Source organism: Bacillus sp. FSL R5-0585 (assembly GCF_038004545.1).
Lineage (GTDB): Bacteria > Bacillota > Bacilli > Bacillales > Bacillaceae_G > Bacillus_A > Bacillus_A cereus.
This window is the reverse complement of the sequence record NZ_JBBORJ010000001.1, coordinates 748,935-806,605: the sequence shown is the minus strand read 5'-3', so window position 1 is coordinate 806,605 and position 57,671 is coordinate 748,935. Positions and strand designations below refer to the sequence as shown.

The following is a 57,671-nucleotide window of genomic DNA, read 5'->3' as shown; positions in this document are numbered from 1 at the left end:
TCCACCTCATTTTTTGAAATATTTAATGTGTGATATTTCAAAATTATTGTACTCCTCATCTTCCATATTCGCAACAACTTTTTGAAATATTTATTAGTCCATATTTCAAAATTATTGTTTTCCATTATTTTTTCTTGTATATTTTAAGTGAGGTGATTGCATTGAACGGCTTTGAAAGAGTAAAAGAAAAGAAAAAGCGTGCCATTAAAGAAGCAGCATTCGTATTATTTTCAGAACGTGGATTTAATGAAGTGAAAATAGAACATATCGCAAAAGAAGCAAACGTTTCTCAAGTTACAATTTATAATCATTTCGGAAGTAAAGATGCGTTATTTAGGGAGCTTATACAAGAATTTATCATATCTGAATTTCAATATTATAAAGAGCTTGCAGAAGAAAAATTACCTTTTCATGATATGATGCAAAAAATGATTGTAAGAAAAATGAATACTGGCGGATTATTTCAACCTGATATGTTACTACAAATGATGCAAAGGGACGAAGAACTCCGTAAGTTTATTTATAGTTATCAAAATGAAAAAATCCTACCCTGGTATTTAGAAATATTAGAACGAGCTCAGCGCAAAAACGAAATTAATCCACACCTTACTAAAGAAATGATGTTACTTTACATTCAAATGTTTACAAAATTAGGTGATGAATTTGGAGCACAACTTCTTGAAGGAGATCGGGAAAAACATATAAAAGATATCGTTACGATGTTCTTCTATGGTCTTTCTGTTCCACAAAAATAAAAAAGACACGAATTTCGTGTCTTTTTTATTTTATAGAAATGACTCTACCCTTTTCACTACTTTCAATCGCTAATTGAATCAGTTTAATAACATCTAAACCTTCTTTTGCTGTTACAGGTAGTTCCTCACCATTTAATATACTATCTCGTACACCTTTATAATAATTGTCATAACAACCGACTTCTGTTGGAATACGCTCTAAGCTTTCTTCTGTTTCTAAAGTAGCAAAATCCTCTTCATCGTCTACTCCATAACCGTTATCACCTGGCTTCATTCCATTTTTTAATTGCTCTTCCTGCGAATCCATACCGTACTTCACGATAGAACCTTTCTCTCCATGCACTATAAAATGCGGTCCAGCTTTTTTCACATAACTGCTACTACGTAAAATGACACGTTTAACTCCGTAATGAAGTACTATGTGGAAATAATCATCCACCTCTGCACCTGGTCGTTGTTTTATTACATCTGCACTTATCGCATCTGGTTTCCCGAATATTGATAACGCTTGGTCAATTAAATGCGATCCTAAATCGTATAATATACCGGATCCTGGTAGATTTTTTTCTCTCCATCGATCACGTACATGTGGACGGAAACGATCAAAATTCGATTCATATGCGTATACATTCCCTACTCTGTTTTCTCCTAACAATTTCTTAATTGTTAAGAAATCATTATCAAAACGACGATTATGATATACGCTTAACATTACATTATGCTGCTCTGCTAATGAAATAAGCTCTTCTCCTTCTTCAATTGAGACAACAAATGGTTTTTCTACAACAACATGCTTACCTTTTAAAATTGCTTCTTTTACATATGGAAAATGAGTTGTATTAGGTGATGTAATAACAACTAAGTCAACATCAGCTCGCTTCACCAATTCATCAATTGTACTAACAACATTAGCGTTTGGTAATGTTTCTTTTACTACCTCTTCTTTTGAGGATAATACAGCACGAATATCATATTCTTCTATTGTTTGTAATAGTGGGATATGAAATGTCGTACTAGAAAAACCATATCCTACAATCCCTACACCTATTTTTTTCATGTTGCCCCTGGTTTAAAATTCTTATAAAAATCTATAAATCGTTGGCGAACCAAGTCAAATGCCAACTACCGAAAAGGAATCTCACCTTTTTCCTGTCCGTAAGGGTTGTGACCTTTTCATCCACCTATTGTGAAAGAATGACGGCAGGTTCCTGTTAGGAACGATCTGTCCTTGCATACTACCATTCATCCAAGTCAGTAGCATGCAAGAGGTTATAAGAAATAAACCAGTACCCCCCTTCTCATTTAAATTTTAAATACGAATTGTTGATTGCTCATATAAACAGTTTTGTGAAGAATGCTCCACAATTTCCAATTGTGATATTCTTTCCACGTTTGAATTGTTTGTAACCATTTTTTATATACTTTTTTCGTATTCTTTTTACTTTCTTCCATGGAAGCAACAAGAATACGCAGTTTTGTTGTAATTTGGTTTTTTAATAATAATATAATCTCTTTTGGTAATTGTTCTTGCAATTCTAATCCACGTCTTGCGATCGTGAATGCGGCTGCTTCATGAACGCTAATACCGAAATTTTTACTGTATTTTAATTTTCCAATCACACTTGTATAAGCGGGGTTTACTGTTTTAATAGAAAATCCGTTACGAAGAGCCATACGAATTAAACTGTTCAACATCTTTTTATACGTAAATTGATGGAAATTACGATTACTGTATGTATCAGTATCATGAGATTGTTGAAACTTTAAATCTTCTAAAACAATTCCACCTACATTGTTTTCCAATAACCATGTTTTAATTTGTTTTACGATTTGTCCAATTATCGTTGCACGTTTGTTTGTTGAAAATGTATTCAGATTGTGTAGATAAAAAATTTTTGAACCTTTAAAATTACCTTGTTTTGTACATAAACTAACTGCAATGCGGTCCGGATTTACATCAATTCCTGCAATTACATCTGATTGTGGTGTTTCCTTGAAATCTAGTACACGACCTATTTCTGTTTCATTAAACGTAATATTTACATAAAATTCATTTTGTTTACGAATGATTTCTACACTATATTTTTGATGCTCTATAATCGGTTTTCCTTTTGGATTTACACCGATTTGCTTTCCCATAACGACATTTGTGATTTGATGATAAAAATGATATGGAATGATAATCGGAACTTTGATTCGTGGGCTTTTTGTTTTTCCATTTGTTCTTCCTAATGGATTTGCAATTTCTAACCATCCTTGCCCACAGTCATCAACTGTAATGCGCATGTTCAAATTCCCTTTTTTGCTTTTATCTCCACGAGAATATAATTGTCGTGTCCGCAAATCTTTCCATTCTTGATTGGATATCTTGTTTTTCATTCTTTCATAGAAATTTTTCCGCCCACCAAAAATAATAGGAGGTAATGTTTTATTTTTAATATGTTTTGCATACGTTTCAATTTTTTGTTCTAATTTTTGTTTTCGTTTTCTTAAACCAATTAAACAAGTTTCTAATGCAACTTGTTTAGGTCTTTTTTTGCCGCGTTCATAATCAGCTATTTTTTGTAACGTCTTTTCTAACTTTTTTTGATTGTTTTCTAGGTAAACAGGAAGAAGTTCTTTTTGAGAGAAAAGGATTGTTTGCGCTTGTAAAATCACATCTTCACAAAAACGTTTATTTAACAAATATTTAGGTTGTAGTTTTTTTATCAATTCTTTCTCGTTTTCGCCCTCAATCAAACGCTTAAAACTATATCGTTTTGCACTTTCGAACGTACGAATCAAAGTAATTAAATCTTCCGTTTGTTCTTTTGTAATAGAATTGATTTTACAAGTACGTGTTGTTTTCATCCTTTTCCCCCTTTTCATCACCTGAAAATATTATAGGTTGAATTCTGTAAAATATAAAACCTGTAATTGTAAATTTTTATAGTTTTTTATAGATTCTTATTTACTGTTATTATCTCCATTTGTCCCGCTATTTGTGGGCAACAAGACCCCCACTGATTAAACTTTCACTATATGAGAACGATTTCATTCAGTTATTATAACAAGATTATTATTATTTACATAATAAATTGCCTAGAAAAAAGCATCTTGCTATTATTCATAGCAAGATGCCCTCTTTATTCTGGTCTTTTCTTCGTCCACGTTTCTACTACTTCACCAGTATCATTAACATCTAGCACTAGGCTACCATTACTATACCGGTCTTTATTTCGATACGCTTTCGGATCAATCTCTTCTACAATGTTTTTCTCTGTCTTCATGTAAACTAATTCATCGTCCCGAACAATTTCAATACCGACAATGCGGTACGGATTACGTTTTAATTCTTTGAAAATAACAAGACCTCGTTTCGCCCTCGTTGATTTTTCAATTTCTGATGCTTTTAGACGTTTTACAGCACCGCGCTGTGTTACGAGAATAAGTTGATCTTTGTCACCATTTAACGGTTTACCAGAAGCGACATAGTCATCTTCTTTTAAATTAATTGCTTTCACGCCAGCAGCTCTTACACCGACTGGACTTACTTCATCTTCATGGAAAATAAGTGCATATGCACCGTGTGTAGCAAGAACGATATCACTCGTTCCATCTGTCGCAAATATATCGACAACTTCATCATCTTTTTTCAAGTTTACAGCAACGAATGCCCTTGAATAACGCTGAACTTTATATTGATTTAATTCTGTTTTCTTTATCATACCATTTCTTGTTACAAATACGATAAATCGTTTTTCTTCCTCAAAGTTCTGTACAACCGTTGCCCAAATGATTGTTTCATCCCGGTCGAGTGAAACGATATTAGCAACGTGCTGACCTAAATCTTTCCAACGAATATCTGGCATTTCGTATACTGGCAGATATATATAGTTTCCTTTATTCGTAAATAAGAGGACTGTCTCTGTCGTATTCGTATCGAATCGTTCAAGTAAGATGTCACCCTCTTTCATACCGAAGTCTTTGCCGTTTGAGGCATTGTGTGAGCGCCATCCAGTACGTTTCACATATCCTTCTTTCGTTACAGTAACGATGACATCTTCTTGTGGGATCATAACTTCTACATCGATTTTAATTTCCTCGATTTGATCTTCAATAATCGCGCGTCGATCATCACTATATGTTTTCTTAACTCTCTTTAAATCTGTTTTAATTACTTGAAGTAATCTTTTTTCACTTTGTAAAATTGCCTGTAGCTCAATAATTTTCTTATTAAGCTCATCTGCTTCTTCTTGTAACGCCGTAATGTCTGTATTCGTTAAGCGATATAATTGCAAGGAAACAATTGCTTCTGCCTGTGCTTCTGTAAAGCCAAATTTTGCACTTAAATTATCTTTCGCGTTACGTTTATCTTTTGAAGCTCGAATTGTTTCAATTACTTGGTCTAAAATCGATAATGCTTTCTTTAAACCTTCTACAATATGTTGACGATTTTCTGCTTTTCTTAATTCATATTGCGAACGTCTCGTAATAACCTCTTTTTGATGTCCAATATAAGCATCTAAAATTTTCGGTAATGTCATAAGTGTTGGACGACGATTATTGATCGCTACCATATTAAAGTTATATGGAATTTGCAAATCTGTATTTTTATATAAATAATTTAAAATACCTTCGGCGTTTGCTTCTTTCTTTAATTCAACAACAATTCGTAAACCAGTACGATCTGTCTCATCACGCACTTCAGCAATACCATCTAACTTTTTATCTAGACGTAATTCATCCATTTTCTTTACAAGATTTGCCTTATTCACTTCGTAAGGAATTTCAGTGATTACAATTTGTTGTTTCCCACCGCGCACTGTTTCAACTTCTGCTTTTCCGCGAATAATAATTTTACCTTTACCTGTTTCATACGCCTTTTTAATACCATCAATCCCCTGAATAATACCGCCTGTTGGGAAATCTGGTCCTTTCATAACTGTTAATAAATCATCAACAGTACTATTTGGCTTATCAATACGCATCATTGTAGCATCAATAACTTCTCCAAGATGATGCGGAGGAATTTCTGTTGCATAACCAGCGGAAATCCCTGTAGATCCGTTCACTAATAAATTCGGGAACGCTGCTGGTAATACAACCGGTTCTTCACTCGTATCATCAAAGTTTGACACGAATTCAACTGTTTCTTTATCAAGATCACGTAATAATTCAGATGCGATTGGTGATAAACGAGCTTCCGTATAACGCATCGCTGCCGCTGGGTCCCCATCAACACTACCGTTATTACCATGCATTTCAACTAAAACATTACGTACTTTCCAAGTTTGGCTTAAGCGTACCATTGCTTCATATACAGAGGAATCTCCATGTGGATGATAATTACCGATAACATTACCTACTGTTTTAGCTGATTTACGAAACGCTTTATCATGTACATTACCTTCTACATACATAGAATATAAAATACGTCTTTGTACTGGCTTTAAGCCATCACGTGCATCTGGAAGTGCACGATCTTGAATAATATATTTACTATAACGTGCAAAGCGATCACCTAACACGTCTTCAAGCGGGAGGTCATGAAACTTCTCTGCTTGCATGTTATTCCACCTCCGTCTCCATAATCATTTCATTTTCTAAAATATTTCCTTCTTCTTGCATACCAAACTGTACATTACGTTCAATCCATTTACGGCGCGGTTCTACTTTATCGCCCATTAATGTTGTAACGCGACGCTCTGCTCTTGCTGCATCATCAATTTTCACGCGAATTAATGTACGCGTTTCAGGATTCATTGTTGTTTCCCATAATTGATCCGCATTCATTTCACCAAGTCCTTTATAACGTTGTAACATATAGCCTTTTCCAACTTTTTTTGTTACACCGTCTAATTCCTCATCTGACCAAGCGTATTCAATTACCTCACTCTTACCTTTTCCTTTACTTACTTTGTATAAAGGAGGAAGTGCGATAAACACTTTACCAGCTTCGATAAGTGGCTTCATATATCTGTAGAAGAACGTTAATAACAATACTTGAATATGAGCCCCATCCGTATCGGCATCGGTCATAATTACGACTTTATCGTAGTTAATATCTTCAACATCAAATTCATTTCCTACACCGCCGCCAATCGCATAAATGATTGTATTAATCTCTTCATTTTTAAAGATATCAGCAAGCTTTGCTTTTTCTGTATTAATTACTTTACCACGTAACGGTAATACGGCCTGGAAACGTCGGTCTCGTCCTTGTTTCGCAGAACCGCCAGCAGAGTCACCCTCTACTAGGTACAGTTCATTTTTTTGCGGGTTACGTGATTGTGCAGGTGTTAATTTCCCGCTTAACGTACCTTCTGATTTTTTCTTTTTCTTACCACTACGCGCTTCTTCTCTTGCTTTACGGGCTGCTTCACGGGCTTGTGCTGCTTTAATTGCTTTTCTCACAAGAAGTGTAGCTACATCAGGATTTTCTTCTAAAAAGTATGCTAAATGCTCAGATACAATGGCATCAATTGAAGAACGCGCTTCACTTGTACCTAGTTTCCCTTTCGTTTGCCCTTCAAACTGAAGCACTTCTTCTGGTACACGTACCGAAACGATAGCCGCTACACCTTCACGAATATCTGTGCCTTCTAAGTTTTTATCTTTTTCTTTTAATAGTGCTACTTTACGAGCATACTCGTTAAACACACGCGTCATCGCTGTTTTAAATCCAGCTTCGTGTGTTCCACCATCTTTTGTACGTACGTTATTTACAAACGATAAAATATTTTCTGAGTAGCCATCGTTAAATTGAAATGCTAGTTCTGCTTCAATTCCATTTTGTTCACCAGTGAAATATACAACTGGATGAATGGAATCTTTTTCTTCGTTTAAATATGAAACGAAAGCTTCAATTCCCGTTTCATAATGAAATACATCCTCTAAATCATTTCGTTCATCTTTTATTGAGATTTTCATTCCTTTTAATAAGAATGCAGATTCACGTAATCTCTCACATAATGTTTCATAATTATAATTTGTTGTGCTGAAAATCGTTGTATCTGGTTTGAAATGCATCGTAGTACCAGACTCTTTCGTCTTCCCGATTTTCTCAAGCGTCGTTACAGGAACACCGCCATTTTCAAAGCGTTGTTCGTAAATATTTCCGTCACGCTTAATCGTTACGACTAACCATTCTGATAAGGCATTTACAACCGATGCCCCAACACCGTGCAAACCACCACTCGTTTTGTAACCACCTTGACCAAACTTACCACCGGCATGAAGTACAGTTAAAATAACTTCAGGTGTAGGTTTCCCAAGTTTATGCATTCCCGTAGGCATTCCTCGCCCTTTATCTATAACGCTAATACTATTATCTTTATGTATTACGACTGAAATTTCGTCGCCAAATCCCGCTAACGCTTCGTCAACGGAGTTATCTACTATTTCATATACTAAATGATGCAATCCACGGCTGTCCGTGCTCCCGATATACATACCCGGGCGTTTTCGAACGGCTTCAAGTCCTTCTAACACTTGAATCGCATCTTCATTATATTGGAACTGATGCTTCGCCAAACTCCTTGCCCCTTTCCTAATCCAAAATCAGAACATATGTTTCTATTATAGAATAACGCCTCGACTATAGTTTTGGCAAGTTATCTTATCTCTTTTATATACCATTTTCAATAGAAAAATCCTTGTTTTCTCACAAGGATTCCTCTAGGCTACTATTTCAGAAAAATAATCGTTTGTCAACGAGAAATGGATATGTATTCCAAGATTACACATTCCAAACCTTTATTATGATCCAAATGATCAAGATCCAAAATGGGATTACAAATAACAACCCCCAAAAACAGCCTTTAAAAAATCTCATGATGAACACCTCGTTCATCGGCCCTACTTATCTATAGTGAGGGCTGAATCAATCTTTCTACCTTTAAATCTATACTATTTTGTCATCGCATGTTCTACTTTAATACAACGATCCATTATTACAGTATAGTCTTTTTCTTTTAAAAATTTGTATGTATCCTCATCTTGTACTCCTAATTGTGCCCAAAAAACATCTGCATCAATCTCTACGAATTCTTTTGCAACATCCATTAAAAACTCTGAGCGACGAAATACATTTACTATGTCAACGTGTTCCTTAATATCCTTTAGTGAAGAAACTGCCTTTTCTCCAAGCACCTCATCTACTGTTGGATTAACTGGAATAATGCGGTATCCAGCATCTTGCATTGCTTTTGAAACCATATACGATGTACGTTCTGGCTTATCTGATAATCCAACAACCGCAATTGTTTTGCTTTTCTTTAACACTTCACCAATTTCCGTACGAGTTGGGTTTTCAATTGTCATAATTAATCCCTCCTATTCCTTTAGTATAGCCGATAAAGAAAGTCTCTTTCAATATGAAAGAGACTTTCTTTTATTTCGATTATTGATTCTTTGTAGCTGAATTATCTGCTAAAGTAGCCGATTTCGTCATTTTTTGACCATTACGGTAGAATGTAACTTCTACTTTCTCGCCTACTTTTTTCTTTTCATATAAATATTTACGGAATTGAAGAGCATTCTCTACTTTTTGATTATCTAATGCTACTACAATATCATATTGCTCTAAACCAGCTTTTTCAGCCGGTGATATTGGGTAAATTTTACCTAATACAACACCATTCGTTACTTCTTTCGGTACTTTCAATTGATTGACTGCATAAGCTTGCACGTCTTCTAATGAAACGACACCTACTCCAAGGGCTGGACGTTTCACTACTCCGTCTTTTTCAAGTGATTCAATAACTGGCTTTGCGATATTAATTGGAATAGCAAAACCAATTCCTTCAACTTCTTGTTGTGCAATTTTACTTGAGTTAATCCCAATTATTTCACCATTTTGGTTAAATAATGCACCACCACTGTTACCAGGGTTAATCGCTGCATCTGTTTGAATAACTTGTGCTTGCCAATCTGGTCGTTTATCGCCATCAATATCAACTGGAATTTCACGTTCTTTACTACTAATTATACCTTCCGTTACACTTCCATCAAACCCTAGTGGGTTACCGATTGCAATGGCTTTTTCACCCGCACGGATTTTACTAGAATCACCTAAAGTTGCAACTTTATTTACATTAGATCCATCAATTTCAACAACCGCTAAGTCTAACCAAGGGTCCTTACCAACTAATTTCGCATCAACTTGTTTTCCGTCGCTCAGCTTCACAGCAAGTTTATTTGCTCCATCCACTACATGGTTGTTTGTTACGATATATGCTTTATTCCCTGCTTTTTTATAAATAACACCTGATCCTGAACCAGCTTGTTGTTCTTGACCTGTCGGTTGCATTGCAAATGGATCAACACTTTGTTGCATATTAATAACACCTACAACAACATCTTTCGCCCCTTCAATCATACCAGGTAAATCAGTTTCATTTTTCGCTTTATTTACAACAGGAACTACAGTACCTTCTACTTTTGAATCCGAACTAAATGATGATACTGGCGCTCCATTATTTTGAGCCCATGGCATATATGGTGCTGCAAAACTAATCGAAACCGCTCCGACTACAGCCCCCACTAAACCTGTGAAGAAATAGCCTTTTTTACTACCTGATTTTCTCACTTCTCTCGTTTCACTATGCTCTTCATTTAAATTTGGTCCGTCGTAATATCCCATGTTTTATTTCCCCTCTCTGGTGAATTCGTATTTTCAGTATAGTCACGTTTTGTGTCCTTCTTGTGAACTCATCGTGAAATCTAATTAAAAAAATACTCCTATCTAACATTGTAGACAAAAAAAGTATTTTTTGTACATTCTACCTTCAAAAGAGAGTATAAAATCGCCATTTCCCTAGGCTAAATTACACAAATGGTTCTAGATTATTCTTCAAATTTATAACCAACTCGAATAACAGTACCGATATGCTTCGCTTTATCTCCTAGCTTATTTCGAAGTTTTTTAATATGGGTATCAACCGTTCTGTCATCACCGTAATAGTCATATCCCCATAACTGATCTAATAAATGTTGACGTGATAACACGATTCCTTTGTTCTCCATTAAATACACAAGAAGTTCAAATTCTTTATGTGTCAATATAATTTCTTCTCCATCTACTAAAACAGTTCTAGATAGACGATTTACTTCTATTCCAGCTAAAGACATAGCATTTTCTTCCGCTACTCCTACCGCACCATCCGCACGTTTCAATAACGTCTTTGCGCGAGCTACTAATACTTTCGGGCTAAATGGTTTCGTTACATACTCGTCTGCACCTAATTCGAAACCTAGCAATGTATCATCCTCATCCGAACGTGCTGTCAACATAATAATTGGTACTGCTGATTCTTTTCTAATTCTTCTACAAACAGACCATCCATCTATTTCCGGTAACATAATATCTAACATAATTAAATCAATTTCATGCTCTGCAAATAACTCTAACGCTTTTTTTCCATCTTCTGCTTCGATTACTTCAAAGCCTTCATTACGAAAATAATCACTAACAATTTCACGTAATCTTCTTTCATCTTCAACAAGCAATACTGTTTTATTCATATAATCTATCCCGCCTTTTTACTCTTTCAATCGAATAATACGTTGATTGGAGCTTCCGCGAAATGGAAGTGTTAAATCTTTTTTCTCAATTTCAAACCTTCCATCGACTAAAACATCCCCATAATGTAACAACTCTATCATATCATTATTTTGAGAACTCTGTATCTCTTCTAACGTATAACCTGTATACATCCATAGGTTTTTTTTCAAATCTTTCACGATTTTTGCTACCTTTTTCACTTCAGCAGCTTGAAAAAATGGATCTCCACCTGAAAATGTTACATCAGTTAATGGATTACTTGCAATCTCTTTCACAATTTCTTCTACTGTCATTTCCGTTCCATTGCAAATATTCCACGATTTCGGATTATGGCAACCAACGCAACGATGCGGACAGCCCGCAAAAAACACGACTGTCCGCAATCCTTCTCCATCTACTACACTATCATGAATAATATTCATCACTTTCATTTATGTTTCACCCGATCTATCTCTTCACTACGTTTCGCACTATTCCACTTCGACATATCTCCTACAAGATAGCCTGTTATACGGCGAATTCTTTCTATATTAGCCTCATCTTTATTCCCGCAACTTGGACATTCATTCCCAATAACCCCGTGATAACTACAGCACTTACAACGGTCAACAGGATGATTAATTGAACCGTATCCAATGCCATGTTCTGCCATGGCTTGTACAATTTGTTTTAATGCCTTTTTGTTATGCATTGCTGCTCCATCTAGTTCAATATAAGTAATGTGTCCTCCATTACAGAGAGCATGGAACGGGCCTTCTAAACGGATTTTATTTATCGCTTGAATGTTATAATAAACTGGAATATGGAATGAATTCGTATAGTAATTATGGTTCGTTATACCGCTAATCACGCCAAATTCTTCTCTATCTTTTTTCACAAACTTTCCTGATAATCCTTCTGCTGGAGTTGCAATTACTGAGAAATTCAGTTGATGTTCTTCTGTCGCTTTATCCATTCTATCTCTCATAAAGGAAATAATTTCATACCCAAGTTTCCATGATTCTCCATCTTCCCCATGATGCTTTCCTGTTAAAGCTACTAAACATTCCGCAAGACCGATAAAACCAATACTTAACGTCCCTTGTTTTAAAATCGAGGCTACGGAGTCTTCAGGCTGCAACGTTTCTCCACCACGCCATACACCTTGTGAATATAAAAACTGAAAATCTCTTGCTCGCTTCGTACATTGATACGCATATCTTTCTAATAGCTGCTTAATTCCTAAATCTAAATAATAGTTTAGCGCTTCAAAAAACGCTTCTTTTGAACCACTAATTAACGCTAATTTCACTAAATTAATAGACGTAAATGATAAATTCCCTCTACCAATCGCTGTTTCTTCTCCATGTATATTAGACATAACACGGGTACGACATCCCATGTAACATACTTCACTTTCCGGTCTTCCATCATAATGCACTGCATTAAACGGAGCATCTAAAAATGAAAAGTTAGGGAATAATCGCTCTGCCGTTGTCTCTAATGCTAATTCAAATAAATCGTAGTTCGGATCACTTTCTTCAAAATTCACACCTTTTTTCATCTTGAAAATTTGAATCGGAAAAATCGGTGTCTCTCCTTTACCAAGTCCAGCTTGTGTCGCTTTTAAAAGTTGTTTAATTAACATTCTTCCTTCTTTTGATGTATCTGTTCCATAATTAATAGAAATAAACGGTACTTGTCCTCCGCCCCTACTATGCATACTATTCGAATTATGAACGAAAGCCTCACACGCTTGATACGTATCATTTTCCGTTTCTTTCCATGCAAATTCTTCTATTTGTTCTTTCGTAAGCGGATATGATTGTAATCGTTTTTTATGTCTCTCAATTGTTTTTCGTACATAAGGTGCTAAATCAATATCAAAGAGTGCAAACGATTGACCACCATGCTGCATATTTTGATTCGCTTGAAAAATAATAGACGAAAGAGCCAATGCACTTTTAATGTCTTGCGGTTGTCTCATATGTCCATGTCCAGTATGAAAACCGTTAGCAAGCATTTGCGCTAACGGAATTTGTGAACAAGTCGTCGTTCCTGTCGCATAAAAATCTAAATCATGTGGATATAATATATTTTCATTTATCGCTTTTTTCACTTGATCTGACAATAAATTCTCAACAGCATAATATTTTGCACTCTCAGATGCGAACGTTCCCATTACGCCCATTGGAGAGCGGCCGTCTACATTTGCATTTTCTTGCATTAAATCTTGTTCATTGCCGTGGACTATTGTCTCGAACACTTTCATTAATTCTTCTTCTCCACGTGTATTATTTTGTAACATTTATAACCCTCCACCAATATGTTGTTATCTTTTGATTAAAATGTTACTACATATAGTCTTACTGTTTCTGTGAGAAATGTAACATTACTGTGAAATTTTTTTCACGAAATAATGAATTTTTCATTTACAAAAAAGAAATGTGCTCTTTACAAATGTATGGTACAATATACGGGAAAAACTCTTTTTACCCTTTATCAACACATTTGAATAAAGGAGACTGAACTTATGGTTACTACATATCTTTTATTTATCGTTGCCTACTTACTTGGCTCGATTCCATTTGCACTAGTTGTTGGAAAAATCGGCTACGGAATCGATATTCGTGAGCACGGGAGCGGTAATCTAGGCGGAACAAACACATTCCGCACATTAGGGAAAAAAGCAGGTTTTACCGTTACAATTGCTGACATTTTAAAAGGGACATTAGCAACAAGTCTACCAATGATTTTCGGATTAGATATTCATCCACTATGGTTCGGGTTAGCGGCTGTTCTTGGACATGTCTATCCAATCTTCGCGAAATTCCGCGGTGGTAAAGCAGTTGCAACTTCTGCTGGGGTGCTATTATGCTATTCACCAGTTGTTTTTGCAATATTGGCTGTTGTATTTTTCACCCTTTTATTTACAACAAGATACGTATCACTTTCTTCTATGGTAACAGCAGTTGTTGCTGTTATTGCATCCATTGTTAGCGGGGATAAAATCTTCATTATTGCGATGTGTTTATTAGCAGGTATGGTTATTTATAAACACCGTGCAAATATCGGACGAATTATAAATAAAACTGAACCAAAAGCAAACTTTTCAAAAAAGCAAAAATAAGATCGTAACCCACATAACGCAAAAAGAAAACGTGAAGCATATTAATAGCGTCTTTTTGCGTTATTTTTTATACTAAAGAAAAAGCAACATAATTTGGAGGAACTATACATGAATCTTTCCGTAACAAAAGAAGCAGCACAATGGTATAAAAATGAATTAAACTTACAATCAAATGAAACACTACGCTTTTTCGTACAATACGGTGGTTGCAGTACTGTGCAAAAAGGACTTTCTTTAGGGATTCGTAAAGATGATCCTGCACATCCTGCTGTTCAAATTCAAGAAGAAGGTATTAACTTCTTTATTGAAGGCGATGATGAATGGTTCTTCGATGGACATAATTTATCTGTTACACTTAACGAAGGTGACGACTTCCCACAATTTAATTATGAAAAATAAAAAAACGTGGCTTCTGCCACGCTTTTTTATTTTTTCTTAATTTCCTCATATTTCGCATACCACTCAGGATATAACTTTTTAAATGATACAGGGCGGAACCCTTCTTTTTTCGCACAAATATTCGTCGTACTTGCAGTAATACAAAGTTCACCATCACCATTATATATTTCATATCCATATACAACGCGAAGTGGGCTCACAGTATCTACCCATGTTTTTACGATTGCTTTTTCTCCGTAACGCATCGCTTTACGGTATGAAATTTGTAAATCTAACACAGGAGAAATAATTCCTTCTTTCTCCATTTCAACATATGAAAAACCTAAATCTTGTATAAGTTTCGTGCGACCTAACTCAAGCCACACTAAGTAGTTTGAATGGTAAACAACACCCATTTGATCTGTTTCCGCATAACGGATTTCAACTTCATGTTCTGCTACAAACATATGTATTCGCCTTCTTTCACTTCTGCTGCCTTGCATACATTTAATCATAATACAGTAACATCAAAAATAAAATAAAAACAGTGAATCTTTTACTGAAAGGAGCCAGCATATGATTCAAATTGTAACGGTTCGTAGCGGTGATAGCGTATATAGCTTGGCATCAAAATATGGATCAACACCTGACGAAATAGTAAAAGACAATGGACTAAATCCCACTGAAACGCTCGTTGTTGGTCAGGCACTTATCGTTAATACGAAAGGAAATAATTATTATGTACAGCCTGGTGACAGCCTCTATCGGATTTCTCAAACATATAATGTCCCCCTCGCTAGTTTAGCTAAAGTTAATAATTTATCTTTAAAATCTATTCTCCATGTCGGACAACAATTATATGTACCAAAAGGCACAAAACGAGCTGTAGAATCCATCGCTTATTTACAACCTTCCACTATACCGATTAAAGAGAGTTTAGTTAATGCTACACGTGCCATTAATCCATTTTTAACATATTTAGCTTATTTTAGTTTTGAGGCAAAAAGAGATGGCACATTAAAAGAACCTACTGAAACAGCTAAAATTGCTAATATTGCAACGCAAGGGCAAACAATCCCTATGCTCGTTATTACAAATATTGAAAATGGTAATTTCAGTGCCGATCTAACATCGGTTATTTTACGCGACGCAACGATTCAAAACAAATTTATTACTAACATTTTGCAAACAGCTGAAAAATATGGCATGCGAGACATTCATTTCGATTTCGAGAGTGTAGCACCCGAAGACCGCGAGGCGTATAATCGCTTTTTACGAAATGTAAAAACACGCTTACCTAGCGGGTACACATTAAGCACAACTCTCGTACCGAAAACAAGTTCAAATCAAAAGGGAAAATTTTTCGAAGCCCATGATTATAAAGCGCAAGGGCAAATTGTTGATTTCGTCGTCATTATGACATATGACTGGGGTTGGCAGGGCGGGCCACCAATGGCAATCTCTCCTATCGGTCCTGTAAAAGAAGTACTTCAATACGCAAAATCTCAAATGCCTCCCCAAAAAATTATGATGGGGCAAAACTTATACGGATTCGATTGGAAACTTCCGTTCAAACAAGGGAATCCACCAGCAAAAGCAGTTAGCTCTGTCGCAGCTGTTGCACTTGCTCGTAAATATAATGTTCCTATCCGCTATGATTTCACAGCTCAAGCTCCACATTTTAATTACTTTGACGAAAATGGCGTACAACATGAAGTTTGGTTTGAAGATGCGAGGTCTATTCAAAGTAAATTCAATTTAATGAAAGAGCAGGGCATTGGCGGTATTAGTTATTGGAAGATTGGCTTGCCATTTCCACAAAATTGGCGTTTACTTGTTGAAAACTTTACGATTACGAAAAAGGGCTGACAAAAGTCAGCCCTTTTTTCATATTACTGCTAAAAGCTCTCTTTCATTTCCTCACAAAAAAGAAGAATGATAACATTCTCCTTTTTAACCGTTATCAACAATCGGTTGTTTACCTGTTTGATCTTGCATTTGCTTTCCTTTATTTCCACCAGCTTTTTTCGATTGTGTTCCAATATGATTCGGTGCAAAGTCTTTTGAATTTTTTTTCGGATTACCCATTACTATCGCCTCCTTAACACTAGTATCGTACTAGTGTTAAGAATTATTCAGCTTGCTTAAAAAGTTTCATTTCATAACGTTTTTCAATGCGCTCTTCAATACGATCAATTGCCTCACGATCGCTTAATAATTGTTGTTTATTTTCATTTACAAGTTCTTCAAACGATTTACGGCGACTTCTTCTCATGTTGTTCACCCTCTCTCCTTCGCTTTCTTATTACATAGTATGAGCAAACAAAAAACTCTTTAATCAGATTTGCAAGAAAATTTTATGTTTTAGTACTCCTAAAAAAACTCCGTGTACAATATATTGCACACGGAGTTTTTTATACCATAATATTTAAATACTCTTTCAACTTTTCATCTGCATTCATTTCATTTTCTTTATAATCATGAAGCGCCTGTAATACAAAATCATACTGCTCTAAAATATAACTTTCTAATTTCATAACATCCTCTAAGCTATTAAGCATAATTCTCGTATTACCAACTTCACTTTTTAACGCCGGTTCACATTTTAAACTTGTACATATTTCTTTCACATCTTCTTCTAATATCTCTGTTAATACATATTTCTTTCGCCCTTTTACCTTTACTCTCATAACTGGATAAAAAGCTTTTATATCTAAATAACTTCCTACGTTCATACAACGTAGCCATTCTACATTACGTTTATTACATGCAAGTATTTCTTTCACCGCTTCATATACCGCAGTTTCATCAAGCATAGCCTTATTTACTTTTCGTTTCCCTTCTTCTTCAATAGCTGCACACTTTTGATAAACAGCAGCACACGTAATGCAATCGTCAAATGCATTATGAGAGCTTAAACGAATTCCAAGCATTCGTTTTAACGTTTCAAGTTTATGATTAGGTGCATGCTTCATGTATTTCTTCGCTAAAAACACAGTATCAATTACTTTATTTTTAGGTTCAGGCAACCCAAGCATATTTACATTACTTTTCAAAAAGCGCATATCAAAAGAAGCATTATGAGCCACAATAACATTTGTATGTAAAAATGCTAAAAATAAAGGTAACACTTCTTCAATCGTCGGTGCATCTGAAACGCGATAATTGGTAATACCTGTTAAACTCGTTATTCGGTCCGGAATTGGCCGCTCTGGATTCACGTATGAAACAAATTGATCTACTAATTCATGATTACGATATTTCACCGCTGCAACTTGAATAATTTTATCATTATAAGGGTTAAATCCTGTTGTTTCAAAATCAATTACAACATAATCTAACGGTAAGGATACATTCCCCACTCCATACACTCCTTTATCTCTAAACGGTTATATTTCTTACATCATATCATGAAGTGATTACTACTTGAAAAAGAAAAGGCAGAAATGGGAACTCTCCATCTCTACCTTTTCACCATTATTTTAATTTAGCAACTCTTTTCTCCATCTCTTTTTGTGTCATCGGCCCAATAAACTTATCTTGAATGACACCTTTTGTATCTATAAAATACGAAGTTGGAATCGTAATTACTTTATAAGCTGTTGTCACATCAATGTTCTTGTCCAATAAAATAGGAAAAGTAATTCCTTTTTCTTTAGCAAAATTGCTTACCTTCTCTTCCCCCCCACCTTTTTCTGAAGGCGTATAATTGACCGCTAAAATTTCTACGTTTTCTTTATGTTCTTTATAGAAAGCCTCCATATCAGGCATTTCTTGCTGACATGGTCCACACCACGTAGCCCAAAAGTTTAAAATTACTTTCTTTCCTTTTAAATCCGATAACTTTACATTTGTCCCATCTAACTTAGTTAATTCAAAGTCCGGTGCACTCTTCCCTATCTCAATACCATTCCTTGCGATAATCTCTTTCATCGCAGCTTCACTTTTTTCTTGCTTCACTTTTACCGCCTGCTCTTTATGACCAAACTGTTCATAAGCTGCATATCCCGCTAAACAAAGTAACACTACAATAATCGTAAGCTTCCGCCACATTTTATATCACCCTAACGTATTATCTTCTTTTAACACATTCATCAAAATACTATATATCTTATTTTAGCTTATACGGACAAGCTTGGAAATATTCAGAGTCGAAATAATCAGAATTTTTATAACAGAGATGAAATATTTACCTTTTCATCATATAATTAGAAATATATGTAATGTTTCACAATGAAAGGAGCTCCTATGAATTTATTTGAAAAAGTACTTCTATATATTCTTAGTTTTATATTTTCCCCAATCGGTATTATCACATGGATTATCTCACTATTTAGTAAAGACCCTGAAAAAAAACAAGTTGGACGTATTTGTCTCTATATCGCATTAATCTCTTTTATCCTTTGGGCAGGCCTCGGCATTATTACTTTTTTCACGATGACTACCATTACTACTATAGAATAGTTATAGAAAGGATGATTATTTTGGGAGAACACCCTATCACCAAAGAGCTACGCTATATACGAATATGCTTAGTTATTTTAGTAATCGTTCTTTTATTTTTCAACAGTGAAAAAGTCGTTGAAATTTCTACAAATCATGATTCCATAGAAAATGTTCCCACCAGTAATATGACACAAATTGCGGAAAATACATTCGCTATTCAAGAATATAATCCATTACTAAGTAGCGAACATACAATTAAGATTTTCAAATATAATCCAGATACAAATCAACTTACTCTCGTCAAAGAAGTTAATTCTAGTGATCCGAATTCTTATACTTATCAACTTAATGAGAACGAATAAAGTGAAACTTTATTCAGCCCTCACCAATCGGGCTGCCCGGCAAATAGCGGAATAAAGATACGGGCATTACATATCTCTTATCTTTTTGTTTGCAACTCTTTGTACAATGAGTTGCAATTTAATAATTCTCTAGGATTCCCACATTCCACAATAGTCCCATTCTTTATGACAACAACACAATCTGCTATCATCGCTCTCTCTACATCATGTGTTGCCACAATTCTCGTTACATCTCTTCCTATCCCTTCAATCATATTCCAAACCAGTTCTTGATTGCCTGGATCTAACCCAGCCGTCGGTTCATCTAAAATAATAAGAGTTGGATTTGATACAATCGCTCGCAATAATGCGAGACGTTTTCTTTCGCCTCCTGAAAACTCTTCACCGCTTTTATGTAGCACAGTTTGACTCCCTTCAGGTAACCCTCTAATAATCGGCGTTACATTTATAAGTTCACTATTTTTTTCTAACTGATTTTCTAAACACTCTTCCCCGAAATACATATTCTCTGTTACCGTCGTTCGGAAAAAACGTGGTTCTTGCCAAACTGTAGTCATACGAGCTTCATTACCATAATAAGCAATGCTACCGTTAGATGGTGTATACAAGCCCGTTATTAACTTTAAAAGCGTTGTTTTTCCTGCACCACTTTCTCCTACAATCATAATGAGTTCACCAGGATTAATTTGCAAATCAATATTATGAATTCTACATTTCTCTTCTTCACTCTCCTGAAATGAAACATTTGTTATTATCATCCCCATCGCTCTTTCTACATTACTATCTGCCACTCTTTTATCTAAAAAGGAAAAAACTCTATTTGCCGAAGCGACTGCAACTTGTGTCATCATTAATAAATCGCCCACATAACGGACTGGGAAAAAGAGCATTTCAATTGTAGCTAACACTGCAACAAGTGAACCCACTTCCATTTCCCCTTTCATTATTTTTTTTGCACCTACAATGAGAACAACGATATATGCTCCTGTTTCAATCACTGTTCCAACTACTCCAATGCAATGTTGCATCATCGTCTTCTTTACTTCTGTTTTATACGATTGTGCCGTTACTCCTTTAAATAAGCGAATGGCCCATTTTTCTTTTTGCAAACTACGTAAATCTTGTACTCCTTTTACAAACTGTGACACCATCTCTACGACACTTGACTGATTTTTTTGAGCAATGCTTGCAATATCTCTTACCTTTTCTCCCATCAGTATTGGAACAATTGTACTTAAAAATAAAAACGGAGTTACCCACAATATAAACTGTATATCTATATGTTGTAGTGCTATGAAAGCTCCAATAAATTGGGCAATAGCGTGTATATATTCTATTAATATAGAGCCATATAATCTGACCCAGTTCGGAATATCAGACACGACCAAAGTTTCTAACTCTCCTTGCTTAATCTTCTCACTCTCTTCAAACGGTAATGAGAAATAGTGACGCAATAATTCTATACGTTTCGTTTGTAATATACGTTGACTCGCTTTTGAACTTATATAATCAAATAAAAGATTGTTCGCCCACATTAAAAAGCGACTACCCGCAAACAAAGCTATATATAAATACGCACCTTTTAGCTCTCTTTGAATAAGATTGTCTACAATTAATCCCATGAAAATTGGGCGTGATAAATTTAAAATGGCAGCAATTATCCCACTACATACAGCTGCTATTACTAATATTTTCTCTTGTCGTAACGGCAACAATATTTTTTTATACTCTGTCATGACGTTTCCTCCATTTTTATAGTAAAAAGAAAGGGATGAAACCAAATGGTTTCATCCCTTTCCATAAAATAAGGAAGCTAACTATTGTTAGCTTCCTTATTGTTCATTTCAATTATTTAGTTCGACACTTTTGATTCTTCAATTTTCTCACGAAGAACCATTTGCAGAATACCACCGTGACGGTAGTAATCAATTTCAACTTCACTATCGAAACGAGCAACTACTTCAAATTGTTTTTCGTTGCCATCTGCATCAGTTGCAACTACTTTTACAAGATCGCGTGGTCTAACTGTTTTGTCGATTTGAATTTCAAATGACTCGTTACCAACAAGACCTAACGTTTCTGCACTTTCGCCATCTTTAAATTGAAGTGGTAGTACACCCATTAACACTAAGTTACTGCGGTGAATACGTTCGAAGCTTTCTGCGATTACTGCTTTAATACCTAATAAATTAGTACCTTTCGCAGCCCAGTCACGAGAACTTCCCATACCGTAATCTTTACCAGCAACAACTAGAAGACCTGTTCCATCTTCCTTATATTTCATAGCAGCATCATAGATAGATGTTACTTCACCAGTTGGCCAATATGTTGTATATCCGCCTTCTGTTCCTGGTGCGATTTGGTTTTTAATACGGATGTTCGCGAATGTACCACGCATCATAACTTCATGGTTACCACGACGAGAACCGTAAGAGTTAAAGTCAACTGGTTGTACGCCGTTTTCTAATAAGTAGCGTCCAGCTGGTGTATGCTTACCGATTGAACCTGCTGGTGAAATGTGGTCTGTCGTTACAGAGTCACCAAATTTACCAACTACGCGTAGGCCTGATAATGTTTCAACTTCACCTGGCTCTTTAGATAAACCTTCAAAGAATGGCGGGTTTTGAATATATGTTGAATCATTATCCCAAGTATATAAAGCTTCGTTTGAAGTTTGGATTTCATTCCAGCGCTCATTGCTGTTAAATACTTGTGCATATTCTTTCTTGAACAGTTCAGATGTAACAACGCTTTGAACTACATCTTCAATTTCTTTAGCTGATGGCCAAATATCGTTGAAGTAAACAGCATTGCCATTTGCATCTTTACCGATTTCATCATTTTTCAGGTCAATATCAACAGTACCTGCAAGTGCATATGCCACAACAAGTGGTGGTGATGCTAAGTAGTTTGCTTTTACAAGTGGATGAATACGACCTTCAAAGTTACGGTTACCAGATAAAACAGATGTTACTAGTAAGTCGTTTGCTGCGATTGCTTCTTCTAATTCTGGCGCTAATGGACCAGAGTTACCGATACAAGTCGTACAGCCGTAACCAACTGTTTGGAAACCTAATTGATCTAAATATGTTGTTAAACCAGACTTATCTAAGTACTCTGTAACAACTTTAGATCCTGGTGCTAATGATGTTTTTACATACTCAGGTACTACAAGTCCTTTTTCAATTGCTTTCTTCGCAACTAGACCTGCTCCAATTAATACGTATGGGTTTGATGTATTTGTACAGCTTGTAATTGCTGCGATTGCAATTGCACCTGTTTTCATCGTTACTTCTTTATCTTCTAATGTAACCTTCACTTCTTTATCGAACTCTTGCTCATTAAATCCAAGTCCTTGTGTTCCAACTGGTGCTACAACAGCTTTATGGAACGCATCTTTCATATCTGAAAGTGGAATTAAATCTTGTGGGCGTTTCGGTCCAGAAAGGTTAGATTCAATTGTATTTAAATCAATTTCAACAAGATCAGTATAGATTGGATCTTTACTGTCTGCTGTATAGAATAAACCGTTCGCTTTACAGTATTCTTCAACAACGCGAATTTGTTCTTCATCTCTACCTGTTAAACGTAAGTATTCTAATGAAATATCATCGATTGGGAAGAATCCACAAGTTGCGCCGTATTCTGGTGCCATATTTGAAATTGTTGCACGGTCAGCTAAAGGCATGCTCTTTAGTCCATTACCGAAGAACTCAACAAATTTACCAACTACACCTTTTTGACGTAATACTTGTGTTACTTTTAATGCAACGTCTGTCGCTGTAGTACCACTTGGAAGTGTACCAGTTAATTTCACACCGATTACTTCAGGTACTGGGAAGTATGAAGGCTGTCCAAGCATTCCTGCTTCTGCTTCAATACCACCAACGCCCCATCCAAGAACGCCGATACCGTTAATCATTGTTGTATGTGAGTCTGTTCCAACTAATGAATCTGGGTATGCAACTAAGTCACCTTCAGCATTTTTCACAGCATGAACAACTGGTGCTAAATATTCAAGGTTTACTTGGTGTACAATACCTGTAGCTGGTGGAACCGCACGGTAGTTATCAAATGATTTCTGTGCCCAGCTTAAAAATTTATAACGTTCTTCATTACGTTTAAACTCTAAGTCCATGTTGAATGCAAGCGCGTCTGCCGTACCCGCTCTATCAACCTGTACAGAGTGGTCAATTACAAGGTCTACAGTAATTTCAGGATTAATTTTGTCAGGATCTCCGCCCATGTCTGCCATTGCTTTACGAAGCGAAGCCAAATCAACAACAGCTGGAACACCAGTGAAATCTTGTAAAATTACACGAGATGGTTTAAATGGAACATCGATATCTTGAACATCTTTCGTTCCCCATTTCGCTAAATTTGTAACATGCTCTTCTGTGATTACACGTCCGTCTACTTGACGAAGTACTGATTCAAGTAAAACTTTCACGGAATATGGTAATTGAGATACGTTGCCAACCCCTGCATTTTCAAGCGCTTTCAAATCATAATAATGATACGTTTTTCCATCTACTTCAAAAGTTGCACGTGATTGAAATGGATTATGTTTGACCATTATGTTTCCCCCCTGTTAAACGTGACTAAGTTGTCTGAATATAAAATGTAGACAAACTTTTCAATACCTTACGATAATATCTTATTACAACTTTCTAAATAAGTAAATAATAAGAAACTTATAGATTATCATAAGTTTTCTTTATGTTTCTAAATTTGAATAGCTTTCATGCTCCTTATGAATACTATTATCATAAAGTAAAGTGCTCTATCCGCGGTTTACTTATAGTTCGTACATACTATGAACTGCTCATCATTCAACATACAAAAAATGTTATAGAGGTGAAATAAAATGGGTAAAAGAAAAGCAAATCATACTATTTCAGGAATGAATGCTACATCTGCACAAGGACAAGGAACTGGTTACAATGAAGAATTTGCAAACGAGCCTTTAACTCCAGCAGAGCGACAAAATAATAAGAAACGTAAAAAGAACCAGTAAAGAAAAATCCCAAAAGGTCTATTTTCCTTTTGGGATTTTTTCTAATGTTTATAACGTAGTAATTCCGAAACCGTTACAAATCGATAGCCCTGCTTTTTCAGTTCAGGTAAAATTTTTGCTAGTGCCGCTACCGTTTGACTACGATCATTTCCTCCATCATGTAACAATACAATATCGCCACTTTTAGCATTTTTCACTACATGATTTACAATGGATTCAACCCCTGGATTTGCCCAATCACGTGGATCTTGATGCCACGACCATAGAACAGTTTGATAACCAGCTTCTTTCGCTGTTTTAAATACAGCGTCGTTAATATATCCGCCAGGAGGACGGAATAACAAAGGTTCTTTCACCCATTTTTCAAAAAATTTCTTTCCATCTAAAATATCATTTTCTAATTTTTCATCTGATGAATTACTCGCATACAAATGATTCATCGTATGATTTCCAATTTCATGTCCCTCTTTTAACACTTGTTTCACTAAATATGGATTGCGCTGAACTCGAAATCCAATCATAAAAAATGTCGCTTCAGCCTTATATTGACGTAATAAATCTAAAACTTGTGGTGTATACGTTGGATCTGGTCCATCATCAAATGTAATTGCAATAATTTTTTCATTATTAGGTACTTCCCATGTTACATAACCAGTTGGTTCTAACTCTTTTCTGAGCAACATTTTCGCTTCCACTTTTTCCACTTGAAATATATGTACTGCACATAGCAAAGAAAAAACTAATAGAAAAATTTTCTGTTTTAGCATAACGTTTACTAAAGCAGCAAGGTTGTCGAATAAACAACAACCTCATTTACTTTTCTAATTGATCTACATTTCGCATTATATTTTGGAGATTATTTTCATATTGCTCAAGTTGTGGACGTTGTGTTTCTGAAGCTACCTCTAGTGCATTTTGAATTTGTTCATATGCTTCCTGAACCTCTTGGCGTAATTCTTTTAAATCATGACCGTAGTTTGGATCATTTTTCACAATGTTGTTAAATGCATTTTCTGCTTGTGTAACGCCTTGCTGCGCTGCTTGAAACGCTTGTTGTTTATCTTTATGATATGGCATTATATAATCCCCTTTCTGTAATAGTTAGTCCCAATTATCTTTACCTTTTTTTCTAAAAACATTCTCGTATAAATTTGCAAACTTCTCTCATTCTAAAGAGGAAGAGGAGGTGTCACATACCATGGGAAAAAACAATCGTGAAGCAAAAGAAAAAAAAGGACAACCTGAACCATTAAGCGGATCTCATAAAGTAAAAAACCGTAACCATTCACGCCAAAAACATCATGCGCATCATGATATGTAAAACAAAAAGTGCACACTAGCTATCTTTTCCACATACAATGTTTATATTTTTCCATTTATTCTTCACCCCTAATTCATTCATGCATAACATAGTATGAATTGAGATTTTACGGAGGGTGTCTTACATGGGCAAGAAAAAGAAGGATTGTCTTTTTCATGTTGATGGTTTCGAAGAATGGATGGATCAATTTTGTTCTGACTCTTGTAGTAACTTTAGTTTCCCAAATCAAATTCATATTGACCTTTGCGAAACGGAACAAGAATACATTTTGGAAACAGATGTACCAAATGTAACTGAACAAAATGTAGTCATTAAAAAGATGAAGACAGGCCTAACCATTTGCATACTTCATAATAATATTTCTTTACAGCGGATCATTCCTTTACCCGATAATATTATTTATAAGAAGATGCTAGCCTGCTTAGAAAATGGATATTTAGCCATTCATATTTCCAAAAATGAAGTTGCTGATAAGCATGAAATGAAAGTTCTTTTTTCAAATTAAGAGTTAATATAATACACACTAAGCCCCAGTTGGTTACTGGGGCTTATGTTATTTCGCATGCATTTCTATATTAGAATTTCTATCATATCTTTTTTTCGATAAACCTTTTGTAACTAAAAGCACAGGAAATGCCACAGTTGAAAATATAGCTAGTGCTGAAAATACTGCAAACCCATTTTGGTACCCGTAGTAATCGAGAAGTACTCCTCCAAACCACGGACCTATTACTGCTCCAATTCCCGAAAAACCCATCGCACCGAAGTATGTTCCTTTTAGATGCGCAACAGCAATATCATCAATAAATACATCCGTCATCGAAAACATTAAGACTTCTCCAATTGTAAAAATAATTGTACAAACGGCAGCACCTAGCATAGATTCTACTATTCCAAAGCCAAATAATCCCCCGCTCACAAATAAAGTCCCAACCATAATTGATGTTAACGGTGTATACTTTTTGCACATTTGAATAACAGGGTATTGGATAATCACTACAACAATTGCATTTAAAGCGAGCATATATGAGAATAGCTTCACCCCATCCTCAAATATATGTGCATTTGCAAAATATTGAGATACTGTCGTCGTTAAATGTGAAAAACCGCAATTACTCAAAATAATACCGACTAAAGCAACTAAAAATACTATATCTTTTCGCAATATACGCATTGCATTTAACATTGTAACAGGTTTTTCTGTACTCACTTTCTTTTTTTCCATTGGATACTTCTTAAATTGGAACGCTAATATAGCTGTATATAGAATATATACCCCAGCTGCTACTAAAAAAGGAATTGTTGATTTTGCACTTCCAATCTGTAATCCAACAATTGGTCCAATAGCAACTCCAACATTTATTGCACCGTATCGTAAGTTATAGACGAGTAACCGATACTCAGGCTTTGTTAAATCTGATAATAATGCTCTTGATGTTGGCTCAAAAAACGACCTACATAATCCATTTAAAGCGTTTAATAAAAAGAAACTTAAAACATGATCCGCAAGTGAAAAACCTATAAACACAAAAATCCAAACGATCATGGACCAGAGCATAATTGTTTTCCGGCCAAATCGATCTGATAAATTCCCTCCGATAAAACTAGCAAAAACACCAACAAGTGCACTCGTTCCGATAATAGCACCAGTCATTCCAGCTGATACACCTTTAACAGTCGTTAAATAAATCGCTAAAAAAGGGATACTCATTGAAGTTGCAAACCTAGCAAACAATGTCCCTAAAATAATACTCATTCCAAGCGGATGAATATGCTGTAGCTTCCCCTTCATCGTTAAACCTACTCTCTCTATTTTCACAAAAAAAAGAAAGCAAAGGATCTGCTTTCTTTTCCTTTTTCTATACTTGAGCTGTTGATACCCGAGTTGTTCTCGTTATGTCCATATCAATTCCATATGTGAACTGTAATTCTTTACACACATCTTTAATTAAGATTGCGACATTATACTTTTCATTAAATTGTAAAACTATGTTTTCTACTTCTTCATATGTATACTTATATTCCCCTGTAATGACACTTTTTAGATCAAAGCATTCGTTAATACAAAGTTGTACAAGTAGCTGGTCATATTTCTCTATTACATCTTCTTTCTTCCAAAGTAACTCTTTTACATATAACCGATCAAACTTCACACTTTCTCGATTACAATCCGTTAAAATCCGGGTCATTTCATTTAATTCTCGATATAATTCAGAAATATTTCTGCTTAAACTAAGCAGTTTATCTACGCCGTTTTCATATAACATATTCATTCCACCCCCGCATTTTCTTTTTCTTATTATAGCAAGAAAATTCTAAAAATAGTTTCTTTCTTCTGAAATATTAGGAAACTAATTTCAATTGCTTTACAATGAAACTAGTTAATGCGGGAGGAGAAAGAAAATTGGAGCACAAATTATATTACACTGACGCTTATAAGCAAGACTTTACTACTAAAATTATAAAGCAAGATTATGATAAAGACGGTAACTTATACGTTGTTTTGAATGAAACAGCATTTTATCCGACAGGTGGCGGACAACCATATGATACTGGTACATTAAATGATATCAATGTAATCAATGTAGAAGAGATAAACGGCGAAATTCGTCACTACATTGCAGAACAATTACATACAGAAGACGTAGAAGGTAAAATCAATTGGGATCGCCGTTTTGATCATATGCAACAACATGCAGCTCAGCACATTTTATCTGCTGCTTTTTGGGACCATTTTAACATGCCTACAATTGGATTCCATCTTGGTAAAGAAACAGTAACAATTGATTTAGAAACAGAAAATCTTCATGCAGAAACGGTTGAAAAAGCAATACAAATTGCAAACAAAATTGTTTTTGAAAACCATCCAATCCGCATCCAGTGGATGAACTTAGAAGAAGCGAAAAGGTTGCCCCTTCGTAAAGAACCGACTATGACAGAAAATATACGCGTTGTTATGATCGAAAACTTTGACTACAACGGCTGTGGTGGAACGCATCCGAAACGAACTGGTGAAGTTGGTCCTATTCAAGTACTAGGATGGGAGCGCAATAAAGGTGGTATACGCTTAACGTTTATCGCTGGTTGGCGTACACTTAAATTAATGGGACAACAGCAACAAATTATGAAAAATGTTTCTAAACAATTAAACAGTAGCGAAACTGATATTCCAGCAAAAGTGGCGCAACTGCTTACTTCTCAAAAAGAAAACGAAAAAGCAATACAAACAATGAATGAAAAATTATTATTTGCAGAGGCAAATGAACTACTTCAACACCCTACGGAAATACATGCCGGCATACTTATTTCTAAAGTATTTACAAATCGTTCTATGCAAGAAATCGCAAAGCTTTCCGCTATTATTACAGAACAACAAGAGCATGCAATTACGTATTTCGTCATCGAAAATGATGACAAACTACAATGTATTCTCGCTTGCGGAAAATCAGTATCGCTCGATATGAATGCTCTTTTAAAAGATGCTCTTCCTACAATCGAAGGAAAAGGTGGCGGAAATAAAAAGAGTGCCCGCGGTGGCGGGAAAGCAATTATGAGTGGAGATGAATTTTTAAATCAGCTTGTTTCTTCTTTACAGTCAGCAGTTTAAAACATGTTATGAAGGATAGCGAAAGGCTATCCTTCCCCTATATTTACAGACCTATATTTTGTTTCAAACCTTGATAACTCCCTGCATTTACAAAACCTTCACTTATAAGATTGATAAAAGTTTCCGAAAAACCATAATGACTTAAATCTTTAATCGGCACCATTTGCACATCATGAATTGGATTATGATCAAACTCGTTAGAAGGTAGCATAATTTCACCTTCAATCCTTTTAAGCAAAAACGTTATATGTAATAAAGACGGGCGAGCATCTGGTTTATCACAAACATAGAGTAGCTTCTGAATGTTAACTTCTAACCCTGTCTCTTCTCTCATTTCTCGAATCATTGCTTCCTCTAACGTTTCGCCATTCTCCACTCTTCCTCCAGGTAAAGACCAATTCCTATTAGCAACTTTTTGCTTTACTAGCAATAATCTTTCACCTTCAATTAAAATTCCCGTAACACGAACTTGCATTACATTTTCCATATGTAATCTCCTCTTCCCATTATATTTACAAATTAACCCTTCCATAAAAAGAACATACGTTTTATAATTAAAGAAAATTATGGAAGAAAGTAGTTGTTACATTCATGCGTCCACCTTTAACAAAGTCTATATCAATTGAAGATTTCCAAAACTATTATTGGTTAAAAGCAGAACTCCAAACATTTTGTCGTGAGAATGGGTTGCCAGCTAGTGGCTCTAAGATCGAAATAACCGAGCGTATCTCACATTATTTAACTACTGGTAAAATATTAAAAAACAGCTCTGTTCAAAAGGTGAGTAAAGCTTCCCTATCCTATAAAGACCTTTCTCTTCAAACGATTATTACTAACAATCACCGCTGTAGCGAAGAGGTTCGTGCTTTTTTCAAAGAAAAAATCGGAGCAAACTTCCGCTTTACAGTAGCTCTTCAAAAGTTTTTTAAAGACAATGTTGGAAAAACATATGAAGACGCGGTAGCTTTTTGGCATGAAGAAAACAAACGAAAAAAAGACCCTGCATACAAAACAACTATCGGTGCACAATTTGAATACAATCGCTTTACTCGTGACTTTTTCGAAGATCCAAATAATAAAGGGAAAGCAAAAGCTGATGCGATTGCTGCTTGGAACGAAATGAAAGCGAAACCTGGTAGTAATGTTTATGTTCCTCAAAAAGTAGAAAACTAGTTACCTCGCTAGTCTTCTACTTTCTCAAATAATAGCGCAATCCCTATCCCGCCTCCAATTCCTAATGTAGCAATTCCATATTTCATAGACTCTCTTTGTGCCTGATAAAACAAACGTGTTACAAGCATAGCACCAGATGCGCCGTACGGATGACCGAGCGCAATTGCTCCACCATTTACATTTACTTTTTCGTACGGAATTTGTAACTCTTTTGCGCAAGCAACAACTTTTGAGGCGAATGCTTCATTTATTTCAAAATAATCGATGTCCTCTACTTTTACATTCATTTCGTTTAATAATTTGTTCACCGCAAATATCGGACCAGTCCCTGGAAGATTAGGATCCACTCCCACTACAGCACTACGAACGAAACGAAGGACAGGTTTATACCCTAACTTTCGGGCTTGTCCCTCTTCCATTACAAGAACAGCACATGCCCCATCATTTACACCACATGAATTACCTGCCGTCACTGTTCCATTTTGTAAAAATGCGGGCTTTGTTCTTTTAATGATTCGTTCATAATTCATTTCTGGCTTTATAGATTCATCTAATAATCCATTAAAAGAAAATATTTCATCATGTATATATCCTTTTTCTAACGCTTGCAGTGTCCGCTTATAACTAAGACAAGCATACTCGTCTTGCATTTCTCTCGTTATATTATAACGCTCCGCAACATATTCAGCCGCTACTCCCATGTCAGGATCACCAATTGTTTCAGGTGAAAATCGTGCTCTTTTTTGAAAAGGTGACGTACTTGTACTCTCTACTCCCCCGGCGATATAACACTTACCTGCCCCGCCTTGAATGAGATGACACGCAGTTCGAATTGCTTCTAAACCAGCACCACATTGCCGATCAATCGTTACACCAGGAATATGATAGCCAAGTCCCGCCTCTAAAGCAGATAGTCTCGCAACATTCCCTCCTGGCCCAACAACATTACCTAATATGACATCATCTATTTCCCTCTCAATCCCTTTACTTAAAAACGTAAGAAGCGGCGTTGTTAATTGCTGAACTTCATACTCTTTTAACATCCCATTCTTCTTACCAATAGGTGTTCTTTTCGCCTCTACAATAACTGCTCTATTCATATATTTTCTCCCGGTTTTCAATCATACTTTTTGCTTCCATACGAGCGATTTTCCCACTATTTGTATAAGGTATTCCATCTACAAAATGCCATTCTTTCGGTATTTTAAACGAGGATAATCGTTGTAAGCAAAAACTCTTTAATTGTTGTTTTGTAGCACTTCCTTTTACGATCGCGACCGGCTTTTCACCCCAGTAACTATCTTTCACACCAATTACAACTATTTCATCAACAGCTGGGTGTTCATGTAATACACTTTCTATTTCTTCTGGATAAATATTGATTCCTCCAAATAAAATCATATTCTTCTCTCTACCAACAATATATATGAAGCCTTCTTCATCTTCATAGCCTATATCTCGCACTGTCATCCAGCCTTCTGCATTCAACTCCCGTGTTAAAACCCCATCTATTATGTATCCCATAAAAAACTGATCACTTTTCACATAAACAGTTCCTATTTCACCTTTTTGTACTTCTTCGCCTACTTCATTACATATTCGAACTTGCACATTATGACAAGGTTTTCCTACTGAATTTGGCCTTCTTTCGCTTTCTGCATCGACTAGTGCTGTTACAAAACTTAACTCTGATGCACCATAAAATTCATATCTTTTCGCATAAGGAAATATATTCTTTATTTTTTCTTTCGCTTCAGCTTCCCATTTCGCTCCTGATGAAATAATTTTCATTTTATTTTCTATTAATCTATTTTCTTTATATAAAGATTCAAGCATTGTCGGAACTGTATACATAACCGATATATTTTCAGTTTCTAACTTATCTAATACTTGATTCGGAATGAACTTTCTCATAATGTGCACTGTTTGTCCTACATATAATGCACTTATTGCCCCGTATAAGAAAAGAGAATGAACGAGCGTCCCAGCTATTAAAATTGAATCCTCCCTTTTCATATGAAAGTCATGTACATTACAATCAAAACTATGAACCCACGATTGCTGTGCACGTAAAAATGCTTTTGCTGTTCCTGTTGATCCTGATGTAAATCCCATATAAAAAGGAGCATGTTGTACACTTTCTACAGTGGAATATGTAGGAAGATATTTCTCTATCATTCTTTTCCACTCATCAATTTCAATTACTCTTCCTTCTTCATCCAATAGATCATTCACCTTATATCGTTCTGTCACAATCATATCCGGATTACTAATTTCAATTCTTTCTCTGAGCTCATCTTGTTTCCACTTTATATCTAACGGAACACAAACCCACCCGGCCATAGCGGCACCAGAAAATAGTTGTAAAAACTCTATACGATTTTCTAATAGGATTGCTATCGTTTTATTCTTCGATTTTTTTTCATTTAACCACCTTGCTACTTTACAAACTGATTCAAACCACTCTTTATATGTTAAAACTCTATCATTTTCCTTTATCGCTATTTTATTTGGTTGTAAAGAGGCATGCTTTTTATATTCTTTTGTAATCCCCATATGAGACGTCCTTTCTTTACAATAATAATAAAAAGAAACACGCAATTAACGTGTTTCTTCCCTTTATCATCCCGCATTTGTATATTTTCCATTCTTTAAAGCGGGCGTAATAATATGTTTCAATGAACGATGTAATTTTGTTACGAGAACTGCCGCAATAATTGCTTTTATACAATCCCCTGGTAAAAACACAGCACTCACTTTCATTATCTCCCATACAGAAACATCCATTAAGAACGCTTGTACAGTAATACCAAATACATAAACTACGAAAATACCACCAATTATATTAATACATAATACTTTTATAATAGAAACTTCACGTAAACGCTCAATTAAATAACCAATAACAAACGCCCCAATGATGTAACCAAGTAAATATCCTGCACTTGGTCCAACAAATACACCAAGGCCACCACGTCCACCAGCAAGCAATGGTGCTCCAACTCCTACAATAAGTAAGAAAATAAGCTGACTTAACGCACCTAGACGTGATCCTAACAACCCACCCGCAAGCATAACACCGAGTGATTGCAATGTAATTGGAACTGGTGTAATAGAAAGAGCAATCGGAGGTATTAACCCTAACACTCCCATAATAGAACTAAATAAAGCGACGAAAACTAAATTTTTTGTATTCATATTTGCTTCTCCTATTTGTAAACTTAAAATTGTTTTTAGATAACATATCACAAAAATTATATTATCTTTCCACCCCTCTTTTGTCAACCGTTAATGTATTAGAGTTTACAAATAGAAGTTCACTTATTTCTCTCTATGCAAATGCTCCAGTTCTTTCCGAAGCGCCTGTTTTAAAAACTTCCCAACAGATGTTTTCGGTATTTCTTCCATAAAGACAATATCGTCTGGCAACCACCACTTCGCAAACTGTGGTTTTAAAAACTCATATATTTCTTCTTTTGTAACCGTACTATTTTTCTTTTGAACAACGCAGGCAATTGGTCGCTCTTGCCACTGAGGGTGAGGAACTGCAACGACAGCCGCTTCAAATATAGCATCATGTGCCATTAAAGCATTTTCAAGATCGACCGAAGAAATCCATTCTCCCCCGCTTTTAATAACATCCTTCGTACGGTCAACAATTTTCACGCAACCTTCCTCATCCACTGTGACAACATCACCAGTATATAACCATCCATCGCGAAAACCTTCGACAGTACGATCATCGTTATAATAGCTTTCAGCGATCCAAGGTGCTCGTAAACATAATTCTCCCATCTCAGTACCATCCCACTTCACGTCACCATTTGTACCGACTACTTTCATCTCGACACCAGGTACAAGATATCCTTGTTTAGAGCGAATTTCTAGTTGCTCTTCATACGATACTTCCGTTTCATAACTTTTTAAACGCGCAAGTGTTACGAGTGGACTCGTTTCAGTCATACCATATGCATGTATGAACGGAACATTATGTTTCTGTTCAAATGCTTTAATAACACTTTTCGGCGCAGCTGCACCTCCGCATAGTATTCTCGTCATACTAGATAAATCGTAACTATTATTTTCTAACTCTTGTAATACGCCGAGCCAAATTGTCGGCACACCCGCAGCTAACGTCACTTTTTCTGATTGAATCATCTCTAATAAAATTTTCGGAGTAAACATCGGTCCTGGAAGAACTTGTTTTGACCCAAACCAAGTAGCAGCGAAAGGAAGTCCCCAAGCGTTCACATGGAACATCGGTACAATCGCCATTGCAGCATCACTTTCCGATAAAGCAGCTGTATCCGCTAAACCGAGTGCCATACAGTGTAATACAGTACTACGATGCGTATATACAACACCTTTCGGATTTCCTGTAGTCGCTGACGTATAACACATACCAGCTGGTGTATTTTCATCAATATCTTTTACAAATTGGAAATTTGGATCGCCTTCTTCTAATAGCTTTTCATAATGATATACAGGCTTCAGCGTAGTGTTTGGGAGTTCATCTTTATCAGTCATAATAATGTAAGCTTGTACAGTTGATAATTGTGATTGAATATTTTCAACAAGCGGTACGAGATCTTCATCTATAAGTAGAATTCGGTCTTCTGCGTGCTGAATAATATATGAAATATGTTGAGGAGATAAACGAATGTTAATTGTGTGCAAAACAGAAGCAATACCTGGAATAGCAAAATACGCTTCCACATGCCGATGATGGTTCCACGCTAATGTTCCTACACGTTCACCTTCTTTAATTCCAAGCTTTTTCAACGCACTGGAGAGTCTTCTCGTCCTTTCCCCTAACTGCTTATACGTTAACGTTGTAACTGTATCATGCGTCCGTGAAACAATTTCTTTCTTCGAAAACAGTTTCTCTGCTCTTTCCATCATAGAACTAATTGTTAGCGGTACATTCATCATCATATTGGTTATATCCCCCTTTAAAGCGTTTTCATTTTTTCGTTTATTATAACAGACTTCCGCAAATGATTACGACATTTTTCTGTATTTTCTGAATTATTTCTTTGGAAATAATTCAGAACGATAAACTATCTATCTTTTTTCTTACTTTCTTTTTCAGTTTAAAAATAAAACGATTACTGTATTCCTTATTTTCTACTAAAATTCGATATATCTCCCATACTCCGAACACACGAACAAAAAGATAAACTCCGATTTGTTGTTATCAAAATAAAAAAACTCCTTGATTCATTTAAAGGAGTTTTCAATGTAAGATATTTCATTGATTCATATATCCTTCTCTAGATATACAATATCTTTTTGTATCGCGATTCTTACCTTTAATAAACATATCCTTCTGAATTGTATATTTGTACTCCATATTCAAACGTTTCATTAATTTTTCAGATGCTTCATTTTCTGAATCACATCCCGCTTCAATACTATTAAGATGCAACTCATGAAAACCATAGTAGAAAAAAGCTAATGCAGCCTCCGTGGCTAATCCTCTTCCCCAATATTTTCGAGATAAGGCGTATGCAATTTCTGCTGTATGTGTGACCAAATCATATTTTATAAATCCACACGTGCCTATAAGTTTTTTCTCCTCTTTTAATACAATTCCAAGAGGTGCTACTTGCCCTTCATTATATTGCCCCACAATTTCTTCTACATAGTTATATGTGTCACATAACGATTGATGAGCATCCCATACAGTAAAAGTTATCATCTCTTTATCTGTAGCATACTCATATATATGTAAACTATCACTCATATTCATTTTCCTTAACATAAGTCGTTTCGTATACAACGTTGGATATGACCATTTCTCAATGATCATAACGGCTTCTGCTTAAACTTTTCATAATGTCGTACTTTTAATAGAAGGATATTCCCGCAATCTGTACAAATATAAGCATCCACCGGTGAAGATGTGAACATCGTTTCCTTTTTCCGTATTTGTGCATATCCGACAAACTCACCTTCTCCTATGTTTTGAGAACCACAATTAGAGCATGTCTGCACGGTTTTTTGTTTCATGAGAGCACCACCTTTAATCTGTTTCCACTCCCTTCGACAGCTCACTTCCATTTCCCTTCCAAAAAACCTCTTATTCTCTCACATTTCAACAGGAATCTCAAAACAAAAATCGTATATGTACTATGAAATATATTTATTAACGGAGGAATTTTATGACTACTGTTATGACACTCGATATAGCAACAGAAATTGAAAATGCAGAAATTGATATGCTCTCTTCTAGATTAGAGAGACTACAAACAATGAGCGGAAACCCAATGCAAGTGCAAATGAAAAATTTCGGTAGTGCCACTGCCTTTTCATCAAAAATAATTGCCGGTCCTGCTTTTAATACGGTAAAAGGTATTACAAATGCAGATGCGATTGATGCAATTATTTCTTATTATGAATCACTACAAATTCCTTGCCGTTTTGAAATTACACCAGCGCAAGGCACAACTGAACTATTTCAATACTTATCTCAAAAAGGTTTTTACCAATCTAGCTTCCATACTGCTTTGTATAGTATACCGAGAGAGAGTTCATCACTTCTTCCTTCTAATATTACATTACGAAAACTGAAAGAAAATGAATTTGATATTTTTGCAGACATATATGTACGTGGATTTAATATGCCATCCTTTACAAAAGATAGCGTACGCCAAAATAATGAAATTCTTTACAATGAACCAGGATGGCATTTTTTCATAGCTGAAGTTCAAAATATCCCTGCTGGTATTGGTGTCCTGTATATAAATAAAGGTGTCGCATCATTAGCTGCTTCTGCTACTTTACCAGAATTTCAGCGTAAAGGCTGTCACACTGCATTAATTCAAAAACGAATTAAGACAGCTATTGAATCCAATTGTACTTTAATAGTTGGACAAGCAAGGTTCGGTAGCGGCAGTCAAAATAACATGGAACGTGCCCACATGAAAATTGCTTATACAAAATCAATATGGACCGCAAAAGACATATAATTTACTTTATTTCTCCTTCCGTTACATTTTTAAACATTTTATGACAAATCCTTTTCTATCCTATTAATCATTTGAATATTCAAACTAGATTTGTTACGATATTACTAGATACATCATTCAACTTGCAATATGAAAAGAGAATTCTAATCAAACTACAAGGAGGAGAAATGTATGACTAAACATGATCATGGTTTAAAAGAAAAAGTAGAAGGTGCCATTGATAAGGTAAAAGGTGAAGTAAAAGAAGTTGTTGGGAAAGTAACTGACAATAAGAAATTACAAGCTGAAGGAAAATGGGATAAGGTGAAAGGCACTGCTAAAGATACAGTTGGTAATGTAAAAGAAAAAGTACATGAATATAAAGAACACAAGAAAGAAAAATAAAAAAAGAGCCCATCGGCTCTTTTTTTATTTTCCTTCATTCTTCTCTAGCACGTATAAATCTTCTTCCATATTCGTTAATTTCTCACTTACAAGCTTTCTTGCATCTCCAATTGCTTGATTATATGCAAACGGTCCAACTAATTTAATCATTTCTTCTATTAAACGCTCTGCTTGGAAACGTCCAATTTCATCTAAATCTTCTTCCATAAAAAATTGCTGAATTTGTGCTACAAGTTCTTCTTTTTTATCATTTGGTATTTTTATATTCATCATCGTTGTTACTCCTCTATATTTAAGATAGTATCTTCCTTAACTCTACCATAGAAAAACGATTACCAGGACAGCTTTTTGTAACTCCTTCTAACTCTCTATGACCGAGTATATTTTCTTTCTTTATAGCAAATTGCTTCATAAACAGTTTACATAAAGAATATAATGCATTCACTTGCGGGGGAGTGGGATCGTATTTATCGAAATTTCCCGTCATACATATTCCAATTGTATGGCGGTTATGGTCTTTCGCGTGCGCTCCAATATGTAAACCTCGTCCTTCCACTACAGTTCCATCCTTTTCGATAAAATAGTTGTAACCAATTCCGCTCCACCCCCTTACAGTTTGATGAAATTCATGCGTTTTATACACGTCCCATCCATCTTCAGCTGTATGGTGAATAATCAGTTTGTTTACTTTTTCTAAAGGAACTAATTCATCTTGAAATGTTAGATTGACACGTTTAATTTCCATTTGAACTGCCTCCTCTTAAAAATCAATCATAATAATCGTTTTATCATCTGGCCTTATTCTCTTTTCCGCTTCTAGCTCTTCAATAATTGCTATATATTCGTTTATACTATTCTTTCTTATATATGCAACAGTTTGTTCTAATGACCAATCTGGGTGAAATAACCCGTCTGAACAAATAAAAATCCCACTCACTTCATCTGTATGTAATTCACCATTTTGTAAATAATGTATCGCTTCTTTCATTCCATTTGCAACTGAATAACCATTTGGCATATTTGCAAGATAACGATTGTATTTTAACTGTTCTCGAACATCTTGAAAAACATATTCTTCTGGTACAGATAACCCTTTTTTACGATCTTCTTCCCTCTTCTTTTTTGCTCTTTTACTAATTCCTTCAACTGTGTCTTTCGTTAATACTTGCATCGTTCCATTTTGAAAAGTTGCGACAATCATACAGTCCCCAAGCTGCGCATATTCAATTTTCTCACCAACTATTTGGACTGCCGCGATACATGTGCACCACAAATGCTCTTTTTTTCTCGTGTCTACTTCATATTCTAACATTTTGCTTTGCAATGCTTCATTTGCTTTGGCAACTGCAAATTGTAAACTATGATTCTCTCGTAATGCAGTAAAATAACTTGCAAATAAATGCGAAGCGATGTATGCTCCATTATGTCCCTTTTCATCACGAAACGGGACAAGTGGTGTTGCACCGTCACATACACCATAAATCTTTTTTTCTTTATTACAAAAATAAGAATCCTCACATTCTTGCTTCAACGGGCTTTTCTGTTGATATGTTTTTATCTTCACAACTGTATCCCCTTTCAAATGATAAAATACTCAAATTCTTTTGATTAATCTAATTTACCTAAATAAACTGTTTTTACCCAAAACTTTCAATATCATATATAATCTTGAAATAATATGAATTTTTCAGTGAAGGACGGGAAAGAAATGGTCAGATTCCTTGGTGTTATTATCGGTTCTATTATTATTGCGGTTGCCTTTAATCTTTTCCTTATCCCCCACAAAATTTTAAGTAGTGGAATTGGCGGAATTGCTATTATTTTAGGGATTGTAACCCCTGTAAACACAGGCATTATTAACTTTGTATTAAACTTACCTATCCTTATTTTAGGGTACATAGGTCTTGGAAAAAAAGTAATTTTTAACACAGTTGTCTCTGTAGTTGTATTATCTGTTGCATTATACTACGTTCCAGTAAAAGTCGTAGCAACAGATCCATTGTTATCTTCTATCTTCGGAGGTGTAATCGCCGGAGCTGGTATTGGTCTTGTTTTTAACTGTAATGGATCCACTGGTGGATTTGATATTATCGGTATGCTTTTATCCCGCAAGCGAGACATTAAACTTGGCGGATTCCTTATTATTTTAAATGCAGTCGTTGTAATAATCGCAGGATTCTTCTTCACCTGGGATGTTGCACTTACAAGCTTACTTTCAATTTATGTAACTGGTAAAGTAATTGATGCTGTTCATACAAAACATCGTAAAGTTACACTTATGATTGTAACAAATGAAGCAGAAAAAATGAAAAAACAACTTCTTTCAACTGTTGTACGTGGAATAACGTTACTTGATGGCGAAGGTGCTTATTCAAGCGAGAAAAAGCGTGTACTTATGACCGTCGTTTCTCGTGAAGAATTAGCAAGTATGAAACTAACAATTTCTGAAATCGACCCGAATGCTTTCGTTAATATTACAGAAACTGTAGAAGTGTTAGGACTTTTCAGAAGAAGTTAAAGACTAGGTGGGAATCCACCTAGTCTTTATTTTGCATAAATTCAATTCGGTTTCCAAATGGATCTGACACGTAAAATCGAATTACATCTGGCCGTGCATAATCATCAATCACTTTAACACCTTGCTCTATAAGTGTTTGCTTAAATTCATTAATTTCATTCACATAAAAAGCTGGATGAGCCTTTTTAGCTGGTGTAAAGTTCCGCTCGACACCAATATGGATTTCTTGATTTCCGCATTTAAACCAACATCCACCTCGTTTTTTCAACTCTTCTGGCTTTGGAATTTCTTCCATACCAATCGTATTCCCATAAAAATCACGCGCCTCTTCTTCACACCCTACAGGTGCAGCTACTTGCACGTGATCAATCCCTTGAATATAATTTTTCATTTTCTCTCCCCCTCCTCTACCCTAATGTTATACGGAAAACAGCCGTCTGTAACTTACAAAAGGTTTATAAAACAATATAAGCTCCCCTTATTACCATCCTGCATTCACCTTGCAAAAAATAAAAAAAACAAAATTTATTCTATAACTTCCATTTTTTATAGAAATACACATTACATCTATATTATAGTTATGAATAGACAAATCTTTTTAGATGCTATTTGTACGGAGGAACTATTATGAGTCGTAAAAAATATTCACCAACTCAAAAAAAACGTCATCCGAACATTTCTAGACGTTTGCGAAACCATATACAAGATCGTTCATTAACAGAAATGTACGCATCTCTGTTCGAACACAATCCTGATAGTATTATTTCATTAAATTTAGAAGGAGTTATTCTACATATAAATCCTTCTGCCGAAAGAATATTAGGTTACACTTCTTTAGAATTAGAACAGAAAAATATTACCTCTATTTTAGAAGCCCATATTTCTGAGCAAGTATTACAAAATATAAAGAATACTGAAGCGGATAATCAACAAGAGTATATCTTATCTATTTATCATAAAAATGGATTCTTATTAGATGTTGTGACAAAACTAGTTCCTATTTTTGTTCAAAATCGTCTTACTGGCGTATATGCTATTATGAAGCCGCTTGAAAAATCAGAAAGAATTGAGAATATGCTAAAAGAAAGTGAGAAGAGATTACGTACATTAGTAAACTCCATGCCTGCCTTTGTTATATTTAAAGATCATGAAGGGCGCTGGCTTGAGGCAAATGACTACGCACTTTCTTGCTTCAATTTCCATCATGTACCTTACCACGGGAAAAAAGATAGCGAACTCATTCAATATAATGAAGCATACCGAGAAGCTTTTTTACATTGTGAAGAAATCGATGAACTAGCATGGCAACAAAGACAAATTCTTCATGGCGAGGAATTTATTATACATAGAGATGATTTCGATCTAATCTTAAGTATATCAAAAGTTCCGCTTTATCATCCTGATGGTTCTCGCAAAGGTCTTATCGTGATGGGGAGAGATGTTACTGAGCTAAAAGAAACTGAAAAGTTACTACGAAAATCTGAGAAGCTCGCAGTAGTCGGACAACTGACAGCTGGAATTGCCCATGAAATTCGAAATCCACTCACTTCCCTAAAGGGTTTTCTAACGTTGCTCCTCCCTGAAATAAATGAGGAGCAAAAATGGTATATCGATGTTATGTTAAGTGAGATTTCACAAATGGAATCCATTACGAGTCAATTTATGGCGATGTCTAAGCCACAAGTATTATCTATCCAAACTTGTAACATACAAACTTTAATTGAAGAGGTAGTTACATTTATTTTACCGACTGCAATTATGCATAGCGTTCATATCATCATGGATCATTTTGATTACGTATATGATATTCAATGTGACGGTAACCAATTAAAACAAGTTTTTATAAACATATTAAAAAATGCGATAGAAGCGATGCCAAATGGCGGAAATATTTTCATCCAAACAAAACCATTAGAGGATAATTTCATCTTAATACGAATTATCGATGAAGGTTGTGGCATTCCAGAAGATCGTATCTCCCGTCTAGGCGAACCTTTTTATAGTTTAAAAGAAAAAGGCACAGGACTAGGATTAATGATGTGTTACAAAATAATTGAAGAACATCATGGTAAATTACACATTTCAAGCGAATTAAATAAAGGTACAATTGTTGATATTGAGCTACCACTTTCTTCATCTCATCTTGCAATCCAGTCTTAAATAAAAAAGAAGCATCTGCTAATCGTTAGCAGATGCTTCTTTTTTAAAATGCTTTGTCATACCACTCTTTTGCTTTTTCTACTTCACCCATCGTTAATTGATGCCCTCGATTTTCCCAATGCATTGTTACATTCGCATTTGCATTTTCTAATAGTACCTTCAATTCCTCTGACTCTGCTGATGAACAAATTGGGTCATTTGTCCCAGCAGCAATAAATACAGATTTCCCTGCTAAATTTGCTAATTGCATTCCTCTTCTTGGTACCATTGGGTGATGAAGCACAGCACCTTTCAATGCATTTTCGTAATGGAATAATAAGCTTGCTGCGATATTTGCCCCATTCGAATAACCGATAGCTACAATGTTATTTCTATCGAATTTATATTCTTTAGCCGCTTCATCTAAAAATTCATTTAATTCCTTCGTACGGAAAATTAAATCCTCTTCATCAAAAATGCCCTCTGCTAATCGGCGGAAGAAACGCGGCATCCCATTCTCTAACACATTTCCCCTAACGCTTAATACCGACGCTTCCGGATCAACTATTTCTGCAAGTGGTAGTAAATCTAATTCATTACCACCTGTGCCATGAAGTAATAACAACACTGGTTTTGACGTATCTTTTCCTTTTTGAAAAACATGTTTCATCATAATCCTTTTCCCCCTTCAATCACTTTAATCTAAATTTCTCACTTCAAATGGTAAAAGCGTTTGTTCAATCTGTTTTCTATGTTGTTCATATTGTTCCGGTAACTTTAATTCCTCACCCATCGTCTCTAACGATTCATCATGAGCGAAACCAGGAGGATCTGTTGCAATTTCAAATAAGATTTCACCATGTTCTCTAAAATAAATCGCATTAAAATAATTTCGATCTTGTACAGGAGTTACGTGATATCCAAAACGCGACACATGCTCTTTCCAGTCTAGCTGATCAGCATCGTCACTCGCTCTCCAGGCAATATGATGAACTGTGCCAACGCCCATTTGGCCACGACCGATTGTTGATAATTTCAAATCAATAATATTTCCAATGTCAGCAGAAGAACGGAATCGAACAAATTCACCCTCTTCTCCAATTTTCTCAAGACCCATAATATGTTCTAACAATTCAGCAGTTTTTTGAGGCTGTGTAGATAAAAGAACAGCACCTCCAAACCCTTTAATTGCTACTTCTGGTGTAACTTCTCCAAAACTCCAATTATTTAATTCGCCTTTTTCTCTTTCAACTAATTCTATATGCAAACCATGCGGATCATCAAATTCTAAATACTGCTCTCCAAAACGAGTCATTTTTGTATACGAAACATCGAATTTTTCTAATCTATTTTCCCAAAACTCCATTGCACCTTTTGGTACAACGTAAGATGTAATTCCTACTTGACCATCTCCAATAATACCTTGACGAGCACCTGCCCATGGGAAAAACGTAATAATTGTTCCAGGCTTTCCTCCTTCATTTCCAAAATAAAGATGGTACGTACCTGGATCATCAAAATTCACTGTTTGTTTCACTAAACGTAACCCCAATACACCAGCATAAAAGTCTACATTTTCTTGTGGATGCCCTACAATCGCTGTAATATGATGGATTCCCGTTGTTTTCTTTTCCATTTCTTCCACTCCTTTTTTATTTCATTATAAAAATTCTTTTACATTTAAATTCATTATTCATTTTGTCCATGCTACAAAGTAAAATCCGTCATTATAATTTTATCTCGAATTCGAGATATTAATCACAAAATTACGTATCGGCGTCTAACCTATCGAATTATCTCGAATTCAAGATAATTCACAAAAAATATTTGTTCGATTTATAACCATAATAAATTTTCATTATGAACATTATTTATCTCGAACTTAAGATTTATTATAAGTTACTTATTTTTTATTGTCAATAAGTCCTTACTTTCATTTTACATGTAAAAAGAGTAAACGCTATTCACCGTTTACTCTTTTTGCAAATCATTTCTTTTCTTCTTCCAGTACTGCTTCCATCTCATTAAATTCACGATGAACTGCCTTAACGGGTTCTTTCGTTAATAAACTTACAACGATAACAGTTAATAAACTACAGAAGAATCCCGGTACCATTTCATACATAGTCGCTTTTAAACTTGGAATTTGTACCCAAGTGATAACAACTAATGCACCGACAATCATCCCAGCAAGAACGCCCCATTTGTTCGTTCTCTTCCAATATAAACTTAATAAAATTGCTGGTCCAAATGCTGATCCAAATCCTGCCCAAGCATATCCAACAAGCGTTAAAATTGTATCACTCGGATGATACGCTAAAACAACTGCAATCATCGCTACAACTAATACTGACAGCCTACCGATAAATACAAGTTCTTTATCACTTGCGTTACGACGGAAAAATGTTTTATAGAAATCTTCCGTTACTGCACTTGAAATAACAAGTAATTGTGAGGAAATACTACTCATAATCGAAGCCAAAATAGCTGATAATAAAAATCCTGTAATATACGGATGGAATAAAATATTTGAGAATGTTACAAAGACCATTTCTGGGTCTTGTAATGTCGCATTATTTTTAGCATAATAGGCGATACCAATTAGACCAGTAAGCATTGCACCTATAATTGAAATCGTCATCCAACCGATACCGATTCTACGAGAAGTTTTTAAATCTTTAATAGAGGTAATTGCCATAAAGCGGACAATAATATGTGGTTGACCAAAATATCCAAGGCCCCATGCTAAAAATGAAATAATACCAAGTATTGTGGTCCCTTTAAACATATCTAAATGCGATGCATCAACTTGCTTAATCGTATTAAATGTTTCTGTTACACCACCGACATCCGTAAAAGCAACAATTGGCACTAGTACAAGCGCAATAAACATAATACAACCTTGCACAAAGTCCGTCCAACTTACGGCTAGAAAGCCACCAAATAGTGTATACGCAACAACGACACCTACTGTTACAAATAAACCAATTTTATAATCAAGGTTAAAAGAATTTTCAAACAAACGTCCACCTGAAACTAAACCAGCCGATGCATAAAATGTGAAAAATACTAAAATGACGATAGCGGAGACAAAACGAAGTATTTTCGTACGATCTTTAAACCGATTCTCTAAAAAGTCTGGAATCGTAATTGAATCATTTGCCACTTCTGTATACGTTCGTAAACGCGGGGCAATGATTAAATAGTTTGCATACGCACCTATTAATAAACCTATCGCAATCCATACACTTGATAATCCTGTTGCATACATCGCACCAGGTAATCCCATTAGCATCCAACCACTCATGTCAGAAGCACCAGCTGATAAAGCTGTAACTGCTGGGCCGAGTCCCCTCCCGCCTAACATATAATCTGATAAATCGGAGGTCTTCTTATAAGACCAATATCCGATATACAACATACCTGCCATATAAATAGCAAGCGAAACCATAATTTCAATCTTCACCAAATCTCTCCCTTAGTCCATAAGCCATTCAAAATTTCGAAAAATGACTTTTTCTATTTTCTTGTTTTCGCTTATGGTTCCCTACCTTAACAAACATTTTTTGTTCTTTCAAGTGAACGAGCACTGTTCATTACATGTGAAAACCTTTATAAACGCCTTTATTCCAGTGGATTACAATGATTTTTCAAGAATTCAAAGTAAAAATATTCAGAAAATTATATAGTGTTTTTTCACACCTTATTTACATTCGTTTACCCGATAAATTTTAAAAGAAAAAGCCATACAAATGTATGACTTTTAGCTTATTGACGTCTCAATTTTCGCTTTCTCTACATATACTTTACGAAATTTCATATAGCATCCAATACGCCAAGGTACTATATAACAAACCGCAAGAGTGTAGAAAAGAATGCCGATTGACTTTGGATCTAGACCTTGTAAATGTCTTCTAAAATAAGCACGTAAAAGAACGATAACTAAAAATGTAGCAATAAAAGCGATACTTTTTTTTGCATAAATTTGACCATCTTCTCTGACTTCATACCCACTTAAAATAATAAGTGGAATTGACAATAACAGTCCGATCCCAGCAGCTATACCAATTTGCCAACCAGCAAGTTGTATCGGTGCTGCGTATAAAGAAAAACCTGGTAATAAGAAGAATAATGGCAATAGTAGTCGTCTTCCTTTATTATTAATTGGTCGATTCATAGAGCGCATGCGTCTAAATATAACGAGCCCTATGACGAGTAAAAAAATTGTAATACTGTACGAACCTTGCTGCAAGTGAATCTCTCCCTAAAAATAGTCATTTTCAAAAATACTCCCCTATTATACTCCTAATTTTTCCAAAAATATAATTATTCCTCTAAAAAATCTTACACATCAAATATACTTTTAGGTTTGATTTACTATAGGAAACAATTCCGAAAGAGGAACTACTCTCCCCACCTCGTCTTTAAACACAATATGCTCTCTAGTTAAATGGCGCGGGCTCTTCACTCCCGCCGCTGCCGCTAATGAAAATAAACTATATCTCATACTAATAATATAATTCATGACTCGCCACTTCTTCTCATACGGATCTAACGCTTTTTGATAATGCGGATTCGTCGTGGCTACACCAGATGGACATTGACCAGAATTACATTGAAGGGCCATAATACAGCCACTTGCCATCATAAACCCACGGGCTGAACTTACAGCATCCGCCCCAATCGCTAAAGCAATCGCCACTTTATCTGGTGTGATTAATTTACCCGATGCAAATACTTTAAACTTGTTACGGACACCATAATGGTTTGCTGTATCAATAAATGTAAGTAATGCTGGAATAAGCGGCAGTCCCATATAATCTGCCATCGATTTATACGTTGCTCCTGACCCGCCTTCTGAACCGTCGATTGTAATAAAATCTGGGTAAATGTTTAGTTCTTTCATTGTTTTTATTAAATCTTCCAAAGGCTCCTGCTGACCAATTACAATTTTCATTCCAACTGGTTTACCGCTGTTTTCTTGCAACTGTTGAATAAAACAAAGTGTATCCGCTGCATTCTTTAAAAATGAAAATCGATTCGGTGAATTAATCGTCTCTCCCTTTCGGACGTTGCGAACAGAAGCAATTTTCTCATTTACTTTTTGCCCCTCTAAATGACCACCACGTATTTTAGCACCTTGCCCAAATTTCAATTCGAATGCTCTAATATTACTTTCTTTCGCTTTCTCCATGAATTTTCCCATTGAAAAATTACCGTCTTCATCACGGTATCCAAATAACCCTGGACCAATTTGCGCAACGATATTCGCTCCTGTATGTAAATGTTCTGGAATAACGCCACCTTCACCCGTATTAATCCACGATCCGCCTGCCATTTTTGCTCCAAAACCACTCGCTAAAATATAATTTTCTCCAATCGCACCGTAAGAAGTCGCAGATGCACCAAACATGCCATGTAGCTTCCACGGATATTTACGGTTCTCACCGACTATAATTGCATCTTCTTCTTCGTACAGCCAAAGATTCGTTGTATCCGCTGTCAATTTTTCTCTTCTTGAAAATAACCCTTCTTTATGAATCACGTACTTTTTACCTTCCCGCTCTTGCGTGAGATTCACACTTAATTCCTCAGTTAATATCGGAAATAATGTATTAGCAATATAATATCCAGAAGCTTCAAAATCTCGTTTTGATCCAAAACCAAGTATTTCAGAGCGATATTTCGCTAAAAACATAACACTTTGAAAATCATAACGTGAGAAAGGCTTTCCATCCGTATCATGATCAAACCAATATTGTCGAAATTCAGGCCCTATCTTTTCCAGTAAGTAGCGCATTCTTCCTAAGTACGGATGTAATTTTAAAATAGAATGGTGTGTTCGTTTTTTTATAAAAAATGTAATGATAAAAAAGACGATTAAAAGCAACATTAAAAATAGTAATATACTAATAATAACGAGTAGCGTTTCACTCATCCCGCTTCCCCCTATGAAATTCCATAATAAAAGGAGAACACTAGATGTGCTCTCCTTTTATCTTTATTCATACTAACGTAGCAAGATGCTCTTTCGCGTCATATTCAACTAAACTTTCAGCGTGTTTAATTCGATGAACAAAGTCTGGATTAGCAATTAACGGTCTTCCGAATGCCGCTACATCAATCGTTCCTTCTTGCAACGCTTCTTCGGCCTCTTTTGGATTTAAATTACCAACCCCAACAATCGTACCATCCCAATATTTTCTTACTAGTTGATGAAAATTCTTTCCATCAGCAATCTCTTGGGTATAATTCATCGTTGAAGGATGGATCATCGTTAACCCAACCTCTTTAAACATATTTATGAACGTTTCAATTGCAAACTCAGGGTTTTCCCACATATAAGTAGGATTATCACCTTTGAAAGCAGAGAAACGAAGAAGTGTTTTATTAGCTCCAACAGCTTCTATTACAGCCGCCGCTACTTCTTTCATAAACGTTAACCTTTGTTTTAAATCACCGCCATATTTATCTGTTCGCTTATTCGCAAACTCATACGTAAATTGATCGATTAAATATCCGTGTGCACCGTGAATTTCTACTCCATCAAATCCAGCTTCGATCGCATTTTTCGCAGCTTGTGCGTATTGCCCGATCACTTCTTGTATTTCTTCTAACGTCATTGCTTCTGGCGTATCAAACGTTTTACGAAAGCGTGGAACATTTCCCTCTGCAGCGATAGCCGACGGTGCTTGTGGCATTTGACCACCAATTATTTCATGATGACTCATACGCCCAACATGCCATATTTGAGCAATAATCGTCCCGCCTTCTTTATGTACCGCCTCTGTAACAGGTTTCCAAGAATCGATTTGCTCTTGTGTATAAATACCTGGTACTCCTGGGTTTCCTTTTGCTCTCGGACTAATGACAATTCCTTCTGTAATAATTAGTCCAATTCCATCCGCAGCACGTTTTCTGTAGTACTCCACTACATCCGCACCAACTACTCCAGTCTCATTATCTGCAAAGCATCTTGTCATCGGTGCCATCGCTATACGATTACGAAGAGACCAAGCTCCAACTTGAATTGGATCAAACAACTTTGTTTCTTCAACGTTTTCAAAAAATCCCCCAGCATTTACATTTGTTCCTTCATAAATACTCGCTGCTTTATTACTTGAACTTGTCATTTTTCTTCCCCCTAAAAAATCTTACTATAACCGCATCATACTTACTTTTAGATAGTAACGTCAATTTTTACGACTTTACAATAAAAAATTCGAATATCCAAAAAATAAAATGCTATAAATAATATTAAAAAGGTTTCCTTAGGAGGAAACCTTTTTTGTTGACCATATATGGCTGTCAATTCGTTTATCTCTTTAATAAAAAAAACACCTTATCAATAGAAGTAAAAATGGTTCAGTATTCTTCTAAAAATAATAACTTATATACCTAAAACAATGAAAGCCCTACCTCTCTTTCATCCTTACGGCTCCTCGTCCGTGCCAGTGTGAATCAGGATTGCAAAAATCAAGTAACTATTTTATCGAAGTATTCAATTAAACTTCGAACATTCATAAATGAAATTAAAAAATAAAAATGGATTTGATTGTAGTAATAACAATAGAGGTAATGCTCTAAAAGTGGTTTGAAAGAGTTGAATGTCTTTGAAATGATAAATTTTCTATAATTATGTTCCCAAAAAATTCAAGATCTTTTTTGGGATATAATACATTATTTGTAATGAACCTTAACAAAAGCTTTTTATCTGATTTTCTGTGATACCTTCAATTAATCCCAGTTCACTAATCAAAAATTCATATGCGTTATCTAACATCTTCTTTTCGCTTGCATTAAGTGCTTTTTCTTTCTGTATACGCATTAAATCACGCACAACTTCAGCACCTTCTTGCATTTTACCCGTCTTTATTTTATCAGTGTTCAATTTATACCTTTGTTTCCATGTAAGTAATCTATCTGATTCCCCATGTTGAAAAATATCCATTATGTGTGCTAATGCGGTTATATCCGTAACTGGACGTATATTCGAATTCAATATTCTCCCTGCTGGAATCATTAGTTCCATATTACTAGCCGACATTTTTATAACATAATACTGTTGTTTTTCTCCTGAGATTTCCTTCTCTTCTATGGCTTTAATTATACCTGCTCCCTGCATTGGATAAACAATGTTATCGCCAATTTGAAACAAATAATCCACCTCCATATATGGTAACCTTCTCAAGCTTAACATACTTTTAGTTTTTTAGCAAAATTTTTATTTTATCATAAAATCATTTTACACGTCAATACTTCAGAAGCAAGAAATTAAATTTACACAATACACTATAAAAATCGCAATTCCATTAACGGTTCCACACACATTCATTCTCTTTTAATACAAAAACACATCACTACATTTAAGTAGTGATGTGTTTTTGTTAAGGCATAAATAAAGATCTACTTTTCCGTCTATATACTAACTTGCTTACTAACCGTTTCCCTCGCTAAAAGAAAACTCATAATCACTTGCGCTGCTACTCTACTCGTCATATCTCTGAAATCAAGAGTTGGATCAATCTCTACTATATCCATCCCTTGAACGAGCGGTTCTTTACCAAGGAATTCAATCGCATCTAGTAAAGTCGTACTATCCATTCCACCAGGCCCAATTGCTGGACAACCTGGCGCAAACGCTTGGTCTAGCACATCCATATCAAGAGAAATATAAATAGAAGTCACACCTTGATTTCTTAATAATTCAATACTTTCCGTGATAATATCTTTTATTTCTCGCTCTCGTACGTCTTTCATTGTATACACTGTTACACCATGCTCTATTGCATATTCATGGTACGCACGTGCATTAGAAAAATTACGAATTCCAATTTGAACAAGTTGTTTCCCTGTAATGACATCATTTTCTAGTAAACTACGGAATGGTGTACCATTTGACGGGCCTCCATCATCTAAATTACGTAAATCATGATGAGCATCAAATTGAATAATTCCGACCTTTCCTTTACTGTTTGCAAAACCTGTTATACTCGGAAAACTAATCGAGTGGTCACCCCCAAGAACGATTGGTATCATGTTCGGGTTTACTTTCGTTACATGACCAACTGTTTCCGCAATTCGTTTATGACTTTCTTTTATATCCGTCACATGCATCGTAATATCGCCGCAATCATATAAGACACTTTCTTTCATATCGTGTTTTTCTGTAATTGCATATGTGCTATATGCATCTAACATCGCACGAATTGTCTTTGGAGCAAAACTTGCTCCTGAATGACTAATAGATGGTTTAGAAAGGGGTGCTCCAATTAAGGCAGCACCGAATATTTCTACGCCTTCCTCCCAATCTTTAATCATCTCACTCCATTTTGTCACTTCACGATCAATAAACTTTGCATTTTTCTTTAAATAGTGGCCGTGCTCCACGATTGTTCACCTCTTGTATATGCAATATTACCATTCTTCCATACTGTATTCACATGACTTACGCCGTAATGATACGGTACGTAAGCATAATTGTAAGCATCCCATAAAACTAAATCTGCCTTACGACCAACTCTAATTTTCCCAGCTACATCACCACGGTTAATAGCATATGATGAGTTAACCGTTACGGCATTCCAAACTTCTTCTGGTGTCATTTTCAGTTTTAGCATCGCAATGCTCATAATAAGCTGAATATTTTCAGTTGGACAGCTACCTGGGTTAAAGTCTGTAGCTAACGCAACTGCAACACCTTCATCAATCATTTTACGACCACGAGCAAAGCTTTCTTTATTTAAATAGAAAGTTGTTCCTGGTAATAATGTTGCTACTGTATTCGAGTTTGCAAGCATTTCAATCCCTTTATCAGAAGCTCCAACTAAATGGTCCGCTGATGCTGCACCGATTTCTGCCGCTGCTTCCGCACCACCAAGAGGGTCGATTTCATCTGCATGAATTTTCACATCAAAGCCAAGCTCTTTCGCTTTTAATAAAAATTCTTTTGATTCTTCCACAGAGAACACACCTGTTTCACAGAAAATATCAACGAACTCCGCTAATTGTTTCTCTTTCATTTCTGGTAATAAATCTAACATCCATTGTAAAAACTCTTTCGATCTACCTTTATATTCTTTCGGAACTGCATGAGCACCTAAAAATGTGGAAACTAAATCGACTGGATGCTCTTTTTGTAATTGTGCTGTTGCCTCTAATTGTTTCCATTCCGTCTCATCATCTAATCCATAACCACTCTTCGCTTCTACAGTAGTAACTCCGAAAGATAGCATACGGTCTAAATGGAATTTCGCTTTTTGAACAAGTTCTTCTTTCGACGCCTGTTTCGTTGCATTTACAGTTGCAAGTATGCCTCCGCCTTGTTCTAAAATTTCTAAGTACGGAACTCCTTGTAGTTTTAGTGCGATTTCATTTTCACGAGATCCACCAAATACAAGGTGAGTATGCGGGTCAACAAGACCAGGAGAAACCATTTTCCCGCCGCAATCAATAACTTCTCTCGCTTGTAATCCTTTCGCTTCTTCCGCTGTTCCAACGAAAGTAATTACACCATTTTCAATTCCAACCGCACCGTTTTCGATAACAGGAAGCGTGTTCATCGCTTCCCGTCTTAACAAGCCATCTTCTTGATCCATTGTTAGTAATTGACCGATATTTATTAGTAAAGTGTCCAGCATGTTTTCTCCTCCTTATTTCATCATCGGAATGTTAACGCCTTTTTCTTTCGCAGTTTCCACAGCTAAGTCATACCCTGCATCCACGTGACGAACAACACCCATACCAGGATCAGAAGTTAATACGCGCTCAATTCGTTTTGCTGCTGCTTCTGTTCCATCTGCAACGATAACCATTCCCGCATGAAGTGAATAACCCATACCAACGCCACCACCGTGGTGAACAGATACCCAGCTCGCACCGTTTACACTATTAATTAATGCATTTAAAATTGGCCAGTCAGCTACTGCATCACTACCGTCTTTCATCGCTTCTGTTTCACGGTTTGGAGATGCTACTGATCCGCAATCTAAATGGTCACGACCAATAACAATCGGTGCTGATAATTCACCATTTGCAACCATTTCATTAATGATGCGACCAAATTTCGCACGCTCACCGTAACCTAACCAACAAATACGTGATGGAAGTCCTTGGAACTCAACTTGTTGACGTGCCATACGAATCCAGTTACATAAATGTTCATTATCAGCGAACTCACGTAAAATTACTTCGTCTGTTTTATAAATATCTTCTGGATCACCAGAAAGTGCTACCCAGCGGAATGGCCCTTTTCCTTCACAGAATAATGGACGAATAAATGCTGGAACGAATCCTGGGAAATCGAAAGCATTTTTCAAACCTTCATCGAAAGCAACTTGGCGAATGTTATTTCCATAATCAAATGTAATTGCACCTTTTTCTTGCATCGCAAGCATCGCTTCCACATGTTTTGTCATACTTTCTTTTGATAATTGTACGTAACGTTCTGGATCTTTTTCACGAAGTTTCGCTGCTTCTTCTAATGTGTAACCTACTGGAATATAACCGTTTAATGGATCATGAGCAGATGTTTGATCTGTAACTAAATCTGGCGTAATATCACGCTTCACTAGTTCTGGTAAAATCTCTGCCGCATTTCCTAGCAAGCCAATTGAAATTGGTTCTTTCTTCTCTTTATACTCGTTCGCAACAGTTAATGCTTCTTCTAATGATTCTGTATACATGTCACAATATCTCTTTTCAATACGACGATCGATGCTGCGCTTATCAACATCAATAGCAATGACAACACCGCCGTTCATCGTTACAGCAAGAGGTTGTGCACCACCCATACCACCTAAACCAGCAGTAAGTGTTAATGTACCTTTTAATGAACCGTCGAAATGTTGACGAGCTGCTTCACCAAATGTTTCATATGTTCCTTGTAGAATCCCTTGTGTTCCAATGTAAATCCAGCTACCAGCTGTCATTTGTCCGTACATCATAAGACCTTTTTTCTCTAGTTCTCGGAAGTGATCCCAGTTTGCCCATTTTGGTACTAAGTTTGAGTTCGCTAACAGAACGCGAGGTGCATCTTCATGTGATTTAAAAATGGCAACTGGTTTTCCTGATTGAACAAGTAACGTTTCATCGCTTTCTAACGTTTTTAATGAATCTACAATCGCCTGATAGCTTTCCCAGTTACGAGCTGCACGGCCAATTCCGCCATACACAACTAATTCTTCTGGTTTTTCAGCAACTTCCGGATCTAAATTGTTCATTAACATACGAAGTGCAGCTTCTTGCACCCACCCTTTCGTTTGTAACTCTGTACCTCTTGGCGCGCGAATTGTTTGTTTTACTTTTTCCATTTCAATCTCTCCCTTTTCTCGTTTTATAGTGCTGCGTTTACATCCAATCTTTCTTTTATCGAATAATTCGTTTTTAACCAATGTGCAATATTTTCAATATCCGTTGAGAAGATGCGATCATTTGTAATAGATGGTACTTGCTGACGCCCTTGATGGTAGAAGCTCTTCGTCACTGTACTCATGTTTTCAATCCCACGATATTCTGCCGCTTGCATCGCACAAATCATTTCAATTGAAAGAACACGTCTTACATTTTGAATAATTTGATGTGCATGACGTGAAGCGATTGTTCCCATACTTACGTGATCTTCTTGGTTAGCTGATGACGGGATTGAATCAACACTCGCCGGATGTGCTAACGTTTTATTTTCAGAAACTAGTGACGCTGCAGCATATTGCATAATCATTGCACCAGACTGAAGTCCTGGTTCTGGACTTAAAAATGGCGGTAAATCGTTTAACTGCGGATTTACTAAACGCTCAATACGACGCTCTGAAATGTTTGCAAGTTCTGCCATTCCTACTTTTAAGAAGTCCATCGCAAATGCAATTGGTTGACCGTGGAAATTACCACCTGAAATTACTTTTTCCCCGCCATCAAAGATTAGCGGATTATCTGTCGCCGCATTCATTTCAATTTCTAATTTTTCTTTCACATAATTTAATACTTGCCAAGAAGCACCGTGTACTTGCGGGATACAACGAAGTGAATAGGCATCCTGTACACGTAGTTCTCCTTGTTTTGTTGTTAACTTACTATCATGAAGAATGTCACGAATTCTGCTTGCTACATCCACTTGCTCTTTATAACCACGTGCTTTATGAACATTTTCATCAAATGCATCAATAATGCCTTGTAACCCTTCAATTGTCATCGAAGCAATTAGTTCAGCTTGATACGCCGTTGCTTCTGCTTCTATATAAGAAAGAACTCCTTGTGCTGTCATCGCCTGCGTACCATTAATTAACGCAAGACCTTCTTTCGCTTCAAGTTCAATTGGCTCAAGCCCTTCTTCTGTAAGAGCAACCATTGCATGAACGCGTTTCCCTTTATAGAACACTTCACCTTCGCCTAATAATACGAGCGCAAGATGAGATAAAGGCGCTAAATCTCCACTTGCACCAAGTGAACCTTGTTGCGGAACGACTGGATGAATTTTACGATTTACAAACTCAAGAAGCATATTTACAACAAGCGGCCTTACGCCTGATACTCCTTTAAGCATCGTGTTCGCTCGTAAAATTAACATTCCGCGCGATACTTCTTCCGGGAATGGATCACCTATCCCACATGCATGTGACTGAATTAAATTATGTTGAAGTGCCTTTACATCATCTTTTTGGATAAGCACATCACTAAACTTTCCAAATCCAGTTGTAATACCGTAAACGACTTTTCCGTCCTCTACAATTTTCTCAACTACTTCGCGGCACTCCGCTACCTTTTGCATACTAGTTGGACAAGCTGTTACACCTTCTCCTTCCAGTAATAACCTCTTCATTTCTTCAACTGTCAATGTATGTCCTGTTAACGTAATCATCATTTTTCCTCCTTAAAAAGGCAAAAGGGGACCTTATCTTTTTAAGACAGACTTCTGTCCTAAAAAAGTAAGGCCCCCTTCTAACTAATAGACTATGGGCAAATCATATGTGATTAATTCCTAAACCAATCGCCTCATGCTCAGATCCTTTTACAGGTGCACCAATCGTTCCATATAATGCAACAGCAACCCATTCGCCTTCTTTTTTCCCGTCGTATGGTGTACCGCGCACAATCGCAAAACGAAGTCCTACTGTACGAAGAACGTCTGCTAACTGAATTTGACCTCTCGTCACTCCGTACAAAGCTTCCATAATTGCATGATAAAGTGCATGTGTTTCTCTGTAAACGTCTGTTTCAATAACTTGGTTGCTTTTAGCCGCTGTTTCCATTGCTGCGACAACCTTTTGCGAATTCATCGAACCCACTTTCCCCGTACAATACTTCCAACCTTTTGGAATGGATAATACAGGACTTTCATTCTCATCCGCAAGTGCCAACAGCATGGCCATACGACCAATTCGATGTGTTCCTTGAAGAAGCATGTGACTCTCTCATTTCTTTTGAATTATTTGAATATTACTTAATTTAAGAATATATGAAAACGGTTAAATCGTCAATAGTTTAAAATCATATTCAAACATTTTTTTCATCCCCCTAATTTTGTGTACACAAATGATTTACACAAATGATTTACACAAAATTTCCAGACGTGCTATAGTCTCACTAACAGATGCAAAGGGGCGAAATTTCAGTGACAAAACGAAAAGATATTCATTTTCGAATTGAAGAGAAATTACTTGAAAGGTTTGAATCAGCACTCCATTACGAAGGTTTAAAGAAAACAGATGTATTAACACATGCAATCCAACAATTTTGCACAAAGGTGGAATGTGACAAAATGAATGATGTAAAACGTCAATATAACGTTAGCAACCATTTACAAACACGCATCGACACACATACACATTACGAAGAAAAACACGTAGATTTAGATAAGATCGTCATTGAACATTTACACCTTCAAGGGGATGAAAACATATTAGAGGTTGGGTGCGCTAGTGGAAAATTCCTTTCCCTTTTACAAACAAATG

General features: G+C 35.9%; 59 protein-coding genes and 1 pseudogene (1 of these 60 only partly in view). 16 read left to right on the top strand and 44 right to left on the bottom strand.

The window, feature by feature from the left end:
- Window positions 1-152: 152 nt before the first annotated feature.
- A complete protein-coding gene (locus MKY38_RS04340; protein ID WP_002024578.1) occupies window positions 153-755 on the top strand; it encodes a TetR/AcrR family transcriptional regulator in 603 nt (200 codons plus the stop codon).
- Window positions 756-780: 25 nt separating this feature from the next.
- Here MKY38_RS04340 and MKY38_RS04335 read toward each other — a convergent pair whose 3' ends face one another.
- The 9 genes from MKY38_RS04335 to MKY38_RS04295 form a co-directional block, all read right to left on the bottom strand.
- The gene (locus MKY38_RS04335; protein WP_000719782.1) at window positions 781-1,812 is read right to left on the bottom strand and encodes an oxidoreductase; all 1,032 of its coding nucleotides are present in this window, start codon (window positions 1,810-1,812) and stop codon (window positions 781-783) included.
- Window positions 1,813-2,057: 245 nt separating this feature from the next.
- Window positions 2,058-3,605 (bottom strand): IS200/IS605 family accessory protein TnpB-related protein, encoded by a 1,548-nt coding sequence (locus MKY38_RS04330; RefSeq protein WP_078384622.1) that lies wholly within the window; start codon window positions 3,603-3,605, stop codon window positions 2,058-2,060.
- Window positions 3,606-3,880: 275 nt separating this feature from the next.
- Entirely contained in the window at window positions 3,881-6,304 is a 2,424-nt protein-coding gene (gene parC, locus MKY38_RS04325; protein WP_001147465.1) for a DNA topoisomerase IV subunit A, read from the bottom strand.
- Between the two features lies 1 nt (window position 6,305).
- Window positions 6,306-8,270, bottom strand: coding sequence for a DNA topoisomerase IV subunit B (gene parE, locus MKY38_RS04320; protein ID WP_001062202.1), 1,965 nt, complete (start codon window positions 8,268-8,270; stop codon window positions 6,306-6,308).
- A gap of 375 nt (window positions 8,271-8,645) precedes the next feature.
- On the bottom strand, window positions 8,646-9,059 hold the full coding sequence (locus MKY38_RS04315; protein ID WP_000151387.1) for a CoA-binding protein: 414 nt from the start codon (window positions 9,057-9,059) through the stop codon (window positions 8,646-8,648).
- Between the two features lie 79 nt (window positions 9,060-9,138).
- The gene (locus tag MKY38_RS04310; RefSeq protein ID WP_030027123.1) at window positions 9,139-10,380 is read right to left on the bottom strand and encodes a S1C family serine protease; all 1,242 of its coding nucleotides are present in this window, start codon (window positions 10,378-10,380) and stop codon (window positions 9,139-9,141) included.
- A 203-nt stretch (window positions 10,381-10,583) separates the two neighbouring features.
- On the bottom strand, window positions 10,584-11,261 hold the full coding sequence (locus MKY38_RS04305; RefSeq protein ID WP_001044679.1) for a response regulator transcription factor: 678 nt from the start codon (window positions 11,259-11,261) through the stop codon (window positions 10,584-10,586).
- Between the two features lie 18 nt (window positions 11,262-11,279).
- Window positions 11,280-11,732 (bottom strand): anaerobic ribonucleoside-triphosphate reductase activating protein, encoded by a 453-nt coding sequence (nrdG, locus tag MKY38_RS04300; RefSeq protein ID WP_000867078.1) that lies wholly within the window; start codon window positions 11,730-11,732, stop codon window positions 11,280-11,282.
- Entirely contained in the window at window positions 11,729-13,588 is a 1,860-nt protein-coding gene (locus MKY38_RS04295) for an anaerobic ribonucleoside triphosphate reductase (RefSeq protein ID WP_030027129.1), read from the bottom strand. Before MKY38_RS04295 ends, nrdG begins: the two co-directional genes overlap by 4 nt.
- A gap of 225 nt (window positions 13,589-13,813) precedes the next feature.
- On the opposite strand from MKY38_RS04295, the gene plsY reads away from it, so the two are divergent.
- Together plsY and MKY38_RS04285 are read left to right on the top strand one after the other, a co-directional pair.
- Window positions 13,814-14,410 carry a glycerol-3-phosphate 1-O-acyltransferase PlsY gene (plsY, locus tag MKY38_RS04290; protein ID WP_000258974.1) on the top strand — a complete coding sequence of 199 codons (597 nt, stop codon included), beginning with the start codon at window positions 13,814-13,816 and terminating at the stop codon, window positions 14,408-14,410.
- A 108-nt stretch (window positions 14,411-14,518) separates the two neighbouring features.
- The gene (locus MKY38_RS04285; protein ID WP_001054453.1) at window positions 14,519-14,809 is read left to right on the top strand and encodes a HesB/YadR/YfhF family protein; all 291 of its coding nucleotides are present in this window, start codon (window positions 14,519-14,521) and stop codon (window positions 14,807-14,809) included.
- A gap of 26 nt (window positions 14,810-14,835) precedes the next feature.
- Here MKY38_RS04285 and MKY38_RS04280 read toward each other — a convergent pair whose 3' ends face one another.
- Window positions 14,836-15,255, bottom strand: coding sequence for an acyl-CoA thioesterase (locus tag MKY38_RS04280; protein WP_000495812.1), 420 nt, complete (start codon window positions 15,253-15,255; stop codon window positions 14,836-14,838).
- A gap of 109 nt (window positions 15,256-15,364) precedes the next feature.
- On the opposite strand from MKY38_RS04280, the gene MKY38_RS04275 reads away from it, so the two are divergent.
- Window positions 15,365-16,657: a glycosyl hydrolase family 18 protein gene (locus MKY38_RS04275; protein WP_065224109.1), complete on the top strand. Its 1,293-nt coding sequence runs from the start codon at window positions 15,365-15,367 to the stop codon at window positions 16,655-16,657.
- Window positions 16,658-16,741: 84 nt separating this feature from the next.
- Here the strand turns inward: MKY38_RS04275 and sspN are convergent, their stop codons facing one another.
- The 4 genes from sspN to MKY38_RS04255 all read right to left on the bottom strand — a co-directional run bounded on the left by sspN (window position 16,742) and on the right by MKY38_RS04255 (window position 18,841).
- Window positions 16,742-16,876 (bottom strand): acid-soluble spore protein SspN, encoded by a 135-nt coding sequence (sspN, locus tag MKY38_RS04270; RefSeq protein WP_000527987.1) that lies wholly within the window; start codon window positions 16,874-16,876, stop codon window positions 16,742-16,744.
- Window positions 16,877-16,919: 43 nt separating this feature from the next.
- Window positions 16,920-17,063, bottom strand: coding sequence for an FbpB family small basic protein (locus MKY38_RS04265; RefSeq protein ID WP_001254703.1), 144 nt, complete (start codon window positions 17,061-17,063; stop codon window positions 16,920-16,922).
- A 139-nt stretch (window positions 17,064-17,202) separates the two neighbouring features.
- Complete coding sequence (locus MKY38_RS04260; protein WP_065224108.1) at window positions 17,203-18,150, bottom strand: 3'-5' exonuclease; 948 nt, start codon at window positions 18,148-18,150, stop codon at window positions 17,203-17,205.
- A 115-nt stretch (window positions 18,151-18,265) separates the two neighbouring features.
- A complete protein-coding gene (locus MKY38_RS04255) occupies window positions 18,266-18,841 on the bottom strand; it encodes a redoxin domain-containing protein (RefSeq protein ID WP_065224107.1) in 576 nt (191 codons plus the stop codon).
- 195 nt (window positions 18,842-19,036) lie between these two features.
- On the opposite strand from MKY38_RS04255, the gene MKY38_RS04250 reads away from it, so the two are divergent.
- Window positions 19,037-19,252: a hypothetical protein gene (locus MKY38_RS04250; RefSeq protein ID WP_065224106.1), complete on the top strand. Its 216-nt coding sequence runs from the start codon at window positions 19,037-19,039 to the stop codon at window positions 19,250-19,252.
- 11 nt (window positions 19,253-19,263) lie between these two features.
- Entirely contained in the window at window positions 19,264-19,596 is a 333-nt protein-coding gene (locus tag MKY38_RS04245; RefSeq protein WP_074555548.1) for a YmzC family protein, read from the top strand.
- A gap of 77 nt (window positions 19,597-19,673) precedes the next feature.
- Here MKY38_RS04245 and MKY38_RS04240 read toward each other — a convergent pair whose 3' ends face one another.
- Window positions 19,674-21,332, bottom strand: a complete 1,659-nt coding sequence (locus MKY38_RS04240) for an ABC transporter ATP-binding protein (protein ID WP_065224105.1) — start codon at window positions 21,330-21,332, stop codon at window positions 19,674-19,676.
- A gap of 116 nt (window positions 21,333-21,448) precedes the next feature.
- On the bottom strand, window positions 21,449-24,172 hold the full coding sequence (gene acnA / locus MKY38_RS04235) for an aconitate hydratase AcnA (RefSeq protein ID WP_000238565.1): 2,724 nt from the start codon (window positions 24,170-24,172) through the stop codon (window positions 21,449-21,451).
- A 291-nt stretch (window positions 24,173-24,463) separates the two neighbouring features.
- Between acnA and sspO the strand changes: the two genes are divergently transcribed.
- The gene (sspO, locus tag MKY38_RS04230; RefSeq protein ID WP_000518058.1) at window positions 24,464-24,613 is read left to right on the top strand and encodes a small acid-soluble spore protein O; all 150 of its coding nucleotides are present in this window, start codon (window positions 24,464-24,466) and stop codon (window positions 24,611-24,613) included.
- Window positions 24,614-24,654: 41 nt separating this feature from the next.
- Here the strand turns inward: sspO and pdaB are convergent, their stop codons facing one another.
- Window positions 24,655-25,380: a polysaccharide deacetylase family sporulation protein PdaB gene (gene pdaB, locus MKY38_RS04225; RefSeq protein WP_061665781.1), complete on the bottom strand. Its 726-nt coding sequence runs from the start codon at window positions 25,378-25,380 to the stop codon at window positions 24,655-24,657.
- Window positions 25,381-25,426: 46 nt separating this feature from the next.
- Complete coding sequence (locus tag MKY38_RS04220) at window positions 25,427-25,690, bottom strand: hypothetical protein (RefSeq protein ID WP_001146295.1); 264 nt, start codon at window positions 25,688-25,690, stop codon at window positions 25,427-25,429.
- A gap of 121 nt (window positions 25,691-25,811) precedes the next feature.
- Between MKY38_RS04220 and MKY38_RS04215 the strand changes: the two genes are divergently transcribed.
- Window positions 25,812-25,934 (top strand): small acid-soluble spore protein P, encoded by a 123-nt coding sequence (locus tag MKY38_RS04215; RefSeq protein ID WP_000517649.1) that lies wholly within the window; start codon window positions 25,812-25,814, stop codon window positions 25,932-25,934.
- A gap of 124 nt (window positions 25,935-26,058) precedes the next feature.
- Window positions 26,059-26,439, top strand: a complete 381-nt coding sequence (locus MKY38_RS04210) for an Hsp20/alpha crystallin family protein (protein WP_000516749.1) — start codon at window positions 26,059-26,061, stop codon at window positions 26,437-26,439.
- A gap of 48 nt (window positions 26,440-26,487) precedes the next feature.
- Here MKY38_RS04210 and MKY38_RS04205 read toward each other — a convergent pair whose 3' ends face one another.
- Window positions 26,488-27,726 (bottom strand): MDR family MFS transporter, encoded by a 1,239-nt coding sequence (locus MKY38_RS04205; protein ID WP_000676812.1) that lies wholly within the window; start codon window positions 27,724-27,726, stop codon window positions 26,488-26,490.
- A gap of 67 nt (window positions 27,727-27,793) precedes the next feature.
- On the bottom strand, window positions 27,794-28,201 hold the full coding sequence (locus MKY38_RS04200) for a hypothetical protein (RefSeq protein ID WP_000965149.1): 408 nt from the start codon (window positions 28,199-28,201) through the stop codon (window positions 27,794-27,796).
- 137 nt (window positions 28,202-28,338) lie between these two features.
- Between MKY38_RS04200 and MKY38_RS04195 the strand changes: the two genes are divergently transcribed.
- Window positions 28,339-29,541, top strand: a complete 1,203-nt coding sequence (locus tag MKY38_RS04195; protein ID WP_006927344.1) for an alanyl-tRNA editing protein — start codon at window positions 28,339-28,341, stop codon at window positions 29,539-29,541.
- A gap of 43 nt (window positions 29,542-29,584) precedes the next feature.
- Here the strand turns inward: MKY38_RS04195 and MKY38_RS04190 are convergent, their stop codons facing one another.
- Window positions 29,585-30,028 (bottom strand): NUDIX hydrolase, encoded by a 444-nt coding sequence (locus MKY38_RS04190; RefSeq protein WP_114555912.1) that lies wholly within the window; start codon window positions 30,026-30,028, stop codon window positions 29,585-29,587.
- 104 nt (window positions 30,029-30,132) lie between these two features.
- On the opposite strand from MKY38_RS04190, the gene MKY38_RS04185 reads away from it, so the two are divergent.
- Window positions 30,133-30,714 (top strand): DUF6434 domain-containing protein, encoded by a 582-nt coding sequence (locus tag MKY38_RS04185; protein ID WP_001247730.1) that lies wholly within the window; start codon window positions 30,133-30,135, stop codon window positions 30,712-30,714.
- 8 nt (window positions 30,715-30,722) lie between these two features.
- On the opposite strand, the gene MKY38_RS04180 is transcribed toward MKY38_RS04185, so the two are convergent.
- From MKY38_RS04180 to MKY38_RS04150, 7 genes and pseudogenes are all read right to left on the bottom strand, one after another.
- Window positions 30,723-31,814, bottom strand: coding sequence for an acetyl-CoA C-acyltransferase (locus MKY38_RS04180; RefSeq protein ID WP_001078005.1), 1,092 nt, complete (start codon window positions 31,812-31,814; stop codon window positions 30,723-30,725).
- Window positions 31,807-33,270: an acyl-CoA synthetase gene (locus tag MKY38_RS04175; RefSeq protein ID WP_341048151.1), complete on the bottom strand. Its 1,464-nt coding sequence runs from the start codon at window positions 33,268-33,270 to the stop codon at window positions 31,807-31,809. Before MKY38_RS04175 ends, MKY38_RS04180 begins: the two co-directional genes overlap by 8 nt.
- Before the next feature lie 66 nt (window positions 33,271-33,336).
- Window positions 33,337-33,912, bottom strand: coding sequence for a biotin transporter BioY (locus MKY38_RS04170; RefSeq protein WP_001093333.1), 576 nt, complete (start codon window positions 33,910-33,912; stop codon window positions 33,337-33,339).
- A gap of 123 nt (window positions 33,913-34,035) precedes the next feature.
- Window positions 34,036-35,649: a long-chain fatty acid--CoA ligase gene (locus MKY38_RS04165; protein WP_000980205.1), complete on the bottom strand. Its 1,614-nt coding sequence runs from the start codon at window positions 35,647-35,649 to the stop codon at window positions 34,036-34,038.
- Between the two features lie 112 nt (window positions 35,650-35,761).
- Window positions 35,762-35,902 (bottom strand): annotated as a pseudogene (locus MKY38_RS04160) (helix-turn-helix domain-containing protein); the annotation flags it as partial.
- 63 nt (window positions 35,903-35,965) lie between these two features.
- Window positions 35,966-36,526: a GNAT family N-acetyltransferase gene (locus MKY38_RS04155; protein WP_000582837.1), complete on the bottom strand. Its 561-nt coding sequence runs from the start codon at window positions 36,524-36,526 to the stop codon at window positions 35,966-35,968.
- Window positions 36,523-36,726: a hypothetical protein gene (locus tag MKY38_RS04150; protein ID WP_000810948.1), complete on the bottom strand. Its 204-nt coding sequence runs from the start codon at window positions 36,724-36,726 to the stop codon at window positions 36,523-36,525. The genes MKY38_RS04155 and MKY38_RS04150 overlap by 4 nt, the downstream gene beginning before the upstream one ends.
- A 152-nt stretch (window positions 36,727-36,878) precedes the next feature.
- Here MKY38_RS04150 and MKY38_RS04145 point away from each other — a divergent pair, with 152 nt between their 5' ends.
- Both MKY38_RS04145 and MKY38_RS04140 read left to right on the top strand, forming a co-directional pair.
- Entirely contained in the window at window positions 36,879-37,685 is an 807-nt protein-coding gene (locus MKY38_RS04145) for a GNAT family N-acetyltransferase (protein WP_000214346.1), read from the top strand.
- Window positions 37,686-37,856: 171 nt separating this feature from the next.
- Complete coding sequence (locus MKY38_RS04140; RefSeq protein WP_000160410.1) at window positions 37,857-38,069, top strand: CsbD family protein; 213 nt, start codon at window positions 37,857-37,859, stop codon at window positions 38,067-38,069.
- Between the two features lie 24 nt (window positions 38,070-38,093).
- On the opposite strand, the gene MKY38_RS04135 is transcribed toward MKY38_RS04140, so the two are convergent.
- The 3 genes from MKY38_RS04135 to MKY38_RS04125 are packed head-to-tail and all read right to left on the bottom strand — an operon-like array spanning window position 38,094 to window position 39,651.
- The gene (locus tag MKY38_RS04135) at window positions 38,094-38,342 is read right to left on the bottom strand and encodes a DUF2164 domain-containing protein (protein ID WP_000981066.1); all 249 of its coding nucleotides are present in this window, start codon (window positions 38,340-38,342) and stop codon (window positions 38,094-38,096) included.
- A gap of 19 nt (window positions 38,343-38,361) precedes the next feature.
- The gene (locus tag MKY38_RS04130) at window positions 38,362-38,814 is read right to left on the bottom strand and encodes a peptidoglycan recognition protein family protein (RefSeq protein WP_000404001.1); all 453 of its coding nucleotides are present in this window, start codon (window positions 38,812-38,814) and stop codon (window positions 38,362-38,364) included.
- 15 nt (window positions 38,815-38,829) lie between these two features.
- On the bottom strand, window positions 38,830-39,651 hold the full coding sequence (locus MKY38_RS04125) for a protein phosphatase 2C domain-containing protein (protein ID WP_114555913.1): 822 nt from the start codon (window positions 39,649-39,651) through the stop codon (window positions 38,830-38,832).
- Window positions 39,652-39,777: 126 nt separating this feature from the next.
- Between MKY38_RS04125 and MKY38_RS04120 the strand changes: the two genes are divergently transcribed.
- Window positions 39,778-40,587 carry a YitT family protein gene (locus tag MKY38_RS04120; RefSeq protein WP_000251344.1) on the top strand — a complete coding sequence of 270 codons (810 nt, stop codon included), beginning with the start codon at window positions 39,778-39,780 and terminating at the stop codon, window positions 40,585-40,587.
- 19 nt (window positions 40,588-40,606) lie between these two features.
- Here the strand turns inward: MKY38_RS04120 and MKY38_RS04115 are convergent, their stop codons facing one another.
- Window positions 40,607-40,978 (bottom strand): VOC family protein, encoded by a 372-nt coding sequence (locus MKY38_RS04115; protein ID WP_000800772.1) that lies wholly within the window; start codon window positions 40,976-40,978, stop codon window positions 40,607-40,609.
- A 236-nt stretch (window positions 40,979-41,214) separates the two neighbouring features.
- Between MKY38_RS04115 and MKY38_RS04110 the strand changes: the two genes are divergently transcribed.
- Window positions 41,215-42,747 (top strand): BA3702 family sensor histidine kinase, encoded by a 1,533-nt coding sequence (locus MKY38_RS04110; protein WP_000087650.1) that lies wholly within the window; start codon window positions 41,215-41,217, stop codon window positions 42,745-42,747.
- A 43-nt stretch (window positions 42,748-42,790) separates the two neighbouring features.
- On the opposite strand, the gene MKY38_RS04105 is transcribed toward MKY38_RS04110, so the two are convergent.
- The 12 genes from MKY38_RS04105 to hutP form a co-directional block, all read right to left on the bottom strand.
- Window positions 42,791-43,399, bottom strand: coding sequence for an alpha/beta hydrolase (locus MKY38_RS04105; RefSeq protein WP_000975488.1), 609 nt, complete (start codon window positions 43,397-43,399; stop codon window positions 42,791-42,793).
- A 24-nt stretch (window positions 43,400-43,423) separates the two neighbouring features.
- A complete protein-coding gene (locus MKY38_RS04100; protein ID WP_000412754.1) occupies window positions 43,424-44,362 on the bottom strand; it encodes a ring-cleaving dioxygenase in 939 nt (312 codons plus the stop codon).
- A gap of 351 nt (window positions 44,363-44,713) precedes the next feature.
- Window positions 44,714-46,192 carry a sodium/proline symporter PutP gene (gene putP / locus MKY38_RS04095; RefSeq protein ID WP_000687591.1) on the bottom strand — a complete coding sequence of 493 codons (1,479 nt, stop codon included), beginning with the start codon at window positions 46,190-46,192 and terminating at the stop codon, window positions 44,714-44,716.
- A 297-nt stretch (window positions 46,193-46,489) separates the two neighbouring features.
- Window positions 46,490-46,978 carry a cytochrome c biogenesis protein CcdC gene (locus MKY38_RS04090; protein WP_016111168.1) on the bottom strand — a complete coding sequence of 163 codons (489 nt, stop codon included), beginning with the start codon at window positions 46,976-46,978 and terminating at the stop codon, window positions 46,490-46,492.
- A 111-nt stretch (window positions 46,979-47,089) separates the two neighbouring features.
- Entirely contained in the window at window positions 47,090-48,664 is a 1,575-nt protein-coding gene (locus MKY38_RS04085) for an FMN-binding glutamate synthase family protein (protein WP_000005171.1), read from the bottom strand.
- Between the two features lie 67 nt (window positions 48,665-48,731).
- Window positions 48,732-49,859 (bottom strand): alkene reductase, encoded by a 1,128-nt coding sequence (locus MKY38_RS04080; RefSeq protein ID WP_341048142.1) that lies wholly within the window; start codon window positions 49,857-49,859, stop codon window positions 48,732-48,734.
- A gap of 563 nt (window positions 49,860-50,422) precedes the next feature.
- Window positions 50,423-50,884, bottom strand: coding sequence for a CarD family transcriptional regulator (locus MKY38_RS04075; protein ID WP_170317877.1), 462 nt, complete (start codon window positions 50,882-50,884; stop codon window positions 50,423-50,425).
- A 260-nt stretch (window positions 50,885-51,144) separates the two neighbouring features.
- Window positions 51,145-52,116 (bottom strand): formimidoylglutamase, encoded by a 972-nt coding sequence (gene hutG, locus MKY38_RS04070; RefSeq protein WP_000399850.1) that lies wholly within the window; start codon window positions 52,114-52,116, stop codon window positions 51,145-51,147.
- Entirely contained in the window at window positions 52,095-53,366 is a 1,272-nt protein-coding gene (gene hutI, locus MKY38_RS04065) for an imidazolonepropionase (protein ID WP_000887539.1), read from the bottom strand. Before hutI ends, hutG begins: the two co-directional genes overlap by 22 nt.
- Window positions 53,367-53,378: 12 nt before the next feature.
- On the bottom strand, window positions 53,379-55,037 hold the full coding sequence (gene hutU / locus MKY38_RS04060) for a urocanate hydratase (RefSeq protein WP_000416711.1): 1,659 nt from the start codon (window positions 55,035-55,037) through the stop codon (window positions 53,379-53,381).
- A 23-nt stretch (window positions 55,038-55,060) separates the two neighbouring features.
- Window positions 55,061-56,578 (bottom strand): histidine ammonia-lyase, encoded by a 1,518-nt coding sequence (gene hutH / locus MKY38_RS04055; RefSeq protein ID WP_000631874.1) that lies wholly within the window; start codon window positions 56,576-56,578, stop codon window positions 55,061-55,063.
- A 103-nt stretch (window positions 56,579-56,681) separates the two neighbouring features.
- Window positions 56,682-57,122, bottom strand: coding sequence for a hut operon transcriptional regulator HutP (hutP, locus tag MKY38_RS04050; RefSeq protein ID WP_000926516.1), 441 nt, complete (start codon window positions 57,120-57,122; stop codon window positions 56,682-56,684).
- Between the two features lie 209 nt (window positions 57,123-57,331).
- Between hutP and MKY38_RS04045 the strand changes: the two genes are divergently transcribed.
- Window positions 57,332-57,671 carry the start of a class I SAM-dependent methyltransferase gene (locus MKY38_RS04045; protein ID WP_000166760.1) on the top strand. It continues 608 nt past the right edge of the window, so only the first 340 of its 948 coding nucleotides appear in the window; its start codon is at window positions 57,332-57,334; its stop codon lies beyond the right edge, outside the window.

Excerpts from the sequence above, each read along its gene's own strand:
- MKY38_RS04245 (WP_074555548.1), top strand. The coding sequence starts at position 19,264 with ATGATTATTTTGGGAGAACACCCTATCACCAAAGAGCTACGCTATATA.
- MKY38_RS04335 (WP_000719782.1), bottom strand. The coding sequence starts at position 1,812 with ATGAAAAAAATAGGTGTAGGGATTGTAGGATATGGTTTTTCTAGTACG.
- MKY38_RS04170 (WP_001093333.1), bottom strand. The coding sequence starts at position 33,912 with ATGAATACAAAAAATTTAGTTTTCGTCGCTTTATTTAGTTCTATTATG.
- MKY38_RS04190 (WP_114555912.1), bottom strand. The coding sequence starts at position 30,028 with ATGGAAAATGTAATGCAAGTTCGTGTTACGGGAATTTTAATTGAAGGT.
- MKY38_RS04165 (WP_000980205.1), bottom strand. The coding sequence starts at position 35,649 with ATGATGATGAATGTACCGCTAACAATTAGTTCTATGATGGAAAGAGCA.
- MKY38_RS04285 (WP_001054453.1), top strand. The coding sequence starts at position 14,519 with ATGAATCTTTCCGTAACAAAAGAAGCAGCACAATGGTATAAAAATGAA.
- nrdG (WP_000867078.1), bottom strand. The coding sequence starts at position 11,732 with ATGAAAGTGATGAATATTATTCATGATAGTGTAGTAGATGGAGAAGGA.
- MKY38_RS04155 (WP_000582837.1), bottom strand. The coding sequence starts at position 36,526 with ATGATCATTGAGAAATGGTCATATCCAACGTTGTATACGAAACGACTT.
- MKY38_RS04185 (WP_001247730.1), top strand. The coding sequence starts at position 30,133 with ATGCGTCCACCTTTAACAAAGTCTATATCAATTGAAGATTTCCAAAAC.
- MKY38_RS04110 (WP_000087650.1), top strand. The coding sequence starts at position 41,215 with ATGAGTCGTAAAAAATATTCACCAACTCAAAAAAAACGTCATCCGAAC.
- MKY38_RS04130 (WP_000404001.1), bottom strand. The coding sequence starts at position 38,814 with ATGGAAATTAAACGTGTCAATCTAACATTTCAAGATGAATTAGTTCCT.
- MKY38_RS04265 (WP_001254703.1), bottom strand. The coding sequence starts at position 17,063 with ATGAGAAGAAGTCGCCGTAAATCGTTTGAAGAACTTGTAAATGAAAAT.
- acnA (WP_000238565.1), bottom strand. The coding sequence starts at position 24,172 with ATGGTCAAACATAATCCATTTCAATCACGTGCAACTTTTGAAGTAGAT.
- MKY38_RS04200 (WP_000965149.1), bottom strand. The coding sequence starts at position 28,201 with ATGTTATATGAAAACGGCGTAGATAAACTGCTTAGTTTAAGCAGAAAT.
- MKY38_RS04310 (WP_030027123.1), bottom strand. The coding sequence starts at position 10,380 with ATGGGATATTACGACGGACCAAATTTAAATGAAGAGCATAGTGAAACG.
- MKY38_RS04205 (WP_000676812.1), bottom strand. The coding sequence starts at position 27,726 with ATGAAGGGGAAGCTACAGCATATTCATCCGCTTGGAATGAGTATTATT.
- MKY38_RS04100 (WP_000412754.1), bottom strand. The coding sequence starts at position 44,362 with ATGGAAAAGAAAACAACGGGAATCCATCATATTACAGCGATTGTAGGG.
- MKY38_RS04305 (WP_001044679.1), bottom strand. The coding sequence starts at position 11,261 with ATGAATAAAACAGTATTGCTTGTTGAAGATGAAAGAAGATTACGTGAA.
- pdaB (WP_061665781.1), bottom strand. The coding sequence starts at position 25,380 with ATGCTAAAACAGAAAATTTTTCTATTAGTTTTTTCTTTGCTATGTGCA.
- MKY38_RS04085 (WP_000005171.1), bottom strand. The coding sequence starts at position 48,664 with ATGAGTGAAACGCTACTCGTTATTATTAGTATATTACTATTTTTAATG.
- MKY38_RS04175 (WP_341048151.1), bottom strand. The coding sequence starts at position 33,270 with ATGGGGATTACAAAAGAATATAAAAAGCATGCCTCTTTACAACCAAAT.
- MKY38_RS04140 (WP_000160410.1), top strand. The coding sequence starts at position 37,857 with ATGACTAAACATGATCATGGTTTAAAAGAAAAAGTAGAAGGTGCCATT.
- MKY38_RS04115 (WP_000800772.1), bottom strand. The coding sequence starts at position 40,978 with ATGAAAAATTATATTCAAGGGATTGATCACGTGCAAGTAGCTGCACCT.
- sspO (WP_000518058.1), top strand. The coding sequence starts at position 24,464 with ATGGGTAAAAGAAAAGCAAATCATACTATTTCAGGAATGAATGCTACA.
- MKY38_RS04295 (WP_030027129.1), bottom strand. The coding sequence starts at position 13,588 with ATGTTACAAAATAATACACGTGGAGAAGAAGAATTAATGAAAGTGTTC.
- MKY38_RS04315 (WP_000151387.1), bottom strand. The coding sequence starts at position 9,059 with ATGACAATTGAAAACCCAACTCGTACGGAAATTGGTGAAGTGTTAAAG.
- MKY38_RS04135 (WP_000981066.1), bottom strand. The coding sequence starts at position 38,342 with ATGATGAATATAAAAATACCAAATGATAAAAAAGAAGAACTTGTAGCA.
- MKY38_RS04145 (WP_000214346.1), top strand. The coding sequence starts at position 36,879 with ATGACTACTGTTATGACACTCGATATAGCAACAGAAATTGAAAATGCA.
- MKY38_RS04280 (WP_000495812.1), bottom strand. The coding sequence starts at position 15,255 with ATGTTTGTAGCAGAACATGAAGTTGAAATCCGTTATGCGGAAACAGAT.
- MKY38_RS04330 (WP_078384622.1), bottom strand. The coding sequence starts at position 3,605 with ATGAAAACAACACGTACTTGTAAAATCAATTCTATTACAAAAGAACAA.
- MKY38_RS04150 (WP_000810948.1), bottom strand. The coding sequence starts at position 36,726 with ATGAAACAAAAAACCGTGCAGACATGCTCTAATTGTGGTTCTCAAAAC.
- MKY38_RS04255 (WP_065224107.1), bottom strand. The coding sequence starts at position 18,841 with ATGTGGCGGAAGCTTACGATTATTGTAGTGTTACTTTGTTTAGCGGGA.
- hutI (WP_000887539.1), bottom strand. The coding sequence starts at position 53,366 with ATGCTGGACACTTTACTAATAAATATCGGTCAATTACTAACAATGGAT.
- sspN (WP_000527987.1), bottom strand. The coding sequence starts at position 16,876 with ATGGGTAATCCGAAAAAAAATTCAAAAGACTTTGCACCGAATCATATT.
- MKY38_RS04180 (WP_001078005.1), bottom strand. The coding sequence starts at position 31,814 with ATGAATAGAGCAGTTATTGTAGAGGCGAAAAGAACACCTATTGGTAAG.
- MKY38_RS04240 (WP_065224105.1), bottom strand. The coding sequence starts at position 21,332 with ATGACAGAGTATAAAAAAATATTGTTGCCGTTACGACAAGAGAAAATA.
- parC (WP_001147465.1), bottom strand. The coding sequence starts at position 6,304 with ATGCAAGCAGAGAAGTTTCATGACCTCCCGCTTGAAGACGTGTTAGGT.
- MKY38_RS04120 (WP_000251344.1), top strand. The coding sequence starts at position 39,778 with ATGGTCAGATTCCTTGGTGTTATTATCGGTTCTATTATTATTGCGGTT.
- MKY38_RS04275 (WP_065224109.1), top strand. The coding sequence starts at position 15,365 with ATGATTCAAATTGTAACGGTTCGTAGCGGTGATAGCGTATATAGCTTG.
- plsY (WP_000258974.1), top strand. The coding sequence starts at position 13,814 with ATGGTTACTACATATCTTTTATTTATCGTTGCCTACTTACTTGGCTCG.
- hutU (WP_000416711.1), bottom strand. The coding sequence starts at position 55,037 with ATGGAAAAAGTAAAACAAACAATTCGCGCGCCAAGAGGTACAGAGTTA.
- MKY38_RS04080 (WP_341048142.1), bottom strand. The coding sequence starts at position 49,859 with ATGACAAGTTCAAGTAATAAAGCAGCGAGTATTTATGAAGGAACAAAT.
- MKY38_RS04105 (WP_000975488.1), bottom strand. The coding sequence starts at position 43,399 with ATGATGAAACATGTTTTTCAAAAAGGAAAAGATACGTCAAAACCAGTG.
- hutP (WP_000926516.1), bottom strand. The coding sequence starts at position 57,122 with ATGCTTCTTCAAGGAACACATCGAATTGGTCGTATGGCCATGCTGTTG.
- MKY38_RS04215 (WP_000517649.1), top strand. The coding sequence starts at position 25,812 with ATGGGAAAAAACAATCGTGAAGCAAAAGAAAAAAAAGGACAACCTGAA.
- MKY38_RS04220 (WP_001146295.1), bottom strand. The coding sequence starts at position 25,690 with ATGCCATATCATAAAGATAAACAACAAGCGTTTCAAGCAGCGCAGCAA.
- MKY38_RS04210 (WP_000516749.1), top strand. The coding sequence starts at position 26,059 with ATGGGCAAGAAAAAGAAGGATTGTCTTTTTCATGTTGATGGTTTCGAA.
- hutH (WP_000631874.1), bottom strand. The coding sequence starts at position 56,578 with ATGATTACGTTAACAGGACATACATTGACAGTTGAAGAAATGAAGAGG.
- MKY38_RS04250 (WP_065224106.1), top strand. The coding sequence starts at position 19,037 with ATGAATTTATTTGAAAAAGTACTTCTATATATTCTTAGTTTTATATTT.